58 protein-coding genes and 4 tRNA genes (1 of these 62 running past the window's edge) are annotated in these 53,870 nt (G+C 70.5%); 32 read left to right on the plus strand and 30 right to left on the minus strand.

Annotated features, from left to right (window positions below; all coding sequences use genetic code 11):
- Positions 1-107: 107 nt before the first annotated feature.
- Both AOM06_RS08690 and AOM06_RS15200 read left to right on the plus strand, forming a co-directional pair.
- Complete coding sequence (locus tag AOM06_RS08690) at positions 108-905, plus strand: hypothetical protein (RefSeq protein WP_156163651.1); 798 nt, start codon at positions 108-110, stop codon at positions 903-905.
- A 363-nt stretch (positions 906-1,268) separates the two neighbouring features.
- On the plus strand, positions 1,269-1,538 hold the full coding sequence (locus tag AOM06_RS15200; protein WP_082105438.1) for a transposase: 270 nt from the start codon (positions 1,269-1,271) through the stop codon (positions 1,536-1,538).
- Here the strand turns inward: AOM06_RS15200 and AOM06_RS08695 are convergent.
- Positions 1,487-2,727 (minus strand): IS3 family transposase gene (locus AOM06_RS08695; protein ID WP_439644735.1). Its coding sequence is split into 2 segments (ribosomal slippage): positions 1,487-2,442 and positions 2,442-2,727, totalling 1,242 coding nucleotides; the frame shifts between segments, so codons are not numbered across the junction. The genes AOM06_RS15200 and AOM06_RS08695 overlap by 52 nt on opposite strands.
- A 122-nt stretch (positions 2,728-2,849) precedes the next feature.
- On the opposite strand from AOM06_RS08695, the gene AOM06_RS08705 reads away from it, so the two are divergent.
- The 3 genes from AOM06_RS08705 to AOM06_RS08715 all read left to right on the plus strand — a co-directional run bounded on the left by AOM06_RS08705 (position 2,850) and on the right by AOM06_RS08715 (position 4,670).
- Entirely contained in the window at positions 2,850-3,518 is a 669-nt protein-coding gene (locus tag AOM06_RS08705; protein ID WP_062304733.1) for a helix-turn-helix domain-containing protein, read from the plus strand.
- A 117-nt stretch (positions 3,519-3,635) separates the two neighbouring features.
- The gene (locus tag AOM06_RS08710) at positions 3,636-3,896 is read left to right on the plus strand and encodes a hypothetical protein (RefSeq protein ID WP_156163652.1); all 261 of its coding nucleotides are present in this window, start codon (positions 3,636-3,638) and stop codon (positions 3,894-3,896) included.
- Positions 3,897-3,908: 12 nt separating this feature from the next.
- Positions 3,909-4,670, plus strand: a complete 762-nt coding sequence (locus AOM06_RS08715; protein ID WP_062304737.1) for a site-specific integrase — start codon at positions 3,909-3,911, stop codon at positions 4,668-4,670.
- Between the two features lie 78 nt (positions 4,671-4,748).
- Here AOM06_RS08715 and AOM06_RS08720 read toward each other — a convergent pair.
- The 3 genes from AOM06_RS08720 to AOM06_RS08730 form a co-directional block, all read right to left on the minus strand.
- Positions 4,749-4,821 (minus strand) — tRNA-Phe (locus AOM06_RS08720).
- A 63-nt stretch (positions 4,822-4,884) separates the two neighbouring features.
- Positions 4,885-4,958 (minus strand) — tRNA-Asp (locus AOM06_RS08725).
- A 62-nt stretch (positions 4,959-5,020) separates the two neighbouring features.
- Positions 5,021-5,093: transfer RNA gene (locus AOM06_RS08730), tRNA-Glu, on the minus strand.
- Between the two features lie 138 nt (positions 5,094-5,231).
- Here AOM06_RS08730 and AOM06_RS08735 point away from each other — a divergent pair.
- Entirely contained in the window at positions 5,232-5,582 is a 351-nt protein-coding gene (locus AOM06_RS08735) for a metallopeptidase family protein (protein WP_062305002.1), read from the plus strand.
- A 63-nt stretch (positions 5,583-5,645) separates the two neighbouring features.
- Here the strand turns inward: AOM06_RS08735 and AOM06_RS08740 are convergent, their stop codons facing one another.
- The 4 genes from AOM06_RS08740 to galT form a co-directional block, all read right to left on the minus strand.
- Positions 5,646-7,001, minus strand: coding sequence for a uracil-xanthine permease family protein (locus AOM06_RS08740; RefSeq protein ID WP_082105439.1), 1,356 nt, complete (start codon positions 6,999-7,001; stop codon positions 5,646-5,648).
- A 190-nt stretch (positions 7,002-7,191) separates the two neighbouring features.
- Positions 7,192-8,166, minus strand: a complete 975-nt coding sequence (gene galE, locus AOM06_RS08745) for a UDP-glucose 4-epimerase GalE (RefSeq protein ID WP_062304739.1) — start codon at positions 8,164-8,166, stop codon at positions 7,192-7,194.
- A 10-nt stretch (positions 8,167-8,176) separates the two neighbouring features.
- Entirely contained in the window at positions 8,177-9,343 is a 1,167-nt protein-coding gene (gene galK / locus AOM06_RS08750; RefSeq protein WP_439644733.1) for a galactokinase, read from the minus strand.
- Positions 9,340-10,461 carry a galactose-1-phosphate uridylyltransferase gene (gene galT / locus AOM06_RS08755; RefSeq protein WP_228372914.1) on the minus strand — a complete coding sequence of 374 codons (1,122 nt, stop codon included), beginning with the start codon at positions 10,459-10,461 and terminating at the stop codon, positions 9,340-9,342. Before galT ends, galK begins: the two co-directional genes overlap by 4 nt.
- A 235-nt stretch (positions 10,462-10,696) precedes the next feature.
- Between galT and AOM06_RS08760 the strand changes: the two genes are divergently transcribed.
- From AOM06_RS08760 to araA, 3 genes are all read left to right on the plus strand, one after another.
- The gene (locus AOM06_RS08760; protein ID WP_062304740.1) at positions 10,697-11,719 is read left to right on the plus strand and encodes a LacI family DNA-binding transcriptional regulator; all 1,023 of its coding nucleotides are present in this window, start codon (positions 10,697-10,699) and stop codon (positions 11,717-11,719) included.
- Between the two features lie 287 nt (positions 11,720-12,006).
- A complete protein-coding gene (locus tag AOM06_RS08765) occupies positions 12,007-12,717 on the plus strand; it encodes an L-ribulose-5-phosphate 4-epimerase (RefSeq protein ID WP_062304741.1) in 711 nt (236 codons plus the stop codon).
- The gene (gene araA, locus AOM06_RS08770; protein WP_062304742.1) at positions 12,714-14,228 is read left to right on the plus strand and encodes an L-arabinose isomerase; all 1,515 of its coding nucleotides are present in this window, start codon (positions 12,714-12,716) and stop codon (positions 14,226-14,228) included. The genes AOM06_RS08765 and araA overlap by 4 nt, the downstream gene beginning before the upstream one ends.
- Positions 14,229-14,314: 86 nt before the next feature.
- Here the strand turns inward: araA and AOM06_RS14760 are convergent, their stop codons facing one another.
- Positions 14,315-14,461: a hypothetical protein gene (locus AOM06_RS14760; RefSeq protein ID WP_156163653.1), complete on the minus strand. Its 147-nt coding sequence runs from the start codon at positions 14,459-14,461 to the stop codon at positions 14,315-14,317.
- 142 nt (positions 14,462-14,603) lie between these two features.
- Between AOM06_RS14760 and chvE the strand changes: the two genes are divergently transcribed.
- From chvE to AOM06_RS08790, 4 genes are all read left to right on the plus strand, one after another.
- The gene (gene chvE / locus AOM06_RS08775; RefSeq protein ID WP_062304743.1) at positions 14,604-15,776 is read left to right on the plus strand and encodes a multiple monosaccharide ABC transporter substrate-binding protein; all 1,173 of its coding nucleotides are present in this window, start codon (positions 14,604-14,606) and stop codon (positions 15,774-15,776) included.
- Positions 15,777-15,859: 83 nt separating this feature from the next.
- Positions 15,860-17,401 carry a multiple monosaccharide ABC transporter ATP-binding protein gene (mmsA, locus tag AOM06_RS08780; protein ID WP_062304745.1) on the plus strand — a complete coding sequence of 514 codons (1,542 nt, stop codon included), beginning with the start codon at positions 15,860-15,862 and terminating at the stop codon, positions 17,399-17,401.
- Positions 17,398-18,576: a multiple monosaccharide ABC transporter permease gene (gene mmsB, locus AOM06_RS08785; protein WP_062304747.1), complete on the plus strand. Its 1,179-nt coding sequence runs from the start codon at positions 17,398-17,400 to the stop codon at positions 18,574-18,576. Before mmsA ends, mmsB begins: the two co-directional genes overlap by 4 nt.
- 147 nt (positions 18,577-18,723) lie before the next feature.
- Complete coding sequence (locus AOM06_RS08790) at positions 18,724-19,737, plus strand: LacI family DNA-binding transcriptional regulator (RefSeq protein ID WP_062304750.1); 1,014 nt, start codon at positions 18,724-18,726, stop codon at positions 19,735-19,737.
- An 11-nt stretch (positions 19,738-19,748) separates the two neighbouring features.
- On the opposite strand, the gene AOM06_RS08795 is transcribed toward AOM06_RS08790, so the two are convergent.
- The gene (locus AOM06_RS08795; protein ID WP_062304753.1) at positions 19,749-20,750 is read right to left on the minus strand and encodes a LacI family DNA-binding transcriptional regulator; all 1,002 of its coding nucleotides are present in this window, start codon (positions 20,748-20,750) and stop codon (positions 19,749-19,751) included.
- A gap of 9 nt (positions 20,751-20,759) precedes the next feature.
- Positions 20,760-21,524 (minus strand): SDR family NAD(P)-dependent oxidoreductase, encoded by a 765-nt coding sequence (locus tag AOM06_RS08800; RefSeq protein WP_062304756.1) that lies wholly within the window; start codon positions 21,522-21,524, stop codon positions 20,760-20,762.
- 148 nt (positions 21,525-21,672) lie between these two features.
- Between AOM06_RS08800 and AOM06_RS08805 the strand changes: the two genes are divergently transcribed.
- The 5 genes from AOM06_RS08805 (at position 21,673) to AOM06_RS08825 (ending at position 24,503) form a co-directional block, all read left to right on the plus strand.
- Positions 21,673-22,425, plus strand: coding sequence for a hypothetical protein (locus AOM06_RS08805; RefSeq protein ID WP_062304759.1), 753 nt, complete (start codon positions 21,673-21,675; stop codon positions 22,423-22,425).
- Positions 22,426-22,503: 78 nt separating this feature from the next.
- The gene (locus AOM06_RS08810; RefSeq protein WP_062304762.1) at positions 22,504-22,992 is read left to right on the plus strand and encodes a beta-class carbonic anhydrase; all 489 of its coding nucleotides are present in this window, start codon (positions 22,504-22,506) and stop codon (positions 22,990-22,992) included.
- A gap of 33 nt (positions 22,993-23,025) precedes the next feature.
- On the plus strand, positions 23,026-23,286 hold the full coding sequence (locus AOM06_RS08815; RefSeq protein WP_062304764.1) for a DUF1232 domain-containing protein: 261 nt from the start codon (positions 23,026-23,028) through the stop codon (positions 23,284-23,286).
- 15 nt (positions 23,287-23,301) lie between these two features.
- Positions 23,302-24,021 carry a flavodoxin family protein gene (locus tag AOM06_RS08820; protein ID WP_062304766.1) on the plus strand — a complete coding sequence of 240 codons (720 nt, stop codon included), beginning with the start codon at positions 23,302-23,304 and terminating at the stop codon, positions 24,019-24,021.
- Positions 24,018-24,503, plus strand: a complete 486-nt coding sequence (locus tag AOM06_RS08825) for a GyrI-like domain-containing protein (RefSeq protein WP_062304769.1) — start codon at positions 24,018-24,020, stop codon at positions 24,501-24,503. The genes AOM06_RS08820 and AOM06_RS08825 overlap by 4 nt, the downstream gene beginning before the upstream one ends.
- Positions 24,504-24,530: 27 nt before the next feature.
- On the opposite strand, the gene AOM06_RS08830 is transcribed toward AOM06_RS08825, so the two are convergent.
- The 5 genes from AOM06_RS08830 to AOM06_RS08850 all read right to left on the minus strand — a co-directional run bounded on the left by AOM06_RS08830 (position 24,531) and on the right by AOM06_RS08850 (position 31,267).
- The gene (locus tag AOM06_RS08830; RefSeq protein WP_062304772.1) at positions 24,531-24,797 is read right to left on the minus strand and encodes a hypothetical protein; all 267 of its coding nucleotides are present in this window, start codon (positions 24,795-24,797) and stop codon (positions 24,531-24,533) included.
- Complete coding sequence (locus AOM06_RS08835; RefSeq protein ID WP_062304774.1) at positions 24,794-25,285, minus strand: hypothetical protein; 492 nt, start codon at positions 25,283-25,285, stop codon at positions 24,794-24,796. The genes AOM06_RS08830 and AOM06_RS08835 overlap by 4 nt, the downstream gene beginning before the upstream one ends.
- Positions 25,286-25,304: 19 nt before the next feature.
- Positions 25,305-27,128, minus strand: coding sequence for a BCCT family transporter (locus tag AOM06_RS08840; RefSeq protein WP_082105444.1), 1,824 nt, complete (start codon positions 27,126-27,128; stop codon positions 25,305-25,307).
- Between the two features lie 123 nt (positions 27,129-27,251).
- A complete protein-coding gene (locus AOM06_RS08845; protein WP_062304775.1) occupies positions 27,252-29,627 on the minus strand; it encodes a glycoside hydrolase family 3 C-terminal domain-containing protein in 2,376 nt (791 codons plus the stop codon).
- Positions 29,628-29,866: 239 nt separating this feature from the next.
- Entirely contained in the window at positions 29,867-31,267 is a 1,401-nt protein-coding gene (locus AOM06_RS08850) for an HNH endonuclease signature motif containing protein (protein ID WP_228372905.1), read from the minus strand.
- Between the two features lie 65 nt (positions 31,268-31,332).
- On the opposite strand from AOM06_RS08850, the gene AOM06_RS08855 reads away from it, so the two are divergent.
- Entirely contained in the window at positions 31,333-32,142 is an 810-nt protein-coding gene (locus tag AOM06_RS08855; protein ID WP_082105446.1) for a siderophore-interacting protein, read from the plus strand.
- 27 nt (positions 32,143-32,169) lie between these two features.
- On the opposite strand, the gene AOM06_RS08860 is transcribed toward AOM06_RS08855, so the two are convergent.
- Entirely contained in the window at positions 32,170-33,018 is an 849-nt protein-coding gene (locus AOM06_RS08860; protein WP_062304781.1) for an aldo/keto reductase, read from the minus strand.
- A 76-nt stretch (positions 33,019-33,094) separates the two neighbouring features.
- Between AOM06_RS08860 and AOM06_RS08865 the strand changes: the two genes are divergently transcribed.
- The gene (locus AOM06_RS08865; RefSeq protein ID WP_062304784.1) at positions 33,095-33,667 is read left to right on the plus strand and encodes a dihydrofolate reductase family protein; all 573 of its coding nucleotides are present in this window, start codon (positions 33,095-33,097) and stop codon (positions 33,665-33,667) included.
- 48 nt (positions 33,668-33,715) lie between these two features.
- Here the strand turns inward: AOM06_RS08865 and AOM06_RS08870 are convergent, their stop codons facing one another.
- Entirely contained in the window at positions 33,716-34,129 is a 414-nt protein-coding gene (locus AOM06_RS08870) for a hypothetical protein (RefSeq protein WP_062304787.1), read from the minus strand.
- Between the two features lie 167 nt (positions 34,130-34,296).
- Between AOM06_RS08870 and AOM06_RS08875 the strand changes: the two genes are divergently transcribed.
- Positions 34,297-34,860 (plus strand): RNA polymerase sigma factor, encoded by a 564-nt coding sequence (locus AOM06_RS08875; RefSeq protein WP_062304790.1) that lies wholly within the window; start codon positions 34,297-34,299, stop codon positions 34,858-34,860.
- Positions 34,857-35,885, plus strand: a complete 1,029-nt coding sequence (locus AOM06_RS08880; protein WP_062304792.1) for a hypothetical protein — start codon at positions 34,857-34,859, stop codon at positions 35,883-35,885. Before AOM06_RS08875 ends, AOM06_RS08880 begins: the two co-directional genes overlap by 4 nt.
- Positions 35,886-35,891: 6 nt before the next feature.
- Here AOM06_RS08880 and AOM06_RS08885 read toward each other — a convergent pair whose 3' ends face one another.
- From AOM06_RS08885 to AOM06_RS08895, 3 genes are all read right to left on the minus strand, one after another.
- Positions 35,892-38,465 carry an ATP-binding protein gene (locus tag AOM06_RS08885; protein WP_062304796.1) on the minus strand — a complete coding sequence of 858 codons (2,574 nt, stop codon included), beginning with the start codon at positions 38,463-38,465 and terminating at the stop codon, positions 35,892-35,894.
- Positions 38,466-38,481: 16 nt separating this feature from the next.
- A complete protein-coding gene (locus AOM06_RS08890) occupies positions 38,482-38,733 on the minus strand; it encodes a DUF4242 domain-containing protein (RefSeq protein WP_062305014.1) in 252 nt (83 codons plus the stop codon).
- An 83-nt stretch (positions 38,734-38,816) separates the two neighbouring features.
- A complete protein-coding gene (locus AOM06_RS08895) occupies positions 38,817-39,131 on the minus strand; it encodes a DUF6054 family protein (RefSeq protein ID WP_062304800.1) in 315 nt (104 codons plus the stop codon).
- A gap of 133 nt (positions 39,132-39,264) precedes the next feature.
- Between AOM06_RS08895 and AOM06_RS08900 the strand changes: the two genes are divergently transcribed.
- Positions 39,265-39,621, plus strand: coding sequence for a nuclear transport factor 2 family protein (locus tag AOM06_RS08900; protein ID WP_062304803.1), 357 nt, complete (start codon positions 39,265-39,267; stop codon positions 39,619-39,621).
- 1 nt (position 39,622) lies between these two features.
- On the opposite strand, the gene AOM06_RS08905 is transcribed toward AOM06_RS08900, so the two are convergent.
- The 3 genes from AOM06_RS08905 to AOM06_RS08915 all read right to left on the minus strand — a co-directional run bounded on the left by AOM06_RS08905 (position 39,623) and on the right by AOM06_RS08915 (position 41,222).
- Positions 39,623-39,695 (minus strand) — tRNA-Lys (locus AOM06_RS08905).
- Positions 39,696-39,705: 10 nt separating this feature from the next.
- Positions 39,706-40,254 (minus strand): VanZ family protein, encoded by a 549-nt coding sequence (locus AOM06_RS08910; protein WP_062304807.1) that lies wholly within the window; start codon positions 40,252-40,254, stop codon positions 39,706-39,708.
- A gap of 56 nt (positions 40,255-40,310) precedes the next feature.
- A complete protein-coding gene (locus AOM06_RS08915; RefSeq protein ID WP_062304810.1) occupies positions 40,311-41,222 on the minus strand; it encodes a phosphotransferase in 912 nt (303 codons plus the stop codon).
- Between the two features lie 182 nt (positions 41,223-41,404).
- Here AOM06_RS08915 and AOM06_RS15085 point away from each other — a divergent pair, with 182 nt between their 5' ends.
- The 3 genes from AOM06_RS15085 to AOM06_RS08930 are packed head-to-tail and all read left to right on the plus strand — an operon-like array spanning position 41,405 to position 42,806.
- Positions 41,405-41,917 (plus strand): DUF898 domain-containing protein, encoded by a 513-nt coding sequence (locus AOM06_RS15085; RefSeq protein ID WP_228372906.1) that lies wholly within the window; start codon positions 41,405-41,407, stop codon positions 41,915-41,917.
- A gap of 49 nt (positions 41,918-41,966) precedes the next feature.
- On the plus strand, positions 41,967-42,185 hold the full coding sequence (locus AOM06_RS08925; protein ID WP_062304814.1) for a hypothetical protein: 219 nt from the start codon (positions 41,967-41,969) through the stop codon (positions 42,183-42,185).
- A 30-nt stretch (positions 42,186-42,215) separates the two neighbouring features.
- Positions 42,216-42,806 carry a DUF1349 domain-containing protein gene (locus AOM06_RS08930; protein WP_082105449.1) on the plus strand — a complete coding sequence of 197 codons (591 nt, stop codon included), beginning with the start codon at positions 42,216-42,218 and terminating at the stop codon, positions 42,804-42,806.
- A 1-nt stretch (position 42,807) separates the two neighbouring features.
- Here AOM06_RS08930 and AOM06_RS14765 read toward each other — a convergent pair whose 3' ends face one another.
- The 3 genes from AOM06_RS14765 to AOM06_RS08945 form a co-directional block, all read right to left on the minus strand.
- A complete protein-coding gene (locus AOM06_RS14765) occupies positions 42,808-43,122 on the minus strand; it encodes an AzlD domain-containing protein (RefSeq protein WP_062304817.1) in 315 nt (104 codons plus the stop codon).
- Positions 43,119-43,901, minus strand: coding sequence for an AzlC family ABC transporter permease (locus AOM06_RS08940; protein ID WP_062304820.1), 783 nt, complete (start codon positions 43,899-43,901; stop codon positions 43,119-43,121). Before AOM06_RS08940 ends, AOM06_RS14765 begins: the two co-directional genes overlap by 4 nt.
- A gap of 108 nt (positions 43,902-44,009) precedes the next feature.
- The gene (locus AOM06_RS08945) at positions 44,010-44,297 is read right to left on the minus strand and encodes a DUF1540 domain-containing protein (RefSeq protein ID WP_062304822.1); all 288 of its coding nucleotides are present in this window, start codon (positions 44,295-44,297) and stop codon (positions 44,010-44,012) included.
- A gap of 374 nt (positions 44,298-44,671) precedes the next feature.
- Here AOM06_RS08945 and msrB point away from each other — a divergent pair, with 374 nt between their 5' ends.
- Both msrB and AOM06_RS08955 read left to right on the plus strand, forming a co-directional pair.
- On the plus strand, positions 44,672-45,085 hold the full coding sequence (gene msrB / locus AOM06_RS08950; RefSeq protein ID WP_062304826.1) for a peptide-methionine (R)-S-oxide reductase MsrB: 414 nt from the start codon (positions 44,672-44,674) through the stop codon (positions 45,083-45,085).
- Positions 45,086-45,123: 38 nt separating this feature from the next.
- A complete protein-coding gene (locus tag AOM06_RS08955; protein ID WP_369401406.1) occupies positions 45,124-45,714 on the plus strand; it encodes a hypothetical protein in 591 nt (196 codons plus the stop codon).
- A 378-nt stretch (positions 45,715-46,092) separates the two neighbouring features.
- Here AOM06_RS08955 and AOM06_RS08960 read toward each other — a convergent pair whose 3' ends face one another.
- Together AOM06_RS08960 and AOM06_RS08965 are read right to left on the minus strand one after the other, a co-directional pair.
- Complete coding sequence (locus AOM06_RS08960; protein WP_062304829.1) at positions 46,093-47,067, minus strand: NUDIX hydrolase; 975 nt, start codon at positions 47,065-47,067, stop codon at positions 46,093-46,095.
- On the minus strand, positions 47,064-49,310 hold the full coding sequence (locus AOM06_RS08965; protein WP_062304832.1) for an RNA degradosome polyphosphate kinase: 2,247 nt from the start codon (positions 49,308-49,310) through the stop codon (positions 47,064-47,066). Before AOM06_RS08965 ends, AOM06_RS08960 begins: the two co-directional genes overlap by 4 nt.
- A gap of 129 nt (positions 49,311-49,439) precedes the next feature.
- Here AOM06_RS08965 and AOM06_RS08970 point away from each other — a divergent pair, with 129 nt between their 5' ends.
- From AOM06_RS08970 to AOM06_RS08980, 3 genes are read left to right on the plus strand one after another with little or no spacing between them, the layout of a single operon-like run.
- Positions 49,440-49,904 carry a GbsR/MarR family transcriptional regulator gene (locus AOM06_RS08970; protein WP_156163655.1) on the plus strand — a complete coding sequence of 155 codons (465 nt, stop codon included), beginning with the start codon at positions 49,440-49,442 and terminating at the stop codon, positions 49,902-49,904.
- Positions 49,901-50,857, plus strand: coding sequence for an ABC transporter ATP-binding protein (locus tag AOM06_RS08975; protein WP_082105450.1), 957 nt, complete (start codon positions 49,901-49,903; stop codon positions 50,855-50,857). The genes AOM06_RS08970 and AOM06_RS08975 overlap by 4 nt, the downstream gene beginning before the upstream one ends.
- On the plus strand, positions 50,857-52,512 hold the full coding sequence (locus AOM06_RS08980) for a DUF2705 family protein (RefSeq protein ID WP_156163656.1): 1,656 nt from the start codon (positions 50,857-50,859) through the stop codon (positions 52,510-52,512). Before AOM06_RS08975 ends, AOM06_RS08980 begins: the two co-directional genes overlap by 1 nt.
- Before the next feature lie 135 nt (positions 52,513-52,647).
- Here the strand turns inward: AOM06_RS08980 and AOM06_RS08985 are convergent, their stop codons facing one another.
- Positions 52,648-53,106: a GNAT family N-acetyltransferase gene (locus tag AOM06_RS08985; RefSeq protein ID WP_062304840.1), complete on the minus strand. Its 459-nt coding sequence runs from the start codon at positions 53,104-53,106 to the stop codon at positions 52,648-52,650.
- A 125-nt stretch (positions 53,107-53,231) separates the two neighbouring features.
- Between AOM06_RS08985 and AOM06_RS08990 the strand changes: the two genes are divergently transcribed.
- Positions 53,232-53,870 carry the 5' portion of an ABC transporter permease gene (locus AOM06_RS08990; protein ID WP_062304843.1) on the plus strand. The gene runs 399 nt beyond the window's last position, so only the first 639 of its 1,038 coding nucleotides appear in the window; it begins with the start codon at positions 53,232-53,234; its stop codon lies beyond the right edge, outside the window.

Below are 53,870 nucleotides of genomic sequence, written 5' to 3' on the forward strand. Positions count from 1 at the left end.
AAGGAGGCTCCTGCGCAGAAAGGACCATCGTGACGATCCATGTGGAGAGAGGCCGCCGGCCCGCGTGTCGGCGAAGCCGCCTGCTAGGCCGGTGGGAGAGTCGCCCCGTGATTACGCGACTTCGTGCAGTAACGCTTGCCGCCATCGCCGGCGCAGTCCTCCCACTCACGGCCTGCATGCCCGCCGAGCTCGGTCTCGGCGCCGCACCTGAAACATCACAGACCGCGACCGCGTCCGACGCTGCGGTCACGGTGGCCGTGTCCGAGGCTGTCACGATCGCTGCTGTCGGGGAGTGGCCCGCCGACCAGGAGGGTTACGTGTTCTCTGTGGAGCCGCAGGGTGGTGCTGAGGAGTGGCTGGCGCAGGAGTGGCCGGAGTTGTGGGAGATCGGTGTGAGGTCGATCGTGATGGCTCCGGGGACGAAGTATCCCGAGTACGAGTACCCCCAGATCCTCGTACGGTATATCGACGGTGTGCGCTACGAGGGCACCGAGGAGGCCCCCCTGGGGCTCACCCAGGGTGACGACGTCCCCGGTGAGGTCATGTACGTGTTCGGCGACATGGCTGGTATGGCCGCCGTCGAGCATGGCGAGGGAAAGTACCGCGTCGTGCTGTTCCCCTCCGGGAAGGACAAGGACCTCTTCCGCATCGAGATCCGCCGTTCTGGACAGGTCAACACGGTCTTGTCGTACGCGGGGCTCGGGTACGGCGAGTACCACACGTACGCGTCTACCGAGGAGGCTCTGGCGGATATCCGTGACGGAATCCCTGTTGGCGACGGCCGCGTCCTGGATCCCGCCGAACTGTCCTCGATCCGGTTCGAGAACTACCAGAACTCTGGCACTGACTACGCCGTTGACGTGCGCACTTGGGACGTCGTCCCTGTGTTCGACCTGACAGGCTGAAACCTCTTCTCGCGCTACTGTCGGGCAAACTTTTTCGCTGGTGTGGATACCCTTCGGCTGAACTGTTGAAGGGAGGCGAGATGCCTAAGGTTCCTGCGGGCAAGATCGCCTGCCGAGACAAGGAGCTGTGCCGCGGCGCGGCATGGCATGAGCCGCCTCGCAGGACCTGACCGCATTCGAAGTCGCGCAGCGCGGCTGCCACAGGATTGCCGGATCATCAGGCGGCCGCCCTCCTCGAAGTGAGCCCTCCGACACAAACCCCGTCGCAGCCGCCCGGCCGACCCGCAAGGGCCCGGGGAGCCTGACCCGCTTCCGTGGACACCTGATCTGAGGCGATGATCGTCTTGGAAGGGAGTTCCACGAATGCCCGCACCGAAGTCGCCGGAGTTCCTGCGTCGAGCATTGGACCTCGTCGCGCAGGGTGAACCTGTCGCGGCGACCGCCCGCAATCTCGGGATCAGCGAGTCGTGTCTGCGTCGTTGGATGGCTCAGGACGAGATCGACCGTGGCGACCGTGAAGGCCTGACCAGCGCTGAGAAGCGTGAGCTGGTCGAGCTGAATCGGCCTGAGTTTCGTTCCGCTCAGTTTCTTTGTCCGACAGACGCCACTTGGGCGGCTGCGAGGTCAGCGTAGTACTCGGCTTCGACCTCCTCGGGAGTGCGCATGCCGAGTTCGCCATGGAGTCGCTGGTTGTTCCACCACCACACGTACTCGAGGGTCGCGAGCTCGACCTGCTCGACGGTCCGCCACGGGCCGCGCTGGCGGATCAGCTCGGTCTTGTAGAGGTTGTTGATCGCCTCGGCGAGCGCGTTGTCGTATGAGTCGCCCACGGTTCCCGTCGACGGCTTCGCGCCGAGCTCGACGACGCGGTCGGTGTAGACCATCGCCATGTAGTTCGACCCGTGGTCCGAGTGGTGCGTCAGCCCGCTGAGGTCTCCACCGGCGTCCCACGCCGCCATGTCGAGCGCCTGCAACGGCAGGATCTCTGCCTTGAGCGTCGACGCGACGTTCCAGCCCACGATCCTGCGTGAGAAGACGTCGGTGACGAACGCGACGTAAGCGAAGCCAGACCACGTCGCGACGTACGTGATGTCAGCCACCCACAACTGTCGTGGCCCTGGCGCATGGAAGTGGCGCTTCACCAGGTCCTTCGGCATCACGGCCTTCGGGTCGGACTTCGTGGTGAAGACCCGCTTGGACTTCTTCACCCCGCGCACGCCGGCGAGCCGCATGAGCCGCTCGGTCTGATCCCGCCCGATGTCCCAGCCCTGGCGGCGCATCAGTGCGTGCATCTTCCGACGGCCATAGACGCCGTAGTTCTCCGCGTGCAGGCGAGCGACCTCGGGAACGAGCAGGTCGTCGCGCAGCGCACGAGCGGACGGCGTCCTGCTCTTCGCGGCACGGTAGCCGCGAGAGGTGAGGAATCCCTGGACTGCTGGGCGCAGGACCCGGCAGATGGGCTCGACCCCGAAACGATCCTTGTGCTCGTCGATGAAGCGGATCATCTCGGTCAGGGGCGGTCGAGCTCCTTCGCGAAGAACACGCTCGCAGCCTTGAGGATCTCGTTGGCCTTGCGCAGTTCGGCGTTCTCGCGCTTGAGGCGCTTGATCTCCGCCGCGGCCTCGCTGACGCCTCCGACCTTGCCGCCCGCGTTGGCCTCCATCTGGCGATGCCACAGGCGAAGCGTCTCGGGACTCATCCCGAGCATCCCGGCCACGTGCCGCGTCGCATTGGTCAAGTTCGGGTGATCCGGCAACGCTTCGGCGAGCATCCTCAGGGCGCGCTCACGCATTTCCGGGGTGTAACGAGTCATGGGTTCCATCCTTGTCGATAGGACGGAACGAAACTCAGGCCGATTCACATCTCTGCCTTTCTGAAGGACCACAAATCTGTAGCGTGTGCCTGAAGGTAGCACAAGCGCCTAACATCTAGTAGCCTGTGGGCATGGAGATCCTGAGCTACTCCGAAGCGGTGGGCCGCTTCGTGCGTGAATACCGACACGCACACGGGTTGACGATGGATGCGGTTGCAAGAGCGGGTCATAGTTTTGGGGCGACTTGGAGCCTCTCGAGCATCCAGAGCATCGAGGCGGGCAAGGCATCGCCGACAGTGCCGACCCTCCTCACGCTCGCACTCGCGCTCGGTTCGTTGACGGGTGAGCCGCTCAAGCTGACGGACCTCTTCGGAGCCGCTGAGGCCTTGGCGCATCCCATGCTCGGAACCGACTCGGTGCCACGCGAGTGGGTTGAGCGAGCGCTCGGAGGGGATCCTGTCCTGCCTCCGGGGCGCGAGACTCGTGCGGCTGAGGCGGCTGAGGCGGCTGAGGCGGCGGGGCGAACGCGGGCCTTTCCTTTCCTGGACGTGGAGAGGATCACGTATGGGGAACTTGCCCAACTCTCCAGCCCGGCCGTGAGCCAGGCCGAGTACCGTGCGGGTCGGCAGCTTGGAGTGCAACCCGGGCGTGTGCAGGAAGTGGCCCGGGCGCTGTGGGGCAGGTCGCTCGATGACGAATCTGCTCGTCGCGCTGGAGAAGGAGCTTCGCCTCAGAAGCGTGGCAGGGCGACCCGGCGCCTTCTTGAGGAGCTTGGTGCGGCGCTTGAGGGTGAGGCCTGAGTGGCGCGTCCTCGTACTCAGATCGGCACGTACGGCACGATCAGCACCATTCAGGTCGGCGATGGGAAATGGCGGTCTCGCGCCCGCTACAGGTTCCCCGACGGGAAGTCTCGTCAGGTGGAGCGCTTTGCGCCAAGCCGCGCGAAAGCCGAGGCTGCGCTGCGCAGCGCCCTCCTCACGATTGACGTCGAGCGCGGCGGCGGTCTGAAGTCCTCGACGAGCTTGCGCGAGTTGGGCGCGATGTTCCTGCAGGCGAAGCGCGAGGCGGGCCGCGCGGAAGGCACGCTTGAGACCTATGGCTACGCGGTAAACGCGCACATCGTCACCAGCCTCGGTGATCTCTCCGTGGCGGAAGCGAAGCCCGAGCGGCTGCAGTGATTCCTAAGCCGGGTGGAGCGAGAGTCCGGGCACGGCGCAGCCAAGAACTGCAAGTCGTCGCTCTCGGGCATGCTCGGCCTCGCGGTGCGCAACGGCGCCATCGCGGCGAATCCCGTCAGGGAGATGGAGCGCATCTCTCGGCCGAAGGGCGCGAAGAAGGGGAGCAAGGCAATTCCGCTCGACGAGCTGCCCGCGTTCATGGATAGGGTTCGTGCCGACGTTGAACTGCAGCGAAGCGACACCGTCGAGTTGGTGGAGTTCATGCTGGCATCTGGCTGGCGAGTGGCGGAGGTCTGCGCGCTCGATGTCTCATCGGTCGACTTCGCGGCCGGCACGGCATGCATCGATGCCATCAGCGTCCGAGTCGCTGGCAAGGGCATGGTCAGGCAATCGCATGCGAAGACCGAGAAGTCTGCTCGCACCACCAAGCTGCCTCAGGCGACGATGGACCTCCTGGCACGTCGTCACGAGCGCCTGGGGGAGTACACATCGCTGCTCTTCCCGACTCCCCTGATGCGGATGCGCGACCCAGGGAATGTTCAGCGCGCGATCCGGGAGCGACGGGGCGAGCTCGGCTACTCCGACCTGTCTACGCACTCGTTCCGCAAGACCTGCGCCACGATCCTCGACAGGGCAGGCCTGTCTGCAACCGAGATCGCCGACTACCTCGGCCACGAGAACCCATCCCTCACTCAGGACGTCTACATGAACACCGTCAAGGGCTCGACCCGGGCCGCGGAGATCACGTCCGAGCGCCTCGCTGGCCTCATCTGACTGAAATGAAAGTGCGGGGTAAACGCGGGGTGCCCGACTGAAAAAAAGCGAAAAGCCCCTGCCTTAGCAGGGGCTTCGTGGCTCCGACGGGCGTCGATCCCGTGACCTCACGATTTTCAGTCGTGCGCTCTACCAACTGAGCTACAGAGCCTTGGCGCAGGGGCGTCCCCCCACTGAGACGAAAGCCCCTCCGTGAGAAGGGGCTCGCGCAACGCGACCCTGACGGGACTTGAACCCGCGACCTCCGCCGTGACAGGGCGGCGCGCTAACCAACTGCGCTACAGGGCCTTGATCTCGCTAGAGACGCGAGCAAGACGTATGAAGTTTAGTACATCCTGAGCCTGGCTCCGTACCCCCAACGGGATTCGAACCCGTGCTACCGCCGTGAAAGGGCGGCGTCCTAGGCCGCTAGACGATGAGGGCTCGCTTCCACGCTTGGAAACCTTGCGCCGAGGCGTAGAAAACTATAGGGGTAATGGAGCGAAAAATCCAATCGAGCGTCTGCCAGGCACGATGTGCGACGCGGGTGCGGCGCGCCAGACGCGTGGGAGCATCGTCTCCATGGTGCAGATGACCCGCGAGGAGTTCGAGAAGGCCGTGGACGATGCGATCGACGCGGTCCCGGACGAGCTCCTGGACCTCGTCGACAACTGCGTGATCCTCATCGAGGACGAGCCCGAAGGGGACGACAAGGACCTCCTGGGCCTCTACGACGGCGTCGCGCTCACCGAGCGCGGCGACCTGTGGGGAGGCGAGCTGCCCGACCGCATCCTCATCTACATGAACCCCACGCTCCGCATGTGCGAGGACAAGGACGACGTGCGCGAGGAGGTGGCGATCACGGTGGTCCACGAGATCGCGCACCACTTCGGGATCGACGACGACCGCCTCCACGAGCTCGGCTGGGACTAACCCCCCGGACACGACGATGCCCGGGCCGCCCCCTGCCGAGGCGACCCGGGCATCGTCCCGTTGCTAGTCCTCGTCGCCCTCGATGAAGGCGGGGCTCGCGACGGCGTGGGTGCCGGCGCGCCGGCTGATCCAGCCGAGCCCGTGGTAGATCACCAAGGCGGCGATCGCGCCGAGCGCGATGCCGTTGAAGATCATGTCGCCGGCCGTCGCGGTGAAGTCCGCGGTGCCGATGATGAGCGCGACGGCCGCCGTGACCAGGTTCACCGGGTTGGTGAAGTCGACCTTGGCCTCGACCCAGATGCGGGCACCCAGGACGGCGATGAGGCCGAACAGGAGCACCGAGAGCCCGCCGAGGATGCCCAGCGGGATGACGGCGACCATCGCGCCGAACTTGGGCACCAGGCTGAGCAGCAGCGCGACCGCGGCCGCGGCCCAGTAGGCGAGGGTCGAGTAGACGCGGGTGGCGGCCATGACGCCGATGTTCTCCGCGTAGGTGGTGGTGCCGGAGCCGCCGCCGAGGCCGGCGACGATGGTCGCGGCGCCGTCCGCGAGCAGCGCGCGGCCGGTCTCGGGGTCGAGGTCGCGGTCGGTCATCGCGGACACCGACTTGAGGTGGCCGATGTTCTCCGCGATGAGGATGATCACCACGGGAACGAACGCGACCAGCACGCTGCCGTCGAAGCTGGGGGTGTGGAACTCGGGGATCCCGAACCAGTCGGCGGCGCCGATGTGGTCGAGCGCGGTCTGGTTGTCGAAGTCCTCGAGCGGCGTGGTCCACTCGCCGCGCAGCGCCGAGAAGACGCCGCCGATGACGGCGCCGAAGAGGATCGCGACGCGGCTGAGGAAGCCCTTGAACGCGACCATCGCGATGAGCGTCGCGGACAGCGTCACGAGCGCGGTCCACGGGCTCGCCGACCACTGGCTCTTCGCGGCGCCCGCGAGGTTGAGACCGATGAGCGCGACCACGGCGCCGGTCACCACCGGCGGCATCGACCGGTCGATCCAGCCCGCGCCGAAGCGCGCGACCACCAGGCCGACGATCGCGAGCAGGATGCCGGCGAGCAGGATGCCGCCGAGGCCCTTCGAGATGGTGGCGGCGTCGAGCGGCGCGTTCGCGTTCGTCACGCCCGCGGCCGCGAGCGGGGCGATGAACGCGAAGCTCGAGCCGAGGTAGCTGGGCACGCGGTTGCGCGTGATCGTGAGGAACAGCGCGGTGCCGAAGGCGCTGAAGAACATCGTGGTCGATGCGGGCATGCCGGTGAGGGCGGGCACCAGCAGCGTGGACCCCATCATCGCGAGCACGTGCTGCGCTCCGATGCCGAAGGTGCGGGGGTACGTCAGTCGTTCGTCGGGGGCGACGGCCTTGCCGGGTGCGGCGTGCTTGCCGTCCCCGTGCAGCGTCCAGCTGAACATGCTCATGGTTCTCCTTGATGCGGGGGGACTGCCGTGAAACCTAGTCTCTCCGCGCAGGCACGGGCGTGCACAACGATGCCTCCCCTCCCGACAGTGCCAACGGAACCTGGGGCGACGCGCCGGCCGGAACCCGCGCATCGTCCCTTCTCGACGGCGTGTCGCGGCGAGATCCGTGGGGACTGTCCAGGGAGGGGGGTCAGTGCTTGGGGTGGGCCGCCCAGGCGCTGTCGACCATCTCCTGGACCGTGTGGCGCATGCCCCACCCGAGGTCGCGCGCCGCGAGCGTGCCGTCGGCGACGATGAGGTCGGGGTCGCCGGGGCGCCGGGGTCCCTCGACGGGGGTCTTGTCGGTGCCGGTGGCGGCGACCATCGCGTCGACGATCTGACGCACCGAGGTGCCCGATCCCGACCCCAGGTTGTAGATCGGCTCGAGCGTGTCACCGGCGTCGAGGCGCTGGGCCGCGACCACGTGCGCGGCCGCGAGGTCGCTCACGTGCACGTAGTCGCGCACGCACGTGCCGTCCGGCGTCGAGTAGTCGGTGCCGTTGATCTGCGGGGCCTTGCCGCTCTCGATCGCGAAGAACACCTTGGGGAACAGGTTGTGCGGCGAGGCGTCGTAGATGTCGGGGTAGCCCGAGCCGACCACGTTGAAGTACCGCAGGCTGGTCGCCGCGAGGGGCGCGCCGGCCATCGAGGTCGCGGTGACCTGGTCCGCGATGAGCCATTCGCCGATGAGCTTGGAGCGCCCGTACGGAGACTCGGGCACGGTCGGGGTGGTCTCGGTCACCACCGCCACGCCCGAGTTGCCGTAGACGCCTGCCGAGGAGGAGAACACGAGGCGGCGGACGCCGGCCTTCTCCATCGCCTCGAGCAGCGAGCGCGTGCCGTCCACGTTGGCCTCGTAGTTGACCAGCGGGAACTTCACGGACTCGCCCGCGTACTTGTAGCCCGCGCAGTGGATGACGCCCACCACGCCGTGCTCGGTCATGAAGCGCTCGAGCGCCTCGGTCTCGAGGATCGACGCGTGGAGGAACGGGACGTCCGTGGGTACGAAGGCCTCGACCCCGCTCGAGAGGTCGTCGACCACCACGGGCGCGATGCCCGCCGCGGAGAGGGCCCGGACGACGTGCGAGCCGATGTAGCCGGCGCCGCCGGTGACAAGCCAGGACATGGGACTCCTTCTAGAGGTCGCGGTGCGCGCCCGCGGCGGGGTTGACGACGAAGACGATGGGGGCGGTGAGGCCGGCCTCGGCGAACGCGGCCCCGACGGCCTCGCCCACCTCCTCGGCGCGGCCCGCGTCGACGAGCGCGATCGCCGCGCCGCCGAAGCCGCCGCCGGTCATGCGCGCGCCCACGGCGCCGTTGGCGAGCGCGGTCTCGACCGCGAGGTCGAGCTCGGCGCACGAGATCTCGAAGTCGTCGCGCATGGAGGCGTGGGACTGCACCAGCAGGTCGCCGATGGCGCGCGGGCCGTCGGACTGGACCACCTCGGCGGTTCGCGCGACGCGCGCGTTCTCGGTCACCACGTGCTTGACGCGCCGGAACGTGACGTCGTCGAGGGTCTCCGCTGCGCGCGGCAGGTCCGACTCCTCGAGGTCGCGCAGCGAGGGCACGCCCATCGCGGCGGCGCCCTCCTCGCACGAGCGGCGGCGCTCGCCGTATCCGCCCGTGGCGTGCTCGTGGTGGACGCGGGTGTCGATGACCAGCAGCTCGAGGTCCTCGTCCGCGAAGTGCAGCGCGACCGGGTCGGCGGTCTCCGCGCGGACGTCGATGAGGACGCCGTGGCCGGGCTCGCCCATGAGCGACGCGGTCTGGTCCATGTTGCCGGTGGGGGCGCCCACGGCGCCGTTCTCCGCGAGCTGGCAGATGTAGATGAGCTCGCGGCGGGTGAGGCCCAGGTCCCACTCGTCGTTGAGCGCGATCGCGACCGCGCACTCGATCGCCGCGCTCGAGGACAGCCCCGCGCCCAGCGGGACGTCGGACGCGAGCATGATGTCGAAGCCGGTGCGGCCCTCGAGGGACACGCCGCGCTCGCGCATCGCCCACACGACGCCGAACACGTAGGCGCTCCAGCCGTCGAAGTCGTCGGGGGAGAGCGCGTCGAGCGAGGCCTGCGCGGGCTCGGGCATCGCGCCCGAGTGCACGGTCAGCAGGCGGTCGTCGCGGTGGCCGACCGCGGCCCACGTGCGCCGCTCGATCGCGAACGGGAACACCAGGCCGTCGTTGTAGTCGGTGTGCTCGCCGATGAGGTTGACGCGGCCCGGAGCGGACCACACGCCGTCGGGACGGCGCCCGTAGCGGTCCTCGAAGGCCTGAGCGGTGGACTCGGGCGAGGGGATGTCGATCACAGTTCCTCCACGGGGTTGTCGTCGTCGGCACGGGCGATCGCGTCGCGCAGGGCGCGAGCGTGCTCCTCCTGAGGGATGTCCGCCACCCATGCTCCCATGGCGGCCTCGGAGCCTGCGAGGAACTTCATCTTGTCCTCGGCGCGGCGGGGGCTCGTGATCTGCAGCATGAGCCGGACGCCGTCGGGTCGTTCCACCGGCGCCTGGTGCCACGCGGCGATGTACGGGGTCGGGGTGCTGTACCGGGCGTCGACGCCGCGCAGCAGGCGCAGGTAGAGGCCCGACAGCTCGGCGCGCTCGGCCAGCGAGGTCTCGGCCAGGTTCGCGACCGGACGATGCGGCATCACCTGGATCTCGAGCGGCCAGCGGGCGGCGAACGGCACGTAAGCGCTCCAGTGCTCGCCCGCGATCAGGAGGCGCGGCCCCCCGCGCTCGCGGTCGAGGACGTCCTCCATGAGCGTGGGGCCGTACGCCTCGATGGAGGCGAGCAGGCGCTGCGTGCGCGGGGTCACGTACGGGTACGCGTAGATCTGGCCGTGCGGGTGGTGGAGCGTGACGCCGATGGCCTCGCCGCGGTTCTCGAACGGGAAGACCTGGCGCACGGCGGGCACGCTCGAGAGCTCGGCGGTGCGGTGGGCCCACGCCTCGATCACGGTGCGCATGCGCGAGCGCGACTGCGTCGCGAGCGAGCCGTCGTGCTCCGGGCTGAAGCACACCACCTCGCAGCGGCCCGCCGACGTGCCGATGCGCTCGAGGCCGACGCCGTCGAGGCTCCCGTCGAGCTCCGCCGCGGGGCCGAACGAGGGCGACTTGTTCTCGAAGACCGCGACGTCGTAGCGGTCGGGGATCTCGGACGGGTTCCCGGGCGACTGCGGCGCGAGCGGGTCCAGGTGGGCGGGCGGCAGCATGACGCGGCCCTGACGCGCGGCGGCCACCGTGATCCACTCGCCGGTGAGCGGGTCCTGGCGCAGCTCGGCCGTCGCGGGCCTCGCGGCGAGCTCGCGCGCGTCACGGCGTCGCTCGGGCGCGAGGCCGGTGTCGGCGTCGTCGAAGTACAGCAGCTCGCGGCCGTCGGCGAGGCGGTCGCGCAGGACGCGCACCGCGTCGTCGCGCACGTGGATGGGGCGGTCGCCGACCTGGGAGGCGGTGGCGCTGAGGCTCACGAAGGCTCCGTTCGTGGGGAGGTCCGGGTGATTGTTACCGTCAACATGTTATCGTCAACATCGCGATGGCGCGACGGGACCTGCGTCCCGCAGCGCCCCCGGTGCCGTGCGCCTTGCACGGTGCGCCCGCCGCGTCTCGTCCCCAGGACCTCGCTCCCGGGCGGGGCTGGCGCCGTCGGCTACCCTGGCGCCCATGAGACCCGAGCGCCCCGCGCCGCTGGCCAAGCAGGGCCGCGGGCCGAGCATGCACGATGTCGCTGCGCGGGCCGGTGTCTCCCACCAGACTGTCTCGCGCGTCCTCAACGACTTCCCCGGCATCCGCCCCGAGACTCGCGAGCGGGTCCAGGCCGCGATCCGCGAGCTCGGCTACCGCCGCAACATGGCGGCGCGCGCGCTCGCGACCGGACGCTCCGAGGTGATCGGCGTGATCATGCCCGAGGTGCCGCACTTCGGCCCCACGAGCACGCTCTACGCGATCGAGCACGCCGCCAAGCAGGTGGGCTTCAAGCCGCTCATCACCACCGCGTCGTGGGACTCGGAGTCGATGGGGGAGGCGCTGGACTTCCTGCTCGGGCGCGCCGTCGATGCGCTGGTGGTGATGGCGCAGCACCCCGACGTGCTCGCGGCCGTCGACGCGATCACCGACGTCCCCGTGCTGTTCGTGCTCACCGGCAACTCGCATGCCGAGCGCTCGGTGGCCGTCGACCAGGTCGCCGGCACGCGGCTCGCCCTGGACCACCTGTACTCGCTGGGCCACCGCCGCTTCCAGCACATCACCGGCATCGCGGGCCTCACGGAGGCGCAGCTGCGCCGCGACACCTTCCTCGAGTTCCTCGACGAGCACGGGCTCGAGCGCCTGCCGGTCCTCGAGGGGGACTGGAGCGCCGATGCCGGCTACCGCGCGGGGCTCGAGGTCGAGGAGGGCGTCACGGCGCTGTTCGTCGCGAACGACCCGATGGCGATCGGCGCGATCCACGCGCTCGAGGAGCGTGGCCTGAGCGTGCCCCGCGACATCTCGGTCGTGGGCTTCGACGACGTCCCGGAGTCCGCGTACGCGCATCCCGGCCTCACCACCGTGCATCAGGACTTCGCCGCGGTCGGCCTGCGTGCGGTGTCGCTCGTGTTCGCCGCGATCAACGGCAAGGAGCCCGGACCGGTCGAGCCGATCGAGCCCTGGCTGGTGGTCCGCGACTCGACCGCCCCGCTGCGGGCCTGACGCGCCGGGCGGCCCGGCGGGCCTGGGCCGCCGCGCATCGTTCGGCGTGAGGCCGCGGGGCACCTCGGCTAGCGTGGACGATGGCCGCGCGACATGCGGTCGGGGCGGGACCTGCGACCCCCTGAACGGGGCGCGAGGAACTGTATGTTAACGTTAAAACCAGCGACGCTCTCCACCAGGCAAAGGGGCCCCATGCTCGACCCGCGGTCGACATCGGATGAAGGCTCCCGTGCGCTGCGCGGAGAGGTCGACCCATCCAGGCGGTACCGAGGCAAGGAGACTTCCGCATGACCACGTTCACCCCCGAGCAGGAGGAGTCGATCCTCCGCAGCCGCGAGAAGGTGGCGAAGCTCCATGGCGAGCTCACGCGCTACAACCTGGTCGTGTGGACCGGCGGCAACGTCTCGGAGCGCGTGCCCGGCACGCAGCACTTCGTCATCAAGCCCTCCGGCGTCGACTACGACGACCTGGCGCCCGAGAACATGATCCTGTGCGACCTCGACGGCAACGTGGTCCCCGGCTCGCTCGGCTCGGACCGCAGCCCCTCGTCGGACACCGCGGCGCACGCCTACGTGTACCGCGCGATGCCGAGCGTCGGCGGCGTGGTCCACACCCACTCGACCTACGCGACGGCGTGGGCGGCCCGCAACGAGCCCATCCCGTGCCACATCACCGGCATGGCGGACGAGTTCGGCGGCGAGATCCCCGTCGGCCCGTTCGCGATCATCGGCGACGACTCGATCGGCCGTGGCATCGTCGCGACGCTCGAGGGCCACCGCTCGCGCGCCGTCCTCATGGCCAACCACGGCGTCTTCACCATCGGCAAGGACGCGCGCGACGCCGTCAAGGCCGCCGTCATGTGCGAGGACGTCGCCAAGACCACCCACATCGCCCGCCAGGGCGGTGCGCTCGTCGACATCCCCGAGGGGAAGATCGACGCGCTCTTCGACCGCTACCAGAACGTCTACGGACAGAAGCCGCAGGGAGGCATGCAGTGAGCTCCATCGTCCCGAACCTCGCCGACTACGAGGTCTGGTTCCTCACCGGATCCCAGACCCTCTACGGCGACGAGGTCCTCAAGCAGGTCGCCGACCAGTCCACCGAGGTCGTCGAGACCCTGAAGGCCTCGGGGAACATCCCCGCGACGGTCGTGTGGAAGCCGGTCGTCAAGAACCGTGACGAGATCCTCGAGACCATCATGGCCGCGAACGCGGACCCCAAGGTCATCGGCGTCATCACCTGGATGCACACCTTCTCCCCGGCGAAGATGTGGATCGCGGGTCTCAACGCGCTGCAGAAGCCGCTGCTCCACCTCGCCACGCAGGCGAACCTCGAGCTGCCGTGGTCGACCATCGACTTCGACTTCATGAACCTCAACCAGGCCGCGCACGGCGACCGCGAGTACGCGTACATCGAGTCGCGCATGAACGTCGCCCGCACCACCGTGGTCGGCCACCCGTCGACGCCGGCCGTCTCCGAGCGCATCGGCGTGTGGTCGCGTGCCGCCGCCGGCGCCCTCGCCGCGAAGAACCTCAAGGTCGCGCGCTTCGGCGACAACATGCGCTTCGTCGCCGTCACCGAGGGTGACAAGACCGAGGCCGAGATCAAGCTCGGCGCCCAGATCAACACGTGGGGCGTCAACGAGCTCGCGGACCGTGTCAAGGCCGTGGCCGACGCCGACGTCGACGCGATGGTCGACACCTACCTCGCCGAGTACGACGTGGTGCCCGAGCTGCTCAAGGGAGGCGAGCGTCACGAGTCGCTTCGCGATGCGGCCGCGATCGAGGTCGCGCTGCGCTCGTTCCTGGTCGAGGGCGGCTTCGGCGCGTTCACCGACACCTTCGAGGACCTCGGCGAGCTCAAGCAGCTCCCGGGCCTCGCGGTGCAGCGCCTCATGGCCGACGGCTACGGCTTCGGCGCCGAGGGCGACTGGAAGACCGCCATCCTGGTCCACCTGTGCGCCGTCATGGGCGCGGGCCTGCCCGGCGGCTCCTCGCTCATGGAGGACTACACCTACCACCTGGTGCCCGGCCAGGAGCTCTCGCTCGGCGCCCACATGCTCGAGGTGAACCCCGCGCTCTCGTCCAAGAAGGCGAGCCTGGAGATCCACCCGCTCGGCATCGGCGGCAAGGAGGACCCGGTCCGCCTGGTCTTCACCGCGGACGCCGGCGAGGCCGTCGTCGTCGCGCTGTCCGACATGCGCGACCGCTTCCGCCTCGTGGCGAACGTGGTCGACAACGTCGACCTGCCCGAGCCCATGCCGAAGCTCCCCGTGGGCCACGCGGTGTGGAAGCCCCGTCCCGACTTCACCACGGCCGTCGCGTCGTGGCTGCAGACCGGTGGCGCGCACCACACGGCCATGTCGAACCAGATCGGCATCGACGTCATCAAGGACTTCGCGAAGATGGTGGGCATCGAGCTCCTCGTCATCGACGAGGACACCACCTACGAGGGCTTCGAGCAGCAGATCCGCTGGAACAACGCGTACTACGCGATGGGCGGCCGCTGACGGTCTGAAGGCCGCCGCAGGCGGCTCCCGACGAGGGCCCCGACCGGGACGCGGTCGGGGCCCTTGCCGTGTCCGCGCGAGGTCCGTCAGGGGGCCTGCCGGGGGTGGCGGGACGATGCCTGGCCGCCGTCGCACCGCTCGTCCGTGTCCGATTCGTCCTGGCGCGGCGCGACCTCGTTCGCGCCGGGCAGCGCCGCGTGGAACTGGGAGCGCTCCCATACTTTGGGCATCATCCCTGGTAAACCATTTTAATTCACGCTGTTGGTGCTCTGTGATCGCATTGTGACGCACGAGGTTTGACGTTTGTTGTGAACGCAAACACACTGGGTCTCGCACGGCCAGCGACGACGCAGGCCGGTATCTCGAGGAGGAGATATGAAGTTCAGGAAGATCCTGGCAGCGGGCGCCGGCGCGGCTCTCGCATTCACCCTGGCGGCCTGCTCCGGCGGCGGCGCGGGCTCGTCGGACGACAGCACGGCGGACGCGACCGGCGGCACCGACGGCGCGATGACCGAGGGTGGCACCATCGGCGTGGCGATGCCGACGCAGACCTCGGAGCGCTGGATCGCTGACGGCGACGCGGTGAAGGCGGGCCTCGAGGCCGCCGGCTACTCCGTCGACCTGCAGTTCGGCAACGACGACATCCCGACCCAGTCGCAGCAGATCGACTCGATGATCACCTCGGGCGTCGACGCCCTCATCATCGCGGCGATCGACGGCACCGCCCTCAAGGCGCAGCTCGACCAGGCGCACGACGCGGGCATCCCCGTCATCTCCTACGACCGCCTCATCCGCGACTCGGAGTACGTCGACTTCTACGTCACCTTCGACAACTACAAGGTCGGCGTGCAGCAGGCGACCTCGCTGCTCGTGGGTCTCGGCATCCTCGACGAGAGCGGCGCGGAGACCGGCGAGGCCGGCCCGTTCAACGTCGAGCTCTTCGCCGGCTCGCTGGACGACAACAACGCGCACTTCTTCTGGAGCGGCGCGATGGACACCCTTCAGCCGTACATCGACTCGGGTGCCCTCGTCGTCCCGTCGGGTGAGATGGACATCAACGTCACCAACACGCAGCAGTGGAAGCAGGAGACCGCGCAGACGCGTATGGACACGCTGCTCACCACCTACTACGTGGGCACCGACCTCAAGGTCGACGGCGTGCTGTCGCCCTACGACGGCATCTCGCGCGGCATCATCACCGCCCTTCAGAACCAGGGCTACTCCGGTACGGTCGCCGACGGCTTCCCGGTCGTGACCGGTCAGGACGCGGAGATCGCCTCCGTCAAGCTGATCGCGGACGACGTCCAGTTCGCGACCATCTTCAAGGACACCCGCAAGCTCGCGGACCAGGCGGTCACCGCGACCCTTGCGTACCTCGAGGGCGGCGAGCCCGAGGCGAACGACACCACCACCTACGACAACGGTGTGAAGGTCGTCCCGTCGTACCTGCTCGAGTCGGACATCGTCTACGCCGACAACATCCAGTCGCTGCTGGTCGACAGCGGCTACTGGACCGCTGAGGAGGTCGAGGCCGGTCAGGCCTCGTGATCTGACGGCGGTGCCGGTCCCTCGGGGCCGGCACCGCCCCTTCCTCTTGCTCAACCCCTCTCTCCCACCCTTGGAGGTGAGACATGCCGAAGCACATCCTTGAAATGCAGAAGATCACCAAGGTCTTCCCCGGCGTCAAGGCGCTCTCGGACGTCGAGCTCAGCGTGATCGACGGCGAGATCCACGGCATCTGCGGCGAGAACGGCGCAGGAAAGTCGACGCTGATGAAGGTGCTGTCGGGTGTCTACCCCCATGGCACGTACGAGGGCGACATCGTCTACGACGGCGAGGTCCAGTCCTTCCACTCGATCCCCGATTCCGAGCACAAGGGAATCGTGATCATCCACCAGGAGCTCGCGCTCATCCCCTACCTCTCGGTGGCGGAGAACATCTTCCTCGGCAACGAGCGCCGCGGGAAGAACGGGCTCATCGACTGGAACCTCACCAACCACGAGGCCATGAAGCTCCTCGATCAGGTGGGTCTCCACGAGAACCCGACCACGCCGGTCAACCAGCTGGGCGTGGGCAAGCAGCAGCTCATCGAGATCGCGAAGGCGCTGTCCAAGGACGTGCGGCTCCTCATCCTCGACGAGCCGACGGCTGCGCTGAACGACGACGACTCGGAGCACCTGCTCGGCCTGCTGCGCGCGCTCAAGGAGCGCGGCATCACGTCGATCATGATCTCCCACAAGCTCAACGAGATCGCCGAGATCTGCGACCGCGTCACCATCATCCGTGACGGTCACACGATCGAGACGATCGACGTCGACGACGACGCAGGCATGCAGGACCGCATCATCCGCGGCATGGTCGGTCGCGACCTCACCAACCGCTACCCGTCGCGCAAGCACGTGGTCGGTGACGAGATCTTCCGTGTCGAGGACTGGACCGTCTACCACCCCACGCAGGAGGGGCGCGTCGTCGTCGACAACGCCTCCTTCAACGTCCGCAAGGGTGAGGTCGTGGGCATCGCCGGCGTCATGGGTGCCGGTCGCACCGAGCTCGCGATGAGCCTCTTCGGCAAGGCGTACGGCCGCGACATCACGGGCCGCACCTACCTCCACGGCGAGGAGGTGCAGATCAACAGCGTGTCCGAGGCGATCAAGCACGGCCTCGCGTACGCGACCGAGGACCGCAAGCGCTACGGCCTCAACCTCATCGAGGACGTGCGTCGCAACATCTCCGCCGCCGCCCTGTTCAAGCTCTCGAAGCGTGGATGGGTCGACGGCAACAAGGAGATCAAGGTCGCGGAGGAGTACCGCGGCTCGATGAACATCAAGACGCCGTCGGTCATGCAGACCGTCGGCAACCTCTCGGGCGGCAACCAGCAGAAGGTGGTGCTGTCCAAGTGGATCTACTCGGACGCCGAGGTGCTCATCCTCGACGAGCCGACGCGCGGCATCGACGTCGGCGCGAAGTACGAGATCTACACCATCATCAACAGGCTGGTGGCGGCGGGCAAGGCCGTCATCGTCATCTCGTCCGAGCTCCCTGAGCTGCTCGGCACGTGCGACCGCATCTACACCCTCGCCTTCGGCGTGGTGACCGGCGAGGTGCCGGTCGCCGAGGCGACCCAGGAGAAGCTCATGGCTCTCATGACCCAGGAGAAGGAGGTCCGGGCATGACCGGCACCGCGAACATCAAGGATCTGCTGGTGCGGAACATCCGCACAAGCGGCATCTACATCGCCTTCGTGGTGATCGTGGCGTTGTTCGCCATCCTCACGGACGGCAGGCTGCTCAGCCCCGGCAACATCACCAACCTGGTGCTGCAGTACTCCTACATCCTCATCCTCGCCATCGGCATGGTGATGGTGATCATCGCCGGTCACATCGACCTCTCGGTCGGATCGGTGGTCGCCTTCACGGGCGCGGTCTCCGCGGTGGTCGTGATCAAGAACGACATGCCGTGGTGGGCCGGCGTCATCGCCGCGCTCATCACCGGTGTCGCGATCGGCGCGTGGCAGGGCTTCTGGGTGGCGTTCGTCGGGATCCCGGCGTTCATCACCACGCTCGCGGGCATGCTCCTGTTCCGCGGTCTCACGCACCTGACGCTCGGCTCCATCTCGCTGTCGCCGTTCCCGCAGTCCTACCAGAACATCGCGATGGGCTTCCAGAACGGCATCCTGGGAGGCAACGGCTACGACGTCTTCACGCTCGTGGTCTTCGCCCTCGCGGTGGTCGGCTACGCGTTCAGCGCCTGGCGCACCCGCGCGTCGCGCATCGCCTACGAGCAGTCCGTCGAGGCCTTCCCGCTCTTCATCGCGAAGATCGTCGCGGTCGCCGCGGTGGTCATGTGGTTCGCCTGGCAGCTCGCCAACGCGCGCGGCCTGCCGAACGTGCTGATCATCCTCGCGGTGCTGGTGATCGTGTACTCGCTCGTGACCCAGCGCACGGTGTTCGGCCGTCACGTCTACGCCGTCGGTGGCAACCTCGCGGCCGCGATGCTCTCGGGCGTCAAGGTCAAGTGGGTGAACTTCGGCGTCATGCTCAACATGGGCGTGCTCGCGTCGGTCGCCGGCATCGTGTACTCGTCCCGCTCCAACGGCGCCCAGCCGGGCGCGGGCAACATGTTCGAGCTCGACGCGATCGCGGCGTGCTTCATCGGTGGTGCGGCGGTCACGGGTGGTGTCGGTCGTGTGACCGGCGCGATCGTCGGTGGTCTGATCATGGCGGTCATGTCGAACGGCATGCAGATCCTGTCGATCGGCCAGCCGGTGCAGTGGGTGGTCAAGGGCCTGGTCCTGCTGCTCGCCGTCGCGTTCGACGTCTTCAACAAGCGCCGCGCGGGCGCTCGCTGATCCTGCGTCTCGCACGAGGGGCCTCGGGAGCTTCCCGGGGCCCCTCGTCGTGCATCGCCCGTGAGCGCAGCGGTCCCCGGCGCGCGTCGGCGCGCGGCTGAGAGCGCTCCTAGTCCATACTCGTAAGCGACACGAGAAGAGGTACCAGTGACGAAGCTGCGGGGTCGCCGGCCCACCATCGACGATGTGGCACGGGAGGCCGGGGTGTCGCGCGGCACGGTGTCCCGGGTCCTGAACGGCGGTCATTGGGTCTCGGACGGGGCGCGGGTCCAGGTCGAGAAGGCCATCAAGTCGACCGGCTACCGCATCAACCCGCACGCCCGATCGCTCGCGACGAGCCGCACAGGCTCGGTCGGGTTCCTTCTCACGGAGTCCTACGAGCGGTTCTTCTCGGACCCGAACTTCCTCCAGATCTTGCGTTCCTCCGCCGACGCGCTCGCCGGGCACGGCATGACGCTCGTGCTGATCATGGCGGACACCCTCGACGAGCGGCACCGTGCCACCGAGTACCTCACCGGCGGTCACGTCGACGGCGCGCTCGTGGTGTCCTCGCACCGTGACAGCCAGGAGTTCCTGGCCGAGCTGCTCGCCGCGCGGCTGCCCGTGATCTCCGCGGGCATCCCGCTGGGCTTCGAGGAGCAGGTGGGCTACGTGACGGCGGACGATGAGGGCGGCGCCCGGGCGATCATCGAGCACCTGGGCGCGCATGGCCGGACGCGCATCGTCCACCTCGCTGGACCGCAGGACACGTCCGGCGGCACGGGCCGCCTGCAGGCGTTCCGCACGGTGCTGGGCGCGGCGTACTCCGACGAGCTGGTGGCGTACGGCGACTACAGCCGCGACTCGGGCGCGAACGCGATGCGCGAGATCCTCGCGCGCGAGGTCCCCTTCGACGCGGTCTTCGCGGCGAACGACCTCATGGCGGCCGGCGCGATGGACGTGCTGGCGAAGGCGGGCCTGAAGGTGCCGGAGGACGTCGCGGTGGTCGGCTTCGACGACTCCCCGGTGGCGCAGCAGACCACGCCCCAGCTCACCACGATGCGCCAGCCCTTCGACCGCGTGAGCGAGGAGATGATCCGGCTGCTGGTCGACGAGATCAACGGGCGACCGGCCGGCCGCGTGGTGATCCCGACCGAGCTGGTGGAGCGCGGCACCGTCTGAGCGCGGCGCGGTCAGCGCGGCGGCGCCGCCGAGGCGCGCACCACGAGCTCGCAGGGGATGAGCTCGATCCCTGCGGGAACGGAGTCCCCGGCGATGAGCGCGAGCACCTGCTCGACCAGCCGGCGTCCCACCGCCGCGAACGGCTGACGCACGGTCGTGAGCGGCGGGTTGAGGAAGCCCGCCAGCGAGATGTCGTCGAAGCCCACCACCGACAGGTCGCCGGGGATCCGCACGCCGGCCTCGGCGCACGCGAGCATGAGGCCGGTCGCCATCTCGTCGTTCGCGCAGAACACGGCTGTCGCCTCGCCCGAGTCCACGAGCGCGCGGCCGGCGGCGAGGCCCGAGGCGGCGGTCCAGTCGCCCCGCCACGGCTCGGGGACGCGCGCGCCGCGCTCCCTCAGCACGTCCTCCCAGGCGCCGAGCCGCGCGCGCGCCGGGATCGAGTCCTCGGGGCCGGCGAGGTGGTGCACGGTTCGGTGCCCCAGATCGAGCAGGTGCTCGACCGCCTGGCGCGCGCCCCCGGCGTGGTCGGACCCGACCATCGGCAGCCGCCCGCCGAAGGTCGCATCGGCCACCACCACGGGAAGCCCCGCCGGCAGGGCCAGGCGCCCGGCGTCCTCGATCTCGGCACGGATGATGATGAGCCCGTCGATCGCCTGATGCGACAGCCGCGAGGCCGCCTCCGCGACCTCGGCGTGCTCGGTCGAGTCGATGTCGAGCAGCGTGACGGTGTGGCCCGAGCCGCGCGCTGCCTGGACCACCGCCTCGACGATGCTCGACTCGCCGGTGCGCGCGAGCCGGTGCGCGATGACGCCGAGCGTCTCGAAGCTTCCGCTGCGCAGGGCCCGTGCCGCGGTGTTGGGGGTGTAGCCCACCGACTCCATCGCCTCGAGGACGCGCTGACGGGTGTCCGGGCTGACGTTGAGGGAGCCGTTCGCCACACGGGAGACGGTCTGTCCGGAGACCCCGGCGAGGCGGGCGACGTCCGTCATGGAGGCGCGGGCCGGGCTCATGAGGGAACCCTAGTGGAGGTGCTCGCCCGTGGCGGCGACCAGGTGCTCGACCAGCTCGACGCGCAGGCCGGCATCGAGCGCCGCGGGCGGGGGCGCCTCGGCGCGGCGCTTGTGGACGTACTGGCCGCCGCGGCGCGCGACAGGCTCATCCGAGGTCGCGAGCCACACGGGCGTGTCCGCGCCGTCCGAGACGGGCAGGGCCGCACGGGGACCGCCCATGCGGGTGCGGACCCAGCCGGGGTGGACCACGTTGATCTGCCGGTCGGTGTGCCGGGCCGCGAGCTCGAACGCCAGCATGGTGAGCAGCAGCTTCGAGTCGGCGTACGCCTGGTGGCTCTCCCAGTCGTCGGGGGTGGAGAGGTCGACGCGGGGGCGTCCCGCGAAGGCAGCATCGGAGCCGATGAGGACGATACGGCGGGGGACCGTGAGCAGGGCGCTCAGCAGGTAGGGCGCGACCAGGTTGACCTGGAGGATCCGCTCGATTCCGTCCTCCGTCGGGATGGGCCGCTCCTGCTCGGGGCCGAGCGCCGCGTTGTGGACGATCACGTCGTACGGGCCCCGGCCGCGCGCATCGTCCGCGAGAAGGCGTGTCGAGGAGAGGGAGTCGAGCCTCCCGGTCACGCCCGCGAGGGCGTCGGGGACGGCGGCGAGCGCCACCTCGGTGCGCGCGGCGTCGCGGCCGTGCACCACCACGTCGTAGCCGAGCGCGACCAGCCGGCGTGAGATCTCGGAGCCCAGGCCCTGGGCGGCTCCGGTGACGAGGGCGCGCGGCATGCGGCCATTGTCGCCGGTCGGGCACCACATGGGTAGAGCAGGCTGCCCCCAGTTGTGGGGGCAGCGCGGAGGGAGGGCGCGGCGGTAGCGTGCGATTCGCCTGCACAGGCGGGCATTCATCACAAAGGGGTGACAAGTGGATACAGGGGTGAAGGTGACGCGCCGCGGGCGCGTCGCGATCGTGGGCGCGGCGATGGCGCTGATCGCCTCGATCGGGCTGGCGCCGGCGGCATCGGCAGCCGAGGGCACGATCATCAACGACAGCTGCAGCGGCAACCTGGCCTGGTACGGGCAGCTCGACACGCAGGAGGACCGCGGAGCGCGCACCACCGAGGCCAAGCCCGTCGTGAGGGGTCAGGTGAAGTCGTGCGTCACCAAGTACAAGATCCCCGACAGCAACTCGACCTACGACTACTACTACGTGACCGTCGAGCTCGATGTGGCGCACACGAGCACGGCCACCGCGAAGTACTACACGACGAACTACGCGCCGTGGTCGATCAGCATCGGCTCGAGCATCGCGGCGGCCGGCGACAGCTACAAGTCGACCGGCTCGATCGACCTGCCGGCCACCTGCGGGTCCTTCTCGGTCGGCGTGAGCGTCTCCTTCTTCGGCGTCTCCTACTCGCCCGCGGCGAGCGGATGCGGGTCCGTGATCAACCGCACCGCGTTCAATGCGACCGGCGCGTCGTGGTCGCACACGAACATCGCCAAGATCAACCAGATCGGCGTCGCCTACGCCATCAGGGTTCCGCAGGGCAAGGTTCCGGGCTTCGCCGTCACGGTCAAGCGGCCCCAGTACCAGTACAGCTACTCCTCGGTCGCGGGCTCCGCAGGCGTGTACTGGTGGAAGGCGACCCAGACCTCGTCCGCAGCCCGCTACTGGACGACTAACGTGTAGTCGGACCGCCGGTGTGCGGGGCTCTCGATAGAGCCTCGCGCACCGGCGCCGCCGACCGCCCCACCACCCGGAGGAACCATGGGAATCGCCGACGAGCTCGTCGCCAACAACCGCGAGTACGCGACCACCTACACGCCGGACCGGCCGCTGCCGCCGCGCCGCCAGCTCGCGGTGGTCGCGTGCATGGACTCGCGCCTCGACACGTTCGCGATGCTGGGCCTCGAGGTGGGTGACGCGCACGTCATGCGGAACGCAGGCGGCGTCATCACGGATGACATGATCCGGTCGCTGGTCATCTCGCAGCGGAAGCTCGGCACGCGCGAGATCATCCTCATCCACCACACGGACTGCGGTGCGCTCACCTTCACGGACGACGAGCTGCGCAACCAGCTGCTCGACGAGACCGGCCTCAAGCCCACGTGGAGCCCCGAGTCCTTCCGCGACCTGGACGCGGACCTGCGCCAGTCGATGGAGCGCCTGCGCCGCAACCCGTTCCTGGTCGACACGTCCCAGGTCCGCGGCTTCGTGTTCGACGTCCACACCGGGGAGCTGCGCGAGGTCGTCTGAGCACGGGCGCCCGGCGGGGCGCATACTGAGGCCGTGTGGTGGAGCTTCCTGCAGGCGGTCAGGCGCGGCGAGCATCGTCTGGCGCCCATGACCTGGGTCGTGGCCGCCGGGGCCGTGCTCTACACGCTCTGGCCGCTCGACCTCATCGCGGACCTGCTGCTCCCGCTCGGGATCGTCGACGACCTCGGGCTGTGGGTGGTCGCGTTCACGCTCCTCAACCGGGAGCGGCGGCGATTCGAGGAGTCGCGGCACGGTGCCGTGGTGGACGTCGAGGGGACGGTCCGGCGCTCCTGACGTAGCGTCGAGAGCATGACCGATTTCAGTGATCTGTCCGCGGTGGTGGTCAACTGCACGCTCAAGCCCTCGCCGACGCTCTCGCATACCCAGGGGCTGCTCGACAACGCGATCGCGATCCTTCGCGCCCAGGGCGTGGGGGTGGAGCTGATCAGGGCGGTCGACCACGCCATCGCCCCAGGCGTCTACCCGGACATGCGCGAGGACGTGCCCGGCGGGAAGCAGGAGCGGGACGACTGGCCGGAGCTGGCGCCGCGCATCCTCGGCGCGGACATCCTGATCCTCGGGACGCCGATCTGGCTCGGCGACAAGTCGTCGGTCGCGACGCGCGTGATCGAGCGGCTCTACGGGCTCTCCGGCGACCTCAACGATCGCGGTCAGTACCTCTACTACGGCCGCACGGCGGGCGTGGTGGTGACGGGGAACGAGGACGGCGTCAAGCATGTGGCGATGAATGTCCTCTACAGCCTGCAGCACCTGGGCTACGTGATCCCTCCGAACGCCGATGCGGGATGGATCGGCCCGGTGGGTCCCGGCCCGTCCTACCTGGATCCCGGCAGCGGGGGACCCGAGAGCGACTTCACGCGCCGCAACACCACGTTCATGACGTGGAACCTCCTTCACACGGCCCGCTGGCTGAAGGACGGCGGCGGCTTCCCGCCGGGCGGCAACTCGCGCCGCGAGTGGGATGCCGGGGCGCGGTTCGACCACCCGAACCCGGAGTACCGCGCATGACCACGACGCACCTTCCCCAGCGGCCCTACGTGGGCGTGCCTCTGGAGGTCACGCTCGAGGAGCTCCCCCGGGTGGTGGGGGAGGCCTTCGACCGTGTCGCGACGATGCTCGCGGCGCACGGCGCGGCACCGCGCGGCGCCGTGATCAGGTACATCGCGTTCCGGCCGGGCGACGTGGTGGACATCGAGGTCGGGCATCTGGTGGATCCGGCCGAGCTCGAGGGTGCGCCCATCGAGGCGGACGTGCTCCCGGCAGGCGAGTACTCGGTGGTGCACCACGAGGGCCCGTACGCGGAGCTCGGGGAGGTGACGGCGCGGCTCATGGACACGTGGCCCGACGCGGGGCTCGTGCCCGCGATGGCGCATACGACCACGGGCGACGACTACGCCTCGTGGTACGAGCTCTACCTCGACATGCCCCGACCCGGCCCGAGGGGGCCGGAGGGCGCGGTGGAGGTCTGCGTGCTCGTGCTCCCGGCGTGAGCCGGCGTCACGATGCAGGGCGTGGGTTCAGGCGGCGAGCGCGAGCTCGCTGAGGATCAGGCGACGCATGTCGCCCTCCTCGTCGGCCTCCCGGTAGGCGAGCATGCCGCCGGGGGTCGTGCATCGTCCATCGCCGTGGTCCGCGACCTGCGCGCCCACCCGGAGCAGCTCGGGCTGGCGGATGCGCCACACGAGCATGGAGTCGCCGTCCGACATCAGCGCCCAGGTGCTCCCGACCTCCATGACCGTGCGCAGCAGCGGTCGGGTGCCGTGGACCAGGGGCGTGATGTTCATGTGGGCGACTCTACGCCCGCGGCGGGACGCTGGATGACCGCGCGGATGGCGGCGACGAGCGCGCCCGGGTCGTCCGCCGCGACAGCGACCGCCTCACGGTCCAGCGCCGTCGCCGTCGGGGCATCGAGCCTGAGGAGCACGTTCGCCTCGCCCGCGTAGAGGGTGCGTCCGGCGCCGCGGGGGAGGTTGTCGCTCGACGGCACGGTGCGAGCCTCGACGATGCCCGCGACCGGCACCACCACGGGGCGCCGGAGGCCTCGGTGCACGGTCAGCGTCCCGTCCTCGAGCCGCAGCGGGCGGCGCACCGCCGCGACCCAGTCGACGAGCACGTACCCGATGAACAGGACCGATGCGACGGTGACGACGAGCGCGACGGTCGCGTTCCAGCGCGCGAGCAGCAGGTGCGCGACGGGGATCTCGACCGCCGACACGGCCGTCACGGCGAGCACGAGCTGGCGTGGCAGCCCGAGCGCATAGGAGAACTCCATGCGCCCAGGCTAGGCGGCCTCAGTTGTCCTTCGGTGCGTCGGGCGGCGGGGCGGCGCCGCCATCGTCGACGGGTGCCTCGGTGGTGCGGTGGGCGATCGCGATCGCGTCGGTGTCGAGCGACTCGTAGTGCGGGACGGCGGTGTCGGCCGAGGCGGAGGCATCGGTCGCGCCTGGTGCTGCGGCGCCCTCCGGCCGGCGCAGCAGCCGGTCCAGGATCTTCGCCCGTGGTCTCGGCAGCTCGCCGGTCGCGTCGAGCCCGTAGGTGTCGCCGATGTGCTCGACGAACTGCTGGCGGGTCACCTTGAGGTAGGCGCGATGCTCGCGTTCGAAGGCGCGGAACAGCGACACGACCATCCCGATCATCACGAAGCTGAAGGGCAGTGCAGTGATGATCGCGGCCGTCTGGAGCGCGGTGAGGCCGCCCGAGAGCAGCAGGGCGATCGCGACGGCCGCGGTGGTGCAGGCCCAGAACACGCGCAGCCACTTCGCGGGCGTCTCCTGGCCGCCGGACGTGAGCATGGACAGCACGAAGCTGCCCGAGTCGGAGGAGGTCACGAAGAAGATGCCGACCAGCAGCACGGCGCCCAGCGTGAGCACGCTGCCGCCGGGCAGGTTGTCGAGCATGTCGAACAGCGCGCCCTCGGTGTCGATGGTGCCGTCCGCGGCGATGAGGCCGCCTCCGCCCTCGAGCTCCTGGTAGAGGGCCGTGCCTCCCATGACCGCGAACCACAGGAACGTGATCATCGCGGGGACCAGCAGGACGCCCCACACGAACTCGCGCACGGTGCGGCCCTTGGAGACGCGTGCGATGAACACGCCGACGAAGGGCGCCCACGCGATCCACCAGCCCCAGTAGAAGGTGGTCCAGCTCGCCTGCCAGGCGGCGCCCTCGGCGCCCGCGTACGCGGACACGTTGAAGCTGAGCCCGACGAAGTTCTGGATGTAGTTGCCGATCGACTGCACGAACTCACGCAGCAGGAACAGCGTGGGGCCCGCGAAGAGCACGAAGAACAGCAGGACTGCGGCGAGGGCGAGGTTGATGTTGGACAGCCACTTCATGCCGCGCGCGAGCCCCGTGAGCAGGCTGAACAAGGTGACGATGGTGATGACGACGATGAGCACCACCTCCGTGGTGGTGCTCGGCTCGGCGATGCCGGCGGAGCCGAGCCCGGCAGCGATCTGCAGGACGCCCAGGCCCAGCGAGGTCGCGATGCCGAACAGGGTGCCCAGCACGGCGGTGATGTCGATGAGGTTGCCCCAGCGGCCCTCGACGTGCTTGCCGAGAAGCGGCTCGAGCGCCCAGCGGATGGAGACGGGACGCCCGCGACGGTGCACCGCATAGGCGATCGCGAGGCCCACGATGATGTAGATCGACCACGCGTGGATGCCCCAGTGAAGGAAGGTCTGGGACATCGCGGACTGCGCGAGCTGCTCAGGGGTGCCGCTCACCCCGGGGCGCGGGCTCGCGTAGTGGGAGAGCGGCTCGGCCACGCCGTAGAAGACGAGGCCGATGCCCATGCCCGCCGCGAACAGGAGCGCGTACCAGGAGAACTTGGAGAAGGCCGGCTCGTCGCCGTCCTTGCCGAGCACGATGTCGCCGTACCTGCTGAACCCGAGGTAGAGCGTCACGACGACGAAGAAGGCGGCGATCAGCACGTAGTACCAGCCGAAGGCCGAGATGATGTTGGCCTGGATGGTGTCGAAGACCGACTCTGCCATGTCCGGCGCGACGATCGCGAAGAGCGCGAAGCCGAGGATCAGCACGGCGGAGGGCCAGAAGACCCACTTGGCGAGGTCCTCGCGCGTCATCGCCTGCCTGGGCTTCGCTTCGGTCGCGGTCATGCACACCTCCCCTGGTCCGGAGGTCCCGGACCCTGTGACAATCCTGCACCCCGGGGACCGCGCACGCGCGGGGGACGCCTGCTTCGGCGGCCCTCGCGCGTGCGCACGTCGGCGGCTCGAGGGTCAGCTGCGCGCGCGCCACGCCTTCGACGAGGTCACGTTGAGCCCTCGGATCAGCCGGTCGAGACCGGCAAGCGTGAGCTTGCCGCCGCTTCCCATCGCGACCATACGCAGCGGGGCCTCGCGGGTGGCGGCGTCGAACATCGCCATGGTGGTCGCATCGGCCTCCGACATGTCAAACGCCTTCTTCGCCTGCTGGAGCATCATGCCCGCGACCACGCGGCCGGTGGCGGTCTCCTTGAGGTCGGCGACGGTCGAGTCGCGGTGGTAGGGGAGGGGGCCCTTCGCCTCCGGGATCTCGCGGCCGAGCATGAGCCGGAACTCGTTGTCGTTCGCGACGAAGACGGTGGGGCCATGCGCGGGCGAGACGGCCTCGCCGAACTCGACCTTGATCGTGCGGCGCGCGCGGATGTCGGTCGACGAGGCGCCGACCAGGACCTCGAAGGCACCGGGCTCGACGCGCCATTCCTGGGAGCGGACGTCCCAGACGGAGAAGGCGCGGCGATCTAGCTTGAGGGTCACCTTCTCCGAGCCTCCGGGCTCGAGGTGCACCTTCGCGAAGCCCTTGAGCTCCTTCGCGGGGCGGTAGGCCGCGCATTCGGGGTCGCGCACGTAGACCTGCACCACCTCCGAGCCGGCGCGCGGCCCGACGTTGGTGACGGTGACCGTGACCGTGTAGCCCTCGCCGGACTTGCGGACGCTGAGGCCCGAGTAGTCGAAGGCCGTGTAGGTGAGGCCGTGGCCGAACGGGAAGCGCGCCGGGATACCCGCCGTGTCGTGGTACCGGTAGCCGACGAACAGGCCCTCGCGGTACTCGACCTGCTTGGGGTGGCGCGCGAAGTCCCGGTCCGCGGGGAGGTCGGCGGCGGAGATGGGGAAGGACTCGGCCAGGCGGCCGCCGGGCGCCGCGTCGCCGAGGAGCACGTCGGCGAGCGCAGAGCCGGAGGCCTGGCCGCCCAGGTAGGCCTCGACGAGCGCGGCGGGACGGTCGGCCCAGGGCAGCTCGACCGGCGAGCCGTTCTGGAGGGCGACGACGGTGCGGTCGTTGGCGTCGAGCGCGGCTGCGATCACCGCGGTGTGGCCGTCGGGAAGGCGGAGGTGGGGGCGGTCGAAGCCCTCGGACTCGTACGACTGGGGCAGCCCCGCGAGCACGACGACCACATCGGCCTTGCGTGCGGCTTCGCGGACCTCGTCGAGCAGGACCTCCTCGGTCTCTCCGGTGGTGGCGTCGTAGCCCGGTGCGTAGTGGACCTCGGCGGCGTCGCCGACCGCGGTGCGCAGCGCGGAGAGGAACGTGTCCACCTGGGTCGGGTTCACGAGCGAGGACCCCGCACCCTGGTAGCGCGGCTTCTTCGCGAAGGCGCCGATGACGGCGATGCTGCCGGTGCGCTCGAGCGGGAGGATCCCGTCGTTCGTGAGGAGCACTGTTCCGGCGGTCGCCGCGCGGCGGGCCAGCTCGTGGTGGGCGTCGCGGTCGAACTCCGAGGTGCCTTCGGCCTCGCTCGCGCGGAGCGCCAGGTCGATCACGCGCGTGACGGCGAGGTCGAGCTCGGCAGTGGTGAGCAGGCCCTTCGCGTGGGCCTCCTTGACCTGGGCGTCCCAGGCGCCGCCGCTTCCGGGCATCTCGAGGTCGAGCCCCGCGCAGATCCCGAGCGCGCGGTCGGACACCGCGAACCAGTCCGACATCACCAGGCCGTCGAAGCCCCAGTCGTCGCGCAGCTTGTCGGTGAGGAGCTCACGGTTGATGTCGGCGTGCTCGCCGTTGATCTTGTTGTACGAGCACATCACGGTCCACGGGCTCGACTCCTTGACGGCGATCTCGAACCCGGTGAGGTACAGCTCGTTGAGCGTGCGGTCGTCGACCACCGAGTCGCACGACATGCGGAAGAACTCCTGGTTGTTCGCCGCGTAGTGCTTGAGGCATGCGCCGACGCCCTCGGACTGGATGCCGCGCACCAGGGCGGCCGCGAGCTTCCCGGAGACGAACGGGTCCTCGGAGAAGTACTCGAAGTTGCGCCCGCCGGCGGGGTGGCGCTTGATGTTGAGGCCGGGGCCCAGGAGCACTGCCACGTCGTTGGCGCGGGACTCGCGGCCGAGAGCGCTACCGACCTCCTCGACGAGCGCCGGGTCCCAGGTCGAACCGAGGGTCACGGCGGGCGGGAAGCAGGTGGCCGGCACGGACTCGTTGATGCCCAGGTGGTCGGTGCTCGCAGTCTGCTTGCGCACCCCGTGGGGCCCGTCCGTCAGCATGATCGACGGCACCCCGTGCTCGTCGAGGGCCTCGGTGGTCCAGGCGTCCTTGCCGGACACCAGTCGGATCTTCTCGTCAGTTGTCAGGCGCGAGACGATCTGCTCGGCCCTCTCGTAGGTGGCGCGCATCGTTTTCCTCTGTGGAGAAGGGGGACTGCTTCGTCGGTTCTTCCATCCTATCGACGGCCTGTGCTGGGACGATGCAGGACGCGGGTCCCCCTTCCGGGTTCGGATCCGGCTTCTTCGGCCAGCTTCTGCTGGGACCTCTCCATCCCGGTTCCTCCGCTCTGCTGGCGCGCCCGCCGTCGTGCCGCGGGCGTGCCTGTGTGGCGCCCGCCGTGGGGGTGGGCGCCGTCGGGGCGTGGTGGTCAGTGGGGTGCGTGTTGGGGGAGGTCGAGGTGGAGTGCGGCTTTGCCGCCGGGTCTGGGGGCGCGAGCAGGGTCGATGGTGGCGGGTGGGGTGAACCAGACGTCGGTGGCGGTGGCGTGGACTTGCCAGCCGTCGTCGTGGATGCGGTGGTGACAGCGGGTGCATAGCAGCACGCCGTTGGACAGGTCGGAGCGGCCGCCGTGGGACCAGTGGCGGATGTGGTGGGCGTCGCACCAGGACACGGGGGCGTGGCAGAACGCACACCCGCCGTCACGTTCGGCGAGCGCGATCCTCTGGGCGGGGGCGAAGAACCGTTTCGCATAGCCCACGTCCAGGGCTTGGGAGCCGGTGCCGAGGACGACGGGCAGGATCTGCATGTCCACGGCGAGGCGGCGGACGTCGCCGGGGCTGAGGGGCACGCCGATCGCGTCGCAGGAGCCGAGCCCGACGCCGGTGCGCAGCGCCTCCTCGTCGATGCGCACCACGACAGTCGTGGATACCCCGGAGCCGGGCGCGGTGCACCGCATCCCGTGACGGGCGAGGTCCACGAGCGCGTCGACGCGCATCCGTCCGGCCTCGCCCGCATCGGCGGGACCGAGACCTTCGTCGCGGCGCTTGGCGAACCCCGCCGAGACCTGTGCATCCAGCCAGGTCTTCACCACCGCACCCGACGCGGCATCGAGCCGGCCGGTGAGGTTCACCATCCCGTCGCTGGCTTCGGTGACGTTGAGGAAGCGCTCACGGCGTTGACGGTCCTGACGCTCCTGCCAGCGGTCCACGTCCCAGCGGGCGACCACGTCCGTGCAGGTCTTGCGCAAGTCGGCCAGCGACAGCCTCCGCGCGGCCGCCACGAGCTTGTTGGCCAGCGCATCGCCGGCGCCGGCGCACTGGTCCAGGGTCTCCACGATCAGGCGGGCCTGCGCCGTCGACAGCTCGCCGGCGAGCACCGCGGCCGCCACCGGCGCGGACCCTCGCCCCGCCCCGCCCTCACCGTCGGCGGTGAGAAGCGTGCCGGCCTCGATCGCGTCCCGGGCCTGACCACCCGTGCCGCCCTGACCTTGCGCGACCATCTGGTGCGCGTTCCGGTGCCCGTGCTTGCGCGCCATGCCCCCACCCTTCGCGCTGTCGGACCGGCGGGCGACCTCGGCAGCCACCGCAGCATGCGGCAGGGCGGCCAGGCGTGCGAACCGCGCCGTCATCTCCAGCACGGCCGCGAGCTCGGCTTCCGACAGCGCCCCCAGGTCGCGGTCCTCGAACGGCGCGAGCGCCTCACGCGCCGCGTCGATCACCTCTACCGGGAAGGTCATGACACCAGTCAACACGAGGGGTCTGACACTCAAGCCCCGACATCCACCCTGGTAGATGTGGAAAAACGGCACCGGATTCCGGGCTGTGGACATCGCATCGGAGGTAAGCCGGCAGGCCCGGCTCCGGCCCCTTCCCGCGGATCGCATACGCTCCCACCATGCCCCGCCCCGAAGGTCAGCCGCGCCCCAGCAACCCCGACGGCCGCCCGAACCGGCCGCTCCGCACCCTCGCGGTCGTGCGCACGGAGCGCCTCACCCCCGGCATGGTCCGCGTGATCCTCACGGGTCCGGACCTCGACGAGCTGCCCGAGCTCACCCTGACGGACCACTACGTGAAGCTGAGGTTCGGCGACGTCACGCGCACGTACACGATCCGCTCGTTCGACCGCGAGGCCCGCGAGTTGGCGATCGACTTCGTGATCCACGGCGACGAAGGCCTCGCCGGCCCGTGGGCCGCCGCTGCGCAGCCGGGCGACACCGTCACCTTCGCGGGCCCGGGCGGCGGTTGGGCGCCGAGCCCGGACGCGGACGCCCACCTCCTCGTCGGTGACGAGTCGGCCCTGCCTGCGATCGCGGCCGCGCTCGACCGCCTCAAGGCCACGAGGGACGATGCGCGGGCGGACGTCTACCTCGAGGTCGCCGGCGCGGGGGAGCAGCAGGTGTTGCCGACCACCGCCGGCACCACCGTCACCTGGATCCATCGCGGCCCCGGCGACCGGTACGGGGAGGCCCTCACGCGCGCCGTGATCGAGGCCGTGCTGCCCGACGGCAGGCTCGAGGCCTTCGTCCACGGCAACGCGGACATGGTCAAGCCTCTGCGCCGCCATTTGTTCACCATGTTGAGCATTCCCCGCGAGAACGTGTCGATCTCGGGCTACTGGCGCACCGGGATGAACGAGGACGGCTGGCAGTCCAGCAAGCGCGAGTTCAACGCGCAGATGGAGGCCGAGCAGGACGCGCGCGTCTGAGCGGAGCCCGAGCGCGCATCGTCCCGTCTACATCTCCTCGTGCGTCTCGGGGTCGCCGTCGAAGAGTCGCCCGTCGGGGCGGCCGAGCGCCGTGATCGCCTCGACCTCCTCGGGAAGGAGGGTGAACGAGTCGACGGCGAGGTTCTCGGCCTGACGCGACGGGGTCGCGGACTTGGGCAGCGGGAGCGAGCCGCGCTCGAGGTGCCACCGCAGGATCACCTGGGCCGGCGTGACCCCGAGGCGCGACGCGGCCGCCACCACCACGGGCTCGGCGTAGGGCGCGTTGCGCTTGCCCAGCGGGCTCCACGCCTGGGTGACGATCCCCAGCTCGGCGTGCTTCGCGACCAGGGAGGTCTGGGGGAAGTAGGGGTGCAGCTCGACCTGGTTGATCGCGGGCACGACCCCCGAGTCGGCGATGACCTCGTCGAGCAGGCGCTCGTTGAAGTTGCTCACGCCGATCGACCGCACCACCCCGCGCTCCCGCAGCTCGATGAGCGCGCGCCACGCCTCCTTGTACAGGCCCGCGGACGGGTTCGGCCAGTGGATGAGCATGACGTCGATGCGGTCGAGCCCGAGCCGCGCGAGCGACTCGTAGCCGGACGCGATCGCGCGGTCGAATGCGTGATGGCGTCCGGGCAGCTTGGTCTGCACGGTGACGTCGCCGCGCGAGGTCTTGCCCTTCGCGAGGTACTCGCGGGCGGCGAGCCCGACCACGCCCTCGTTCTCGTAGTTCACGGCCGAGTCGAGCAGGCGGTAGCCGGTCTTGAGCGCCGAGCGGACGGCGATCCGGCCCTCGTCCCCGACCAGGGGGTAGGTGCCGAAGCCGAGCGCCGGGATGGTGAAGCCGTCGTTGAGCGTCAGGGTGGGAAGGGTCATGCCGTCCACCCTAGCCAGGCCCTGCGCACGGACGATGCGCGGGTTACCTTGACCCAGGGGGAGGGAGGAAAATGCGATGGGTCGCCTGATCTACGCGTTCAACTGCTCGCTCGACGGGTACATCAACGACGCCGCCGGCGCGTTCGACTGGTCCATGCCGGACGAGGAGCTCCACGACCACTTCATGCGTCTCGCATGGGACGCGCCGACCCTCCTCTACGGTCGCCGTATCTACGAGACGATGCGCGTCTGGGAGGACATGCGCGAGGACCCGGGCCAGCCGCGCGCCATGCGCGACTACGCCGAGGCGTGGTGCGCCGCCCAGAAGATCGTCTACTCGACCACGCTCGAGGATCCCGGCTACCCGCGCACCCGCGTCGAGCGGACCTTCGATCCCGCGGAGGTCGCCGCGCTCAAGGCGGCATCGCCGACCGACATGAGCATCGCCGGCGCCGAGCTGGCCTCGCACGCGCTGCGCGCCGGACTGGTCGACGAGCTCCAGCTCGCGATCGCGCCGGTCGTGGTCGGCGGCGGCACGCGCATGCTGCCGGATGGGCTGAGGCTGGACCTCGAGCTGGTCGAGCATCGGCGCTTCCCGCAGGGGGCGCTCCTGGTGAGGTACCTGGTCAAGGACCCCCAGGGCGGGTGACGATGCGGCTCCCGCGCTCGGCGTACGAGCTTGCGACCGAGCCGGGGATCAGCCGAGCGGGTCGATGCCCTCGGCGGAGGCCTCGGCCGTCACGGGCTTGAGCGTGAGCTGCCATGCGGCGCCCACCACCCAGGCGATGCCGCCGAACAGCGTGAGGTACAGGCCGATGGTCGCCGCGCCGTTCATGTCGACCAGGCCGATGAGCGCGGTGAGGATCGCGAGCACCAGGAGCGCGATCTGCGACGCGCGACCGGGGGTGCGCTCGGCGCCGAACAGGCCAGTCGTGACGGCGAACGTGATGCCTCCGCCGATCGCGAACACGAGCGTGATGAGGCCGTCGCCCTCGATGCCGATGGCGCTGATCCCGAAGATCGAGACCCACGGAAGGAACGCGGACAGGGCGACGACGACGATGGCGATGGCCGAGATCCGCTGGGGCGTGGTGAGACGTTCGATGCGCATGTGTCGGAACGTATCGGCGGGTAGAAGGGGTGTCAACGGTCCGTGACGAGGGTCTCACCGGGCTCCGCACGGGCATCATGGGGGCATCCTGGCCGAGGACGATGCGCGCCCCCCAACCGATCGCGATGCGCGTGCGTCTTCGCTGGCATGAGCACCAAGGGGGGCATATGAGCGGCTGGCGGGAGACCCTCGACGTGCTGATGCGCGAGCGGGGGCGGGCGCTGTTCGGCTACGCGTACGTCCTGACGGGCAACCGCGAGCAGGCCGAGGACCTCCTGCAGGATGCGCTGGTGCGCACGTTCCGCACGGGCCGGGCGCTGCGCAGCGTCGAGGCCGCGCACTCCTACGTCAAGCGGGCGATCGCCACGGCCTACATCGATGGCGGGCGGCGCGCGGCGGCTCGCCCGCGCACGGTCGGCGCGGACGCCGACGCGTCGAGGGGCCGCGATCTGCGGATGGTCGCTCCCGACCATGGCGCGCGTGTGGACCAGGCGCTCGACCTGCACGCTGCGCTCCTGACGCTGTCGCCGCGGGAGCGTGCCTGCATCGTGCTCCGTCACCTCGACGAGCTCCCGCTGAGCGAGGTTGCGCACACGCTGGGACTGGCTCCCGGCACCGTCAAGCGTTACCTGCACGACGGCATCGTCAAGCTCCGCGCCGTCCTCCCCGAGGTCGACCTGGAGGACACCGAGACCGTGGCGGTCCACGCACGTGAGGGAGGATCACGATGACCGGCAGCACGAGCGACTCCCTGCACGACCTTCGCGCGCTCGCGGGAGCGCTGCTCGAGGACGATGCTCTCGTCGCCCGGCAGGTCGCCGTCGCGGCGCGCGTCGAGCGCCATCGCCGCGTCCGCGCGGTCGTGGCCGGCGCGACCGGGTTGGCCGTGGTGGGGGTGTTGGCCGTCGGGGCGATCCTGTGGCCCTCGCCCGAGACGCTCGCTCCGGCGCCGGCCGGCACCCCGGCGCCGTCCGCATCGACCAGCGCCGACGCCGCGACCGACGTATGCGACGAGCTCGTCGAGATCTCCGGCAAGCCCATCGGCAACATCGGCGGGATCGAGCACGAGTGGAACGGCATGCCGGACGCGCCGTGCGAGGACTGGCCCGCGCGCGTGCTCGCGCATCCGAACACGGTGGTGATCAACACGAGCGACGGCACCATGCTTCAGCTGGACTACCGGATCGAGAGCGACGATATCGACGCCTACCGCGACCTGGGCCCGGACTTCCTCGTCCCCTTCCCTGACCCTTCCTGGCCGGTGGACAAGCTCATCACCATCGACACCGCGACCGGGGTCATCGTGGACGTGATGGCCATCCCGGAGGGCGCCGAGACGTTCGGACTGGACGCGGATGTCCCGTCGAGCCCGTCGGACCAGGTGGAGGCGGTGCTCGACGCGTTCGCGCATCCGGCGGGCCTGACCCCGCTCGCGGGCGGATGGACGCTGCTCGACGGCGGGGTCACCACCGCGGGCGCGTACGCCCCCGCACTGGTCTACCTGACGACCGAGACCTACGTGACGTGGACCACGGATCCCGAGACCACGCCGGAGTCGTACTACAGCGCCACCCTGTGGCCTGAGCGCAAGATGCCTGACGAGCACGGCGACGGCAGCGCGGTGCAGTGCGCCGTGGGCGATGCCTTCCTGGTGGTCGTCAGGCATCCGGAGGGCGATGCGGACGCGGCGGCGATGCAGGAGGCGCTGGTCGAGGCTCTGCGAGGGGTCACCGGCCTCACGCTCGACGGCTGCTGAGCCGATTCACGCCTCCTCGAGCGCCCCGAGGCGCTGCGCGGCCGCGACCGCGCGGGCACGCGTCGGCTCGCCCAGCTTGCGCAGCACCGCGGAGACGTGATGCTCGACCGTGCGCGGCGACAGCACCAGGTCGCGCGCGATGTCGGGCGTCGAGAGCCCTTGCCCGAGGAGCCGCAGCACCTCGAGCTCGCGCGCCGTGAGCTGAGCCGTGTTGGTGCGTGCGGCGCCCCGAGGCCGACGCGGCAGCGGGAGGTCGCGCTGGCGTCGGGTGCGCAGCACGGCCTCGACCGCGAGAGGGGCACCGAGCTCGTCGAGCGCGCGCACGGCACGGTCCGCGGCCGCGGGATCGGGGTCGAGCGCCGCGGCGTAGGCGGCCCACACGGGGCTCCCGATCTCTGTCCACGTCCTTGCGGCGCCGCCCCAGTCGGCCGCGAGCATGCGCGCGAACGGCTCGGGCACGTCGATCCCGGGCTCGGACTCGATCCCGCCGAGCAGCCGCCACCACGCCAGCTCGCCCAGCGCCCACGGATCGCGATGGTCGAGCGCCAGGTCCCACGCGGACCGTGTGAGGTCCTCGACCTCCGAGGCGGCGCCCCGCAGCCAGGCGTCCTCCGCGGCGGCGCAGCTCGCCGGAGCGATGCGCTGGAGCTCGCCCGTGCCCGATGCGAGATCGGAGGCCATCGACAGGTATGCCACCGGGTCGTCCCCACGCCTCGCGGCGACGCGGCCCGCCGCGGCGGCCGCAGGGATCGCGGACACGGGCGCGACGCCCGAGGCCCCGAGGACGATGCGCGCGACGGCGAGCGACTCCTCGAACCGCCCGAGGTCGCCGAGGGCCACGCACCGCCACGCCTGCATGTACCGCGTCCACGAGTCGAGGTCGCGCTCCTCGCAGTAGCGGATGCCGGCCTCGAGCTCGCGCATGCCCGGTCCGTAGCGGCGCTGCTCGACCGCGACCGCGCCCAGGTTCGTGTAGGCCCGCGCCACGTGCTCCTCGAGCCCGCCCGCGAGCGCGACGTCCAGGCTCTGGTGCAGTCGTGCGGTGCCCTCCTCGACGCGGCCGGACATGACTGCCGAGGCGCCTAGGTTGTTGAGCGCATGCGCCTGGATCTCCGTCTCGCCCAGGCGCGTGGCGAGCGCGAGCGCGCGCCCGCCCCACCGCGTCACCTCGGCGTCGTCCATCGCGAGCATGCGCAGCTGCGCGAGGTTGCTGAGCGCCATCGCGAGCGCGGGGGTCTCGCCGTGCGGCTCGAGCGAGGCGATCGCTCGCGTCGCGTAGCGCTCCGCGTCGGCTCCGCGGCCCAGGAACCAGGACAGTCGCGACAGCCAGCGCTCGTCCTCGCCCACCGCCGCGTCGTCCCCGTGGAGGGAGTGCAGCTCGAGCGCGTGCTGGCGCGCGGTGATGGCCTCGCGCAGCTGGTCGGTGAGGTAGCACTGGTAGGACAGCTCGACGAAGAGCGCCGCCCGGTCGACGCCCGCGACCCCCTGCTGGAGCGCCGAGCGGAACTGCGCGGCCGCCTCCCGATGCGCGCCCAGCTGCGCGGCCCGCCGGCCCGCCGCGGTCGCGTGGCGCACCACGCTCTCCTGCTCCCCGCATCGTGCCGCGTGGTGCGCGATGCGGCGGTGATCCTCGGGGGTGCGTGCCTCGACCTCGCGCAGCGCGCGCCGATGCAGCTGGCGGGCCCGCAGCGCCGACATGCCCTGCTCGACGGCCTGGCGCGCGAGCTCGTGGCGGAAGCCGACGCCGTCCGCGCCTGCGACCAGCACGCCGTCGTCGAGGCACAGGTCGACGGCGTCGACGCCGCGCCCCGCGACCGCCGCGATGAGGCCGGCATCCGCCGCCGAGCCGAGCGTGGCCGCGGCGCACGCCGCATCCTGGGCCGCCGCAGGAAGACGTGCGAACCTCGCGAGGACCGCATCGCTCACGCTCGCGGGAAGGGCCATGCTCCCCGCCGCGAGCAGCTCGCTCACGAAGAAGGCGTTGCCGCCGGTGCGCAGGTGCAGCGCGACGGGGTCGAGCGCTGCGTCGGTGCCGGCGACCAGCGTCGCGACGCCGGCGAGGGTCAGCGACGGCACCTCGACACGCATGGTGCGAGGTGCCGTCGCCAGGTCCCCGAGCAGCTCGGTGAGCGGGTGCTGCGCGGAGACGTCGTCGGGCCGGTAGGTCGCGGCGATCATCACGGGGATGCCGTCGAGCCGGCGCGCGAGGTAGCGGAGCGCGTCGAGCGTCGCCTCGTCGGCCCAATGGAGGTCCTCGAGGATCACGAGCGACGGCTCGGATCCCAGCGCCGCGCGCAGCGCCGTGAAGAGCGAGACGCGGTCCCCCTCAGACTCGAGCCGCGGCCTGATCTCCGGCACCGCCTCGTGGAAGGCGGCGAGCGCATCGGCGGTGGTGACGTTGTCGGCGCCGCCGAGCCGTACGCGGCAGCGCGGGGCGGACTGCTCGGCGAACGCGCGCATGAGCGTCGACTTCCCCGCGCCCGCCTCGCCCGAGACGAAGGCGAGGACGCCGCTGCCGGCCAGCGCATCGTCCAACGACGCGCGCAGACCGCTCAGCTGGGCGTCGCGTTCGACGAGCATCTGCCCAGTCAACCGCTCAGAGCCCCTCCACCACCAGGTGGATCTCGTCGGCGACCAGGCCGTGCGCCTCGCGGTGGACGGTGTTCGCGGCCTCCGCATCCGGGGCGTCGACCAGGCAGAAGATCTTGCCGGCCGACTCGTCGACCCAGTAGCGGAGGTAGTGGACCCCGTGCCCGTCCTGCTTCTCGAGGTCGGCGGCGTGGGCCTTCGCGACATCGTCGATCCCGACCGGGCCGTCGAGGTGGTGGACATCCATGTAGAGCGCCATGGCGGTGCCTTTCGTGAGGTGCACGTCCGGGTGATCGTGCCCTCCGAGTCCATCGCGTCGCGGCGCCTCGCGGATCGGGGAGATCACCTATGTTCGCGCGGCGCGCCTCGCGAAGTCCTCGACCGCGGCGAGCCCCTTCTCCATGAAGGCCGTCTCCCCGAGGTGGTGAGCGCGACCTCCATGCGGTCGCCGACGGCGAGGATGCTCACGGACAGCGTCAGGCGGTTCGAGCCGGTCATGCTGTAGCGCTCGTAGGTGCGCAGGAGCATGCGCGCGTCGCCGATGCTGAGCTCGTCCTGGTGCTCGACCGACGCCGAGGTGCTTCCCCGGAGGATGGCGCTGTCGAGGTGCGCGGCGAGCGCATCCGCCGAACCGGTGAGAGATCGGGTCTCGTACACGTGCTGCCCCCTGTGGTCTGTGCTCGCGTTCCGGAGCCTAAGGTGCGCGGCGTCCCCGCCGCTAGCGGGACGATGCGGTGGCCGGGAGCCGCCGGTGGTGGCGCATCGTCGCGCGGGCGCGTAGAAACGAGGCATGACCCGAGCGAGCGACTGGCTGGACGGCTACCTCAAGGCGTGGGAGACCAAGGCAGCGGAGGATGTCCGCGCGATCTTCACCGACGACGCGGAGTACTGGTACCGCCCCAACGACGAGGAGCCGGTGCGCGGCATCGACGCGATCATCGAGGCGTGGATGGAGCCCGAGCCGGGGGTGCCCGTGCCCGACCTCGCGGTCCTCATCGAGGACGGGTCGCTGGGGATTATCAAGGGCACGGTCGACTACCCGGGGCACGAGACCTATACGAACCTGTGGGAGGTGTGGTTCGCGCCGGACGGCCGGGCCGCGAGGTTCGTCGAGTGGTACATGACGCCGCGCTCGCCGGCCTCCTGAGTGGGCCCCGTGGGGCTCGAACCCACGACCTACGGATTAAAAGTCCGCTGCTCTACCGACTGAGCTAGAGGCCCGCCGCCCATGTTAGTCAGCGTCGCGTCTGCGTCCCGCATCGGATCCCCCCAGTGCGAGCACCACGCCGGCGGCCAGCGCGCCCAGGAACGCGCCCGAGGTGTTGAGGATGATGTCGTCGACATCGGCCACGCGGCCCAGCAGGTACTGCGTCGACTCGATCGCGGCGGACAGCGCCGCGCCCAGGAACGTCGCGGTCACCACGCGCATCGCGATGCCGCGCCGCGTCATGAGCGCCACCACCGTGCCGAACGGGATGAAGAGCACGATGTTGCCCACCAGGTTGAGCCACGGCTCGCGCGCGCCCGTGTTGAGCGCGCGGCGGATCTCCTGACCGGGGTCGAGGTTGACGCCGCCGGTCCCTGGATCGTGCGTCACGAGCGTGAGGCCGATGGTGATCCACCCGATCACCGCGAGGCACGTGAGCAGCGCGGCCCACAGCGCGGTGCGCCGGCCATGCCCGAAGATCGCGCCGAGCCCCCACGCGACCAGCACCAGCACCCCGCCGATGAGCGCGATCGGGAGGGCCATCGTGGCCTCCTCATAGCGCAGCGTCAGCATCGTTCCTCCTGGTCCGGTCGGGGTGTCAACGCGCCAGCGTACGTGAGCGTGCCTGGCTACGCGGCGAGCACGCCCAGCTCGGAGAAACCCCTCCAGGCCATCATGACGTTCAGCGGACGATCCAGCACGGCCCAGGACGCGCACTTGGCGACCGCGATGCCGCGCATGCGCGCCTCGAGCCCCGGGTCGTCGCACCCGGTCGCGTCGAGGTAGGCCGCCACCGCATCGTCCACACCCGCGGCGGGCATCGCCGTGTAGAGGAAGGACAGGTCGACGGCGCGCTCGCAGCCGGCCATCTTGCCCCAGTCGATGATCCCCGCGAAGGCGCCGTCGACGCCCAGCAGGTTCGAGCCGTGCGGGTCCGCGTGCGACCACACGACGTCGCGCGGCGCCGGGGCGTCGAGGGCCTCGTCCCACACATCGCCCACGGCGCCCAGATCGAGCCGCTCACCGCCGGGACCCTCCGCGCTCGCGAGCCGCCGCAGCGCCCACTCGAGGTTCTCGGCGCGCTCGCACAGGGTGATCGACTGCTCCGGGTTGAACCACGCGTCCGGGCCCGCGGGGGAATGCACCTGCGCGAAGGCCCGCCCGAGCGCCGCGCCGGACGATGCGTCGAGCGGCGTCGCATCGGCCGCCCGCCCGGGCAGCCACGAGACCAGGGCCCACGGCCACGGGTACCCGTCCTGTCCCACGCCGCTCTCGACGATGCGCGGGTGCGGGAAGTCCCACGTGGCCCCCACGGTGCCGAGCAGGTGGGTCTCGCGCGCGAGCGACCCGACCGCCTGCTCGACGCGCGGCAGGCGCAGGCTCAGGTCCTCGCCCAGCCGGTAGACCACCATGTCCCAGCCGTCGAAGCGCTCGCCGATCTCGAGATGCGCGAGCCCCGGCAGCTGCCGGTCCACGAGCGCGCGCGCGAGCCCGGGCGAGATGGCGGGGTGCGCGGGCGGCGGTCCCGAGTCGCGGATCATCCGGCGACGCTATCAGCGAGGGTGCTCGCGGCGACCAGGTGCTCGGGCATCCCGTCCTCCTCGCATCGCCGTGGGGTCAAGCCTAGGTCGCGCGCGCCGCGCCTGGCATGCGGTGTCGGTGCGGCCTGCCACGATGTACCCCGCCGTGGGGCAGGTGTCCCCGCGTGAGCTGAGGAGAGACCATGACGACACAGCAGCCCGGCCACTACCCGGACGGCACGTACGCCGCCGCACCGTACGGCGAGCCGTACGCCGGTGCGCCTGCCGCGGACCCGTATGCAGCGGCTCCCGTCGCCCCGTACGCCGGCGAGCAGTACGCCGGCGCCCCGTACGGTGGCGCGCCCTACGCGGGCGCTCCCGGCGCACCCGCCTCGCCCTTCGGCATGGGCCCCGGCTCCTTCGTGTTCACGCCGCGCGTCGGCGCCTTCGTCGGAACGTACCTGCTGGCCATCCTCATCATCGTGTTCACATTCGGCATCCTCACCCCCTACGCGGTGGTCCTGCTCGAGCGCTACAAGGCCAAGTCCTCGACCATCGATGGACGCCAGCTCGTGTTCGTGGGCAGCGCCGCCGAGCTCTTCGGCAAGTGGATCTGGTGGCTCTTCCTCACCGTGATCACCTTCGGGATCTACTCCTTCTGGTGGTACCCGAAGATGTTCCAGTGGACCTGGCAGAACCTGCGTTTCGCATCGTGAACCGAGGGTGCCGGGGTCGTTGTCAGACCCCGGCGCTAATCTCACGCGCATGATCGACGTGGAGCTTCTGGAGAGCATGCGCGCCGCCGCAAGGCGAGCCGCGCAGGGCATGGGCGCGGAGCCGCCGCTGGCCGAGCGGATCGCGCAGGACGTGGTCGCGCGCCTCATCGCGGGCGGGCTCGCGCAGCTCGAGGATCCGGTCGCCCACGCCGCCGCGTGCGGCGCTGGCGATGCCGTCGCGCGCGTGGGGCGCGGCCGGGCGGCCTGACGCGGACGCGGCCCGCCCTACGCTGGCGCCATGGAGCTCGCTGACCTGCTCGAGACCGGGGCATGGACCTCGGCACCGGTCGCCGTACGCCTCGAGGGCGCGGCGCTGACGGTGGAGGCGCGGGAGGGCTCCGACGCGTGGCGGACCACCAGCTACGGGTTCATCCACGACGACGCCCACGCCCTGGTGGCGCCGTTCGGCGCCGAGGCCGCGATCGAGGTGTCGTGGGTGCTGGACTACGACGCGCAGTTCGATCAGGCGGGCGTCATGCTCCGTGTCGACGCGGAGACCTGGATCAAGGCCGGGGTCGAGGTCTCTGACGGGGTGGCGCAGGTGGGCGCCGTGGTGACGCACGGTCGCTCCGACTGGTCGGTGGCCCCGGTCCCGGAATGGGCGGGCCGCGAGGTCACCGTGCGGGCCTCCCGGTCCGGTGACGCGGTGACGGTGCGCGCCCGCGTCGAGGGCGAGCCGTGGCGGCTGGTCCGCGTCGCTCCGCTCGACCCTGACGCGACCGTCCTGGCGGGGCCCTTCTGCTGCGCCCCCACCCGTGCGGGGCTCGTGGTGACCTTCACGGGGGTGCGCGTCGGCGAGCCGGACGCGGCGCTCCATCCGGAGCCGTGAGCTAGAGCCCCGCGAGCAGGAGCGCCCCGAACGCGACCACGCCCGCCGCGACGGTCACGCCCATGGACCGCTTCCAGAGCGCGACGCCCGTTGCGACCACCGCGGCGAGGTGCCAGGCCCCGAAGCCGCGCCATTCGGTCCCGTCGAGCAGGAGCGCGTTGGCCACGATCGCCGCCATCGCGGCCGGGCCCACCAGGGCGAGCGCACGCGTCACGCCCGGCGGCAGCTCACGGTCGCCGCCCAGCAGCGCGACGCCCGACAGGCGGATCAGGTACGTGCCCACGGCCGCGGCGGTGAACACCAGGAACGCCGTCACGACGCCCCCTGCTCGTCCTCGAGGGCGGGCCGGGCCGCGGGCTCCGCCGCCGCATCGTCCGTGCGCGCGCGGCGGGGGACCATCGCGCCCGCCGTGATCCCGGCGAGCGCCCCGCCGAGCACGTTGAGCCCGTAGGGCAGGTCGCGACCCAGCAGCACGACCGCCACGGAGACGGCGACGGCCACCAGCGCGGGGGAGTCCCGCAGGCCGGGCACCAGCACCGCGAGGAACATGAGCGGCACGATGAACCCGATCTGCCACGAGTCCGGGATGACGGGGCCGAGCGCGATCCCTGCGGCGGTGCCCATCGCCCACACGGCCACGAACGGGCCCGAGGCGCCCCAGATGAACCACCGGCGGCGCACCGGGTCGGGCCAGCGCTCGGCGTGCTGGAGCGACACCACCGCGGACTGGTCCGTCATCACGTGCGCGAGGCCCAGCCGCCACCGGCGCGGGAACGCGGAGAACACCGGCGCGAGGGCCGCGGAGTAGAGGGCGAGCCGGGCGTTGATCACCAGCGCCGTCAGCACAGCGATCGCGGCCGGGGCGCCCGCGCGCAGCTGCTCGACCATCGCGATCTGGCTCGCGCCGGCCACCACCGTGACCGAGGCGTAGTTGCCCACCCAGGCGTTGATCCCCGCGACCCGCACGAGCGCCCCGAACGCGAGACCGAACAGCACCGCGCCCGGCATCAGCGGCGCGACGGCGCGGATGCCCGCCCACGTGTCGGCCCACTGCTGGGGGCCGATGCGCAGGAAGGTCCGCTCGCGAGTGCTCACCCGAGCGAGTGTGGCACGCCGCGGTGCCGGGCGGATGTCCCGGACAGGTCCGGACGCACCGCGACCCCGGCACGGGGCCGGGGTCGCGGTGGACGATGCGCGGTGCGGCTACACGCGCGCCGCGAAGGTGAGGCAGTCGGCGACGTCGGTGCTGCCGCCCACCGCGATCGAGTCCGCGGTGCACATGAGGTTGTCGTTGTGCTGGCACTCCTCGAGCGAGCACGCTCCCACGGCCGCGGTGGCGTCCGCGCCGCCCTTGTGGGACGAGTCGACGAACGTGTTGCACGCGGCGTGGGCTCCGACCGAGATCGCGCCGGCGTGGCAGCCGTCGTGGTTGTAGCCGCACGTCTCCACGGAGCACGAGGAGACGATGGGAAGTCCGATCGAGACAGGCATGGCACCCTCCAACGGTTCGCGTCCGCCGGTCCGTCCCGGCGGCCCTCGTCCCGAATCTACGCGCCTTCCTCGGGATGGGAAGGGTCTGCGGATATGTGCGCTCACAGCATGTCGATAATCCGCGTCTGCGGGGACCGTGCCACAAGTTGAGGAGGGACGGGAACAAATATCGGCAGTTGGTCGTCTGTATGGGTGTACCCACCACGGCGTGAGTCGCATGGGACACCCAGGTGAGAACGCGTGGCGTCCGACCTCCTCCCCCCCTCGGAGGTCGGGCGCCTCGCGTCTTGATCTGTACAGGCCCCAAGAGACGGGCTCGGCGCGCGATTCGGGAGCGCACCGCGCGCGTAGGCTTGCCGGGGAAGGAGCCCACCATGAGCCCCAACAAGATCGTGAAGACCGACGCCGAGTGGCGTGCCCAGCTGACCGATGTCGAGTTCCAGGTGCTGCGCGAGGCCGCCACCGAGCGCCCGTGGACCGGCGAGCTGATCGACGAGAAGCGCGACGGCGTCTTCCGTTGCCGCGCCTGCGGGGCGCAGCTGTTCCCCTCGGGCACCAAGTTCGACTCGCACTGCGGGTGGCCCAGCTTCTACGATGCCGAAGAGGGCGCCGTCACGCTGCACGAGGACCTCTCGCACGGCATGGTCCGCACCGAGGTGCGCTGCGCCGCGTGCGACTCGCACCTGGGCCACGTGTTCCCCGATGCCCCGCAGACGCCCACGGGCGAGCGCTTCTGCATCAACTCGGTCTCGCTGACCTTCGACCAGTCCGAGGGCGAGCCCGCCTAGTGGTGGAGCACCGCTACCGCCGCCCTGCCATGCTCGACATGGAGCTGGCGGACCAGATCGAGGGCGACATCGATCCCGCGGACCGCGGCCTCATCGCGCATGAGACTGCGCTCGCGATCGTGTCGCAGGCGCGCGAGTCGAAGGACCCCCAGCTGGTCGAGCGGCTGGTGCGCCTGGTCGACGAGGAGGGCATCGACACCGTCGCGATGATGTGGTCGAAGGCGGGGGAGCACACCCTGCCCGGCGCGCTGTGGCGGATCTACATGATCCGCGAGTGGGTCAAGCACGACGCGACGTCGGTCGCGCGCTCGTACCACCAGGGCGTCCACGCCGCGCATGTGCGTCACGCGATCGCCGGCGTCGAGGACCCGCCCGGGCCCGACGAGGTCCGCACGCTCGCGGATGCCGTCCTGTCCGGGGTGTTCGCGGGCGACCTCGCCGTCGCGCTCGAGCGCGCCGGGGCGTTCTGCCGCGTGGTTGCCACCGGCGCGGCCTTCGAGGCCGAGTCCGACGAGGGCCACGCCGATGCGCGCGCCCACCGCACCACCATGCGCGCGGCCCAGCTGCTGCGTACGGGCGAGGACCTCGAGCGCTGCGCCGCCATGTGGCGCGAGGGCCGCTTGGACTGACCCGACGCGCCTCCTGTCGAGATGGGCGTTCACGGTCGTTTCTGCGGCCTGATGGGCTCCCATGGGGCATCCGCGTGCGCAGTCGAGCTCCGGCCGCGGTCGTGATGTTCGCGGAACGCTTGAAGTCCTGGGGATGGCGTCGCATCGCCTCCGGGCGGGCGTATGGTGGGGGTGACGTCGGACCGCGGTAGCCCCGGGCTCCAAATCCAGCCGCTTCGAGCGGCCTTCGCGCCGACTGGCGCTCCCGGTCCGGCGTCGTCTCATGCCCGGAGCGACGCTCAGCGCCCCATGGGGCGCGACCCGGGCGAGAAAGCGACCGTCAGCTCCCCATTCCGGACCGGGACACGCGTGTGTCCCCGGTGGGTCGAGTCGCGGAGATCAGACGTGCACGCGCAGCAGGTGCGTCTCGACCGCCACCACCACGGGCCCGGACTCCCAGTCCGCGACGTGCGCGACCAGCACGCCGCCGGCGGGCAGGTAGGGGTTCGAGCGCGGCAGCGCGCCGCGCGTGTACGGCCGCACGGCCGCGCGGAGCATCTCGATGATGGTCGGCAGCGTGGGCCGGTGGACGCAGACGACCCGCGGTGAGCGCTTGCGCAGGAGCTTGCCGAACACGGTCGCCGTCTCGAGCGGACGATGCGCGTGGCGGGGCTCGGTGAGGGCCTCGTGGACGTGGATGTCCGAGCCGATCGCGTCGGCGTACGGCGTCACGGTGTCGACGCAGCGGCGCGCGGGCGACGACTCGATCTTCGAGATCCCGAACGATGCGATGAGCGGCACCAGCGCCTGCGCGCGCTCCTTGCCGGACTTGCTGAGCGGCCGCTTCGCGTCGGCGAGCTTCCATGCCTTGCGCCGCTTGGCGCGCGCGTGCCTCACCAGCATGAAGGGCCTGGTGTCGAGCCGTCCTGCGGCGTAGGCGTCGACCAGCGCGTCGAGCGGTCGGAGATCGTCGGGGAACGTGATGAGGGCGTGCGCCTGCTCGACGGTGAGCCAGCGCATCTGGTCGATCTCGTTCTTGGACGCGTCCTTGAACCTCGGGCGCGCGCGGACCGCGGCGGCGCCGGAGGACATGAGCTCGGCGGCCCAGTACTTCACCACCTTCTGCTTGCCGGCCGCGATCGGGTAGCGCAGCGTTGGAAGCGGCTGGCCCAGCACCACCTGCTTGCCCGTCTCCTCGGCCACCTCGCGGACCGCGCACTCGGGCAGCGACTCGCCGGGATCGAGCTTCCCCTTGGGCCACGACCAGTCGTTGTAGCGAGGCCGGTGCACCGCGAGCACCTGCAGCTCGCCGTCCCGGATGCGCCACACGAGCGCACCGGCGGCCACGACGGTGCCCTCGGGGTAGTGGTTCACTTCCCCTTGGCCCTCCGCTTGGGCTGCCGGCGGATGTACGTGCCCTGGAGGTCCTTGAGCCGGTTGCCCTCGCCGTCGGTGACGGTGTGGCTCCACGTGCCGTCCTCGTGCAGCTCCCAGCCCGCAACCTGCCTGCTCATCGCCATGTCGATGTTCTCGATGAGGCTCGCCACCTGCAGCTCGTCCGTCACGGTGATGAGCGCCTCGATGCGGCGGTCGAGGTTGCGGTGCATGAGGTCGGCCGAGCCGATGAACACCTCGGGGTCGCCGTCGTTCGCGAAGGCGTAGATGCGCGAGTGCTCGAGGAACCGGCCCAGGATCGAGCGGACCCGGATGTTCTCGGAGAAGCCGGGCACCCCGGGTCGCACCGCGCAGATGCCGCGCACGTTGACGTCGACCTTCACGCCCGCGTTCGAGGCGCGGTAGAGGGCGTCGATCGTCTTCTCGTCGACGATCGAGTTGACCTTGATCTTGACCCACGCCTCCTTGCCCTCGGCGGCGTTCCTGGCCTCGCGCTCGATGCGCTCGATGAGGCCGGCGCGCACGCCGATCGGGGCGACGATGAGCCGGCGGAAGCGCGACTTGGGCGCGTAGCCCGAGAGCTGGTTGAAGAGCTTGGTGAGGTCCGCCCCCACCTCGGGGTTCTTGGTGAGCAGGCCGTAGTCCTCGTAGAGGCGTGCCGTCTTCGGGTGGTAGTTGCCGGTGCCGATGTGGCTGTAGCGCTGGAGGCCGTCCTCCTCCTGGCGCACCACGAGCGACAGCTTGCAGTGCGTCTTGAGCCCGACCAGGCCGTAGACCACGTGCACCCCGGCCTGCTCGAGCTTGCGCGCCCACGAGATGTTGCGCCGCTCGTCGAAGCGCGCCTTGATCTCGACCAGCGCGAGCACCTGCTTGCCCGCGTGCGCTGCCTCGATGAGCGCGTCGACGATGGGCGAGTCGCCCGAGGTGCGGTACAGCGTCTGCTTGATCGCGAGCACCTTCGGATCAGCGGCCGCCTGCGCGAGGAAGGCCTGCACCGACGTCGAGAAGGAGTCGTAGGGGTGGTGCAGCAGCACGTCCCCGCGCGTGATCGCGTCGAAGACGTTCTGCTCGTCGGCGGTCTCGACGGGGGCCAACCGGTGGTGCGTGGTGGGCCGGAAGGACTCGAACTGGAGCGAGGGCCGGTCGAGGTCCGCGATGAGGTTGAGGCCCGTGAGGTCGAGCGGCGCGGGCAGGTGGAACACGTCGTTCTCGGTGATGCCGAGCTCGCGCACCAGCAGCTCGCGGATCTTGGGCGGGAGGTCGTCGGCCACCTCGAGGCGGACCGCGGGGCCGAAGCGCCGGCGCAGCAGCTCCTTCTCCATGGCCTTGAGGAGGTTCTCGGCATCGTCCTCCTCGACCTCGACGTCCTCGTTGCGGGTGACGCGGAACGTGTAGTGCGCCGCGACCTTCATGCCGGGGAACAGGTAGTCGAGGTGTGCCCCGATGACGTCCTCGAGCGGGACGAAGCTGCGCGGCTCGTCGGACAGCGACGCCGCGTCGGTCACCTGGCCCACGTGGCCCGCGGCGTCGACCGAGAGGAACCGCGGCAGCGTCTCGGGCACCTTGACGCGCGCGAAGTAGTCCTTGCCGGTCTCGGGGTCGACGATCTCGACGGCGATGTTGAGCGACAGCCCCGAGATGTACGGGAAGGGGTGCGCGGGGTCGACCGCGAGCGGCGTGAGCACGGGGAAGATGTCGGCGCGGAACAGCTTGCGCAGGCGCTCGCGCTCGGCGTCGCCGAGGTCCTCCTGCCGCACCAGCTGGATGCCCTCGTTCGCGAGCGCGGGGCGCACCTGGTCCTCGAACGTCTCGGCGTGGCGGTCCATGAGCTCGTGCGCGCGCTCGATGATCGCGTCGATCTGGCGGCTCGCGCTCATGCCCGTGGCGGACGGCACCGCGAAGCCGGCGGCGATGCGGCGCTTGAGCCCGGCGACCCGCACCATGAAGAACTCGTCGAGGTTGGAGGCGAAGATCGCGAGGAAGCGCGCGCGCTCGAGCAGGGGCGTCTGCGGGTCCTCGGCCATCTCGAGCACGCGCTCGTTGAAGGCGAGCCACGACAGCTCGCGGTCCAGGTAGCGCTCGTCCGGCAGCGCGGACGGCGACTCGTCCTCCTCGAACTCGACGGTGGGGACGGGGTACGTCTCCTCGGAGTCGAGCGCAGGCGCGTCGGCCAGCGGCGCGGGAGCGGGCGTGGAGGCGTTGACGTCGAGGCTCTCGGACATGTGGCCCATCGTTCCACGGGAGCCCCGCCTGCGTCACCCGTCCGCGGTCCCGGGTCCGGAGGCGCCGGGCGCGGCTCGGGCGGGCGCCGCCGCTTGCACCCTTCAGTTGTTTCAGGCAATACTGAAAACATGCCGATGGACGATGCGCAGCACGCGTACGTGGACAGGGTCGCGACCTTCTTCACGATGTTCGGCTCCGCGCGCGCGTGGGCCGAGATCCTCGGGTGGCTCATGATCTGCGAACCCGCCGAGCAGACCCAGGCCCAGATCGCCGAGGACCTCGGGCTGAGCGCCGGCACGGTCTCGACGCAGCTGCGCGCGCATGTGCAGCTCGGGATGGTCGAGCAGGTGCGGGTGCGTGGCGACCGCACGCAGCGCTACCGGCTCCGTTCGGGGGCCTGGTACGCGGTCATGGCCTCCGAGCTCGAGCGCATCCGCGCCCTCGGCGACCTCGCGCGCGCCGGCGACGGCGTGCTTCCCCGGGACAGACCCGAACGGGTCACGGAGCTCGGCGACCTCGCCGACTTCTTCGCACGCGAATGGCCGCCGCTCATGGAGCGCATGACGGCAGAGCTCGAGAAGGGACCAGCATGACCACCACCCCCGCCATCGAGACCGTGGGTCTCACCAAGCGCTTCGGCGACTTCACCGCGGTGCAGGACGTGTCCCTGCAGATCGGCCCCGGGGAGATCTTCGGCTTCCTCGGGCCCAACGGTGCGGGCAAGTCGACGACCATCCGATGCCTGCTCGACCTCATCCGGCCCTCGGAGGGCGAGTGCCGCATCGTCGGGCTCGACTCGCGCAAGGACGCCGTCGAGATCCGCCGCCACCTGGGCTTCCTGCCCTCCGACCTCGCGCTCTACCCGAACCTCACGGGGCGCGAGACGCTCGAGTTCCTCGCGAACCTGCGCGGAGGCGTCGACTGGACGTGGGTCGATGCGCTGGCCGACCGCCTCGACGCCGACCTGGGCAAGAAGGTGGGCGAGCTCTCGTCCGGCAACCGCCAGAAGGTCGGGCTCATCCAGGCCTTCATGAACCGCCCCGAGGTGGTGATCCTCGACGAGCCGATCACGGGCCTCGACCCGCTGGTGCAGCTCGAGTTCCACACGCTCATGCGCGAGCAGGTGGCAGAGGGGCGCACGGTCTTCCTCTCCAGCCACACGCTGTCCGAGGTCGAGCGGGTCGCCGACCGCGTCGGCTTCATCCGCCGCGGGCACCTCATCGCGGTCGAGCGCATGGACGAGCTCAAGGACAAGGCGCTGCGCCGCGTGACGCTCGAGTTCGCGCACCCGGTCGCGGTCGACGCGTTCGACGGCGTCGAGGGCGTGCACAGCGTGAGCGCCGAGGGCGACACGGTGACCGCGCAGTACGAGGGCTCGATGGCCCCGTTGCTCAAGGTCGCCACCGCTCATGACGTGCTCTCGCTGTCGTCCGCGAGCGTCGACCTCGACGAGATCTTCCTCGAGTTCTACCGCGACGAGGTCAGCGAGGCCGAGGGTGACGCCGAGGACGTGCCCGCCGCCGCGGCCGCCGGGGAGCGTGCGTGATGCTGCGCACCCTGTACCTCAAGTCGATCCGCGATCGCGCGGCCTCGGCGCTCATCGGCGCCTCCTCCCTCTGGTTCGTCGCGGTCTTCGGCATGTGGGCGTACGCGGGCCTCGGCGACGACTCGGTGTCGTTCTTCGACGACATGCCGGCCTTCTACACGGACCTCATCGGCATCAACGGCGACGCGGGCGTCGCGGGCCTCATGCTCAGCATGATGTTCAACTTCATCGGCCCGTTCGTGGTGGCGGGGATCGCGGTCTCCATGGGTGCGGCGGCGCTCGCGGGCGAGGAGAACGACGGCACGATGAACGTGCTCACCACCGCTCCTCGCTCCCGGTCGCGCCTGCTCGCCTCGAAGGGCCTCGCCGCGCTCACGATCGCGCTGGTGGTGAACGTGCTCGCGTGGGCCGGCTACCTCGTGTCGATCCTCGCGTTCGGGGAGTCCGCGGCAGACGTCAACATCGGCGCGGCCACGGTGCACGTCACCGCGGTCGCGCTGCTCTACGGCGCGGTCGCCTTCGCGCTCGGCGCCGCGACAGGGCACCAACGGCTCGCCTCCGGGGTCGGCACCGCGTTCCTGGTGGTCTCGTTCTTCGGCGCGGGCCTGCTGCCCATGATCGACGGCGGCGAGGACTGGGCGAAGATCTTCCCCTGGTACTACATCAACGCAGCCTCCCCGCTGGTCGACGGCGTCGACTGGACGCAGGTGCTGGTGCTCCTCGCGATCACGGCGGCCCTGGTCGTGGTGGGGTGGGCGGCCTACGTGCGACGCGACCTCGTCTCGGGCGCGACGACGGTGCCGCTCCTGGCGCGCTTCCAGGAGGACGAGCGGCTGGCGCGCATGCTCGAGCTGCTGCGGGGCCGTTCGAGCACGCGAGGCATCGTGGGCAAGGCCCTCAGCGAGAGCCGTGCCATCCTCACCATCGCCGGGGGCGGCATCTTCCTCATGACGGCTCTGATGGGCCCGATGTTCAACCTCGTCTCCGACTTCGTCGGCGAGTTCGCCGACGCCTTCCCCGACAACATCATGGCGATGGTGGGATTCGCGGACTACTCGCGTCCCGAGGGCTGGTACCACGGCGAGATGCTGTCGATCACGGTGCCGGTGGCGGTCGCGGTTGCCGCGATCGCCGCGGGCGCGGCGCTCGCGGGCGAGGAGCGGGCGCGGACCATCTCCGTGCTGCTCGGCTCACCGCTGTCCCGCGCCGCCGTGGCGTGGCGCCGCGCGCTTGCCGTGCTCGCTGTCGCAGCGGTGAACGCGCTCGCGACGGTGGCCGGGATCGCGCTCGGCAACTGGGTCGGCGGGCTCGGGATCTCGTACCTGCACATCCTCGCGACCGGCGTGCTCGTGTGGGGCCTCGGCGCCGTGTTCGGGGCCGCGGCGTTCCTGGGCGGCGCGCTCACCGGGCAGCCCAAGGTGGCGGTGGGCGTGGGCACGGGGGTCGCGGTGGTGGGCTGGGCGCTCACGGCGTTCGCCGCCGTGAACGATGCGCTCGTCCCGATCGCGCACCTGTCGCCGTACTACTACTACACGTGGGAGTTCCCGCTCGACAATGGCCTCTACTGGTACCAGCCGGTGGTGCTGTTCGGCGCGGCGGCGGCTCTGTTCGCGGCGGGCGTCGCGGGCTACGTGCGGCGTGATCTCAAGGGCTGACCCGCCGCGGCTCCGCCACACCGATCAGCGGCTCCGCCACACGGGTCCCGGCGTGTCGCCGGCGTGTTGCGGCGTGCGGCCCTGGAGTCCGCGCCTATCCGGGGGCCGCGTGTGGCGGAGCCGCAGCGGGAGGGGTCAGAGCTCCCGGGTGTAGAAGCGCGAGAACGGGTCGAGGGCGTAGCCGGCGAACGGCCCGCACTCGGTGAAGCCTGCGCGCTCGTACAGACGATGCGCGGCGTGGAAGGGCTCGGACGTCCCCGTCTCGAGGCTCACGCGGACGAGCCTCAGGTCGCGACCCACGCCCATGAGGTGGTCGAGCACCGCGGTCGCGACGCCGCGGCCGCGCTGATCGCCGGCGGTCCGCATCGACTTGATCTCGCCGTGCACCGGCTCGATCACCGCGATCGCGCCCACCCCGAGCAAGGCGCCGTCCCCGTCGCGCGCCGCGACGAACCTCACGTGCGGCGCGCGCAGCCGGTCGACGTCGAGCGCGTGCACCGAGCAGGCGGGCGAGGTCGCGTGCATGTCGGCGAGGTGCTCCGTCAGGAGCGCGGTGATGTCCGGGCTGCCGGGGTCGGCGAGGGCGATCTGCATGGCCTCATCCTCTCGCGCCGCGCGAGTGCGCCCGCCATGCTGGGTCGGAGGGGCGAAGATGCCTTTCCGTGCTACGGTTTCCTCAAGTGGAGAAATCGGCCGCGGGTGGTCGGGAAGGAAGTGCCATGAAGGCGATGATCCTCAAGGAGTTCCGCGAGCTGCGCCGCGACAGGCGGACGATGGCGATGCTCATCGTGCTGCCGATCGTGCTGCTCACGATCTTCGGCTACGCCGCGAACTTCACCGTCGACACGATCCCCACGCGCGTCATCGGCCCCGGCGCGGAGCAGGTGGTGGCGAACGCCCCCGACCTGTTCGAGATCGGTGAGGTGGACGCGGACGCGACCACCAACGACGCGCTCGCCTGGATGCGCGACAACGAGACCGAGGTGGTGATCGACACCACCACGCAGCCCCCGACGGCGTACGTCGACGGCGCGAGCCTCTTCACGGCGCAGAGCGCCTCCGTCGCCTTCGCCCGCATGGGCGATCAGGTGCAGGTCGACATCCTCTTCAATCCCGACCTGGAGACCTCGTGGGTCATGGTGCCCGCGCTGATCGGCCTCATCCTGACCTTCATCGGCACCATCATCACGTCGATCGGGCTGGTGAAGGAGCGCCAGTCGGGCACGCTCGAGCAGCTCGCGGTGATGCCGCTCAAGCCGGCCGACGTCATCATCGGCAAGATCGCCCCGTACTTCCTGCTCGCGTCCTTCGACATGCTCGTCGTGACGTTCCTCGGCGTATGGATCTTCGATGTGCCG

Source organism: Demequina subtropica, from assembly GCF_000971235.1.
In the GTDB taxonomy this organism is placed as follows: domain Bacteria; phylum Actinomycetota; class Actinomycetes; order Actinomycetales; family Demequinaceae; genus Demequina; species Demequina subtropica.

Bases quoted from the DNA above. Each gene is read 5' to 3' on its own strand.
- AOM06_RS15200 (WP_082105438.1), top strand. From the start codon at position 1,269: ATGCCCGCACCGAAGTCGCCGGAGTTCCTGCGTCGAGCATTGGACCTC.
- AOM06_RS08705 (WP_062304733.1), top strand. From the start codon at position 2,850: ATGGAGATCCTGAGCTACTCCGAAGCGGTGGGCCGCTTCGTGCGTGAA.
- AOM06_RS08735 (WP_062305002.1), top strand. From the start codon at position 5,232: ATGGTGCAGATGACCCGCGAGGAGTTCGAGAAGGCCGTGGACGATGCG.
- AOM06_RS08740 (WP_082105439.1), bottom strand. From the start codon at position 7,001: ATGAGCATGTTCAGCTGGACGCTGCACGGGGACGGCAAGCACGCCGCA.
- galE (WP_062304739.1), bottom strand. From the start codon at position 8,166: ATGTCCTGGCTTGTCACCGGCGGCGCCGGCTACATCGGCTCGCACGTC.
- AOM06_RS08760 (WP_062304740.1), top strand. From the start codon at position 10,697: ATGAGACCCGAGCGCCCCGCGCCGCTGGCCAAGCAGGGCCGCGGGCCG.
- AOM06_RS08765 (WP_062304741.1), top strand. From the start codon at position 12,007: ATGACCACGTTCACCCCCGAGCAGGAGGAGTCGATCCTCCGCAGCCGC.
- AOM06_RS14760 (WP_156163653.1), bottom strand. From the start codon at position 14,461: ATGATGCCCAAAGTATGGGAGCGCTCCCAGTTCCACGCGGCGCTGCCC.
- chvE (WP_062304743.1), top strand. From the start codon at position 14,604: ATGAAGTTCAGGAAGATCCTGGCAGCGGGCGCCGGCGCGGCTCTCGCA.
- mmsA (WP_062304745.1), top strand. From the start codon at position 15,860: ATGCCGAAGCACATCCTTGAAATGCAGAAGATCACCAAGGTCTTCCCC.
- mmsB (WP_062304747.1), top strand. From the start codon at position 17,398: ATGACCGGCACCGCGAACATCAAGGATCTGCTGGTGCGGAACATCCGC.
- AOM06_RS08795 (WP_062304753.1), bottom strand. From the start codon at position 20,750: ATGAGCCCGGCCCGCGCCTCCATGACGGACGTCGCCCGCCTCGCCGGG.
- AOM06_RS08800 (WP_062304756.1), bottom strand. From the start codon at position 21,524: ATGCCGCGCGCCCTCGTCACCGGAGCCGCCCAGGGCCTGGGCTCCGAG.
- AOM06_RS08810 (WP_062304762.1), top strand. From the start codon at position 22,504: ATGGGAATCGCCGACGAGCTCGTCGCCAACAACCGCGAGTACGCGACC.
- AOM06_RS08820 (WP_062304766.1), top strand. From the start codon at position 23,302: ATGACCGATTTCAGTGATCTGTCCGCGGTGGTGGTCAACTGCACGCTC.
- AOM06_RS08825 (WP_062304769.1), top strand. From the start codon at position 24,018: ATGACCACGACGCACCTTCCCCAGCGGCCCTACGTGGGCGTGCCTCTG.
- AOM06_RS08830 (WP_062304772.1), bottom strand. From the start codon at position 24,797: ATGAACATCACGCCCCTGGTCCACGGCACCCGACCGCTGCTGCGCACG.
- AOM06_RS08835 (WP_062304774.1), bottom strand. From the start codon at position 25,285: ATGGAGTTCTCCTATGCGCTCGGGCTGCCACGCCAGCTCGTGCTCGCC.
- AOM06_RS08840 (WP_082105444.1), bottom strand. From the start codon at position 27,128: ATGACCGCGACCGAAGCGAAGCCCAGGCAGGCGATGACGCGCGAGGAC.
- AOM06_RS08845 (WP_062304775.1), bottom strand. From the start codon at position 29,627: ATGCGCGCCACCTACGAGAGGGCCGAGCAGATCGTCTCGCGCCTGACA.
- AOM06_RS08850 (WP_228372905.1), bottom strand. From the start codon at position 31,267: ATGTCCACAGCCCGGAATCCGGTGCCGTTTTTCCACATCTACCAGGGT.
- AOM06_RS08855 (WP_082105446.1), top strand. From the start codon at position 31,333: ATGCCCCGCCCCGAAGGTCAGCCGCGCCCCAGCAACCCCGACGGCCGC.
- AOM06_RS08860 (WP_062304781.1), bottom strand. From the start codon at position 33,018: ATGACCCTTCCCACCCTGACGCTCAACGACGGCTTCACCATCCCGGCG.
- AOM06_RS08865 (WP_062304784.1), top strand. From the start codon at position 33,095: ATGGGTCGCCTGATCTACGCGTTCAACTGCTCGCTCGACGGGTACATC.
- AOM06_RS08870 (WP_062304787.1), bottom strand. From the start codon at position 34,129: ATGCGCATCGAACGTCTCACCACGCCCCAGCGGATCTCGGCCATCGCC.
- AOM06_RS08875 (WP_062304790.1), top strand. From the start codon at position 34,297: ATGAGCGGCTGGCGGGAGACCCTCGACGTGCTGATGCGCGAGCGGGGG.
- AOM06_RS08880 (WP_062304792.1), top strand. From the start codon at position 34,857: ATGACCGGCAGCACGAGCGACTCCCTGCACGACCTTCGCGCGCTCGCG.
- AOM06_RS08885 (WP_062304796.1), bottom strand. From the start codon at position 38,465: ATGCTCGTCGAACGCGACGCCCAGCTGAGCGGTCTGCGCGCGTCGTTG.
- AOM06_RS08890 (WP_062305014.1), bottom strand. From the start codon at position 38,733: ATGGCGCTCTACATGGATGTCCACCACCTCGACGGCCCGGTCGGGATC.
- AOM06_RS08900 (WP_062304803.1), top strand. From the start codon at position 39,265: ATGACCCGAGCGAGCGACTGGCTGGACGGCTACCTCAAGGCGTGGGAG.
- AOM06_RS08910 (WP_062304807.1), bottom strand. From the start codon at position 40,254: ATGCTGACGCTGCGCTATGAGGAGGCCACGATGGCCCTCCCGATCGCG.
- AOM06_RS08915 (WP_062304810.1), bottom strand. From the start codon at position 41,222: ATGATCCGCGACTCGGGACCGCCGCCCGCGCACCCCGCCATCTCGCCC.
- AOM06_RS15085 (WP_228372906.1), top strand. From the start codon at position 41,405: ATGACGACACAGCAGCCCGGCCACTACCCGGACGGCACGTACGCCGCC.
- AOM06_RS08925 (WP_062304814.1), top strand. From the start codon at position 41,967: ATGATCGACGTGGAGCTTCTGGAGAGCATGCGCGCCGCCGCAAGGCGA.
- AOM06_RS08930 (WP_082105449.1), top strand. From the start codon at position 42,216: ATGGAGCTCGCTGACCTGCTCGAGACCGGGGCATGGACCTCGGCACCG.
- AOM06_RS08945 (WP_062304822.1), bottom strand. From the start codon at position 44,297: ATGCCTGTCTCGATCGGACTTCCCATCGTCTCCTCGTGCTCCGTGGAG.
- msrB (WP_062304826.1), top strand. From the start codon at position 44,672: ATGAGCCCCAACAAGATCGTGAAGACCGACGCCGAGTGGCGTGCCCAG.
- AOM06_RS08955 (WP_369401406.1), top strand. From the start codon at position 45,124: ATGGAGCTGGCGGACCAGATCGAGGGCGACATCGATCCCGCGGACCGC.
- AOM06_RS08965 (WP_062304832.1), bottom strand. From the start codon at position 49,310: ATGTCCGAGAGCCTCGACGTCAACGCCTCCACGCCCGCTCCCGCGCCG.
- AOM06_RS08970 (WP_156163655.1), top strand. From the start codon at position 49,440: ATGCCGATGGACGATGCGCAGCACGCGTACGTGGACAGGGTCGCGACC.
- AOM06_RS08975 (WP_082105450.1), top strand. From the start codon at position 49,901: ATGACCACCACCCCCGCCATCGAGACCGTGGGTCTCACCAAGCGCTTC.
- AOM06_RS08980 (WP_156163656.1), top strand. From the start codon at position 50,857: ATGCTGCGCACCCTGTACCTCAAGTCGATCCGCGATCGCGCGGCCTCG.
- AOM06_RS08985 (WP_062304840.1), bottom strand. From the start codon at position 53,106: ATGCAGATCGCCCTCGCCGACCCCGGCAGCCCGGACATCACCGCGCTC.